Here is a 47,674-nt window from a genome sequence, read left to right as displayed (position 1 = left end):
GAGCAGCAGCAGGAAAGTAGAGGGCTGGTGGCCCTAATTTTCATTGACGTTCCCCACCCTCGCTCTGCCCAGACCAATGGCGGCAGCGACCATGCTCACAAGGACCCGACCGCATGAAAGCTCCTTTGACCTTCTGCCTATTGGCAGCCATGACCGGTAACGCAATTGCCGCGCCCACCGCTTCGCGCCTTGATGAGGTCCTTCAGCGCGGTACGCTCAGGGTCTGTACGACTGGAGACTACAAGCCTTATTCGTCCCTGCGCGCGGACGGCAGCTATGAAGGTATCGACATTGCCATGGCTCAGTCACTGGCCAAGAGCCTCGAGGTGAACATCCATTGGGTGCCCACTACCTGGAAAACCCTGATGCCGGACTTTCTGAGCCAACGCTGTGACATTGCGGTCGGCGGCATTTCAGTGTCACTGGAACGGCAGAGGAAGGCATTTTTCAGTGAGTCACTGGGCGTCGACGGCAAGATCCCGCTGGTACGCTGCGCCGATGTGCGGCTTTATCAGACGGTGGCGCAAATCAACCAGCCCCAGGTCAGGGTGATCGAACCCGCCGGCGGCACCAACGAGGCGTTCGCACGCGCGCATCTTGGCCAGGCGCGCATACGTCTGCACGATAACGTGACGATTTTTGACGAGCTGCTGTCTGGCAAGGCCGATGTAATGATTACCGACGCCAGCGAAGCGCGTTATCAGCAGAAGCTCAAACCCGGGCTGTGTGCGGTCAACCCGGAACGCGCCATGCAGTACAGCGAAAAGGCCTTCCTGCTGCCCCGTGATGATGTGGCCTGGAAGGCCTACGTCGATCAGTGGTTGCACCTGAGCGTAGCCAACGGAAGCTACGACAGCATCACCGGGCAGTGGCTGGCGGCGCCCTGAGCTGTCACAACCGCCCGTTTCCAGGCGATTGTCATTGCGCCAGGCCCTGGCGCATCTGCCTGATCAGCTTGCGGCCGCGAGCTTGGCACTGGTCTGGCGACGGCGATAGGCACTGTCGCGGCTCGCCAGCCACCAGTACAGCGGCGAAGTGATCAGCAGGCCCACCAGCCAGGACAGGTCGGCACCGTTGATGTGCTCGGAGATCGGCCCCACGTACAGCGGCGTGTTCATGAACGGAATCTGCACCACGATACCCACTGCATAGGCGGTCAGCGCCTGCGGGTTGTAGCGCCCGTAGATACCGCCATCGACCTTGAAGATCGACTGGATGTCGTAGTCGCCCTTGTGAATCACGTAGAAGTCGATCAGGTTGATCGCGGTCCACGGCACCAGCACCACCAGCAACACCAGCACCATGTCGACGAAGTGGCCGATGAAGTCCGCCGAGGCGAACACCGCCACCACGCAGCAGGCCGCCAGCACGATCAGCGACAGTACCGCACGGCTCTTGGCTGTGGGGATCCAGCGGTAGGCGAAGGTCTGGATCAGGGTGATGATCGACAGCACTGCGCCATAGAGGTTGAGGGCGTTGTGGCTGATCACGCTGAGCAGGAAAAGCACCAGCATGATCGGGCCGAGGGTGCCGGTGGCGAGTTTGACCGCGTCCATGGTGTCCATGCCGGCGGGGATCGCCAGCACCGCCACGGCGCCAAAGATGAACGACAGGCTCGAGCCCAGTGCCGACCCAAGGTAGGTGGTCCAGAAGGTCGATGAGACCTTCACGTCAGCCGGCAGGTAACGCGAATAGTCCGACACGTAGGGAGCAAAGGCGATCTGCCACAGCGCCGCCAGCGACACGGTGGCCAGCCAGCCGGCCAAGTTGAAGCCCCCGCGGGTGAGGAAATCGTCGCTCTGCACGTGGGTGAAGATGTAGCCGAAACCGATCACGATGCCGATGCCCAGTACCCAGGTGCCGATGCGGTTGAGCACGTGGATGAAGCGATAGCCGATGATGCCGATGATCCCCGAGCCCAGCGCGCCGATGACGATACCTACCGGTACCGGCACGCTGTCTACCACGCCATGCAGCGATTTGCCGGCCAGGACGATGTTGGAGGCGAAAAAGCCGATGTACATCACGCCGGCGATCACCACCACGAGGAGTGCCCCGAGCGAGCCGAACTGGGCGCGGCTCTGGATCATCTGCGGGATGCCCATTTGCGGGCCCTGGGCCGAGTGCAGCGCCATCAGCACTCCGCCGACCAGGTGGCCAACCAGAATGGCGACGATGCCCCACAGCAGGTTCAGGTGAAACAGCTGCACGCCGAGCGCGCCGGTGACGATGGGCAGCGGCGCGATGTTGCCGCCGAACCACAGCGTGAACAGATCCCTTACCTTTCCATGGCGGTCTTGCGGGGGCACGTAGCCGATCGTGTGTTTTTCTATGAGGGGTGCCGAATTGGCTGCACTGGTCATGACTGACTCCAAGGCAAGGTTGGGCATCGGGTGCTGCCCGGGTGCGTGCCGGCGAAGGGCGACGCGTTCTTGTTGGAGCGATGATGCGGGGTGCGGGGGGAAGGAGAAATTAGTAAATATGTGCCCATAAACCTTAAAAAACCTAAGGCTGACAAAAGGTTAAGGGGCGAGTGGTAGCAAGGAGCGGGCCACCGGGCTGGGAGGCCCGGGTTTGGCCGGTTTGAGCAGGTATGCGTTCAAACGGGTGTGCGGTGTTGGTGCGAGCTGCCCGATTGAAGTGCATTAAGTTACATCGACAGCATCCAGTTCTGAATCAGGCAGAGGGGGAGTAATTAACGGCGAATCCCTGGGAACGAACTGTTTATTGCACATCTCTTATCCTCAGATGGATGGCAATATGCCCGGGACATCCCAGACATGAAACCGCTTCAACGACACGAAACCCCCAATCCGCTACCACACTTCCTGCTCAATGGCGGTGCCATCGGCACACTGCTGCAGACGATGGACTGGAGCGACTCGCCGCTCGGCCCGCCTGAAGCATGGTCGCCCCACTTGCAGGCGGTGATGGCCACATTACTGCCGGCCCAGGCGCAGTTCGTGCTGTTCTGGGGTGAGGCCTTTGCTGCGCTTTACAATGACGCCTATGCGCCGACCATTGGCAGCAAGCATCCCCACGCACTGGGGCGTCCAGGCAAGGAGTACTGGCGCGAACTGTGGCATGACCTCGAGCCGTTGCTGCGCGGTGTGCGTGAGACTGGCCAGACCTTCGCGGCTAAGGATCGCCCCTTTTATATAGAACGCCACGGATTGGGCGAGACGGTGTACTTCGATGTGTCTTATTCCGCGGTGCGTGAGGCCGATGGTACTGTCGGCGGCGTGTTGTGCCTGGTCACCGAGACCACCGAGCGGGTGCGCCTCCAGCAGAACCAGGCGTTCTTGCTGGAGTTGGGCCGCACGTTGCCCGGGCTGGGCGAAGCAGACCGCATCGAAGCCTATGTGGTGAGCCGCCTGGCCGAGCACCTGGGGGCGGCGCAAGTCTGTTTTGGCGAAGATCAGGGCGATGGCGCAGGTTTCAAGGTCGCGCACGATTGGGCTGAGGGCGTGCCATCGCTCGTCGGCCAACACCACTATGCGACTTACGGCGCATCGCTGCATGAGCAGTTGGCGGCAGGGCAGGTGGTGCAGCAAGCGCATGACAGCGCAACGTCACCCCTGAGCGGCCTATGTTCCACGCTGCATGTACCGGTGCTGCGTGGCGGTCGCCTGGAGGCCATGCTTGGCGTGCACTTTCATAGCCCGCGCCAGTGCCTTGAAGAGGAATGCCAGTTGGTGGCGGAAACCGCCAAGCAAGGCTGGGCGGCCATTACCCATGCCCGCGCAGAACGCGCCCTGCACCTGCTCAACGACAGCCTGGAGGAGCGCGTCACGGCGGCACTCGCCCAGCGTGAGGCTGCGATGCTGCAGTTGCACGAAGCGCACAAGCTGGAAATGATCGGGCAGTTGACTGGCGGCATCGCCCATGACTTGAACAACATGCTCACGCCTATCATCGCCTCTTTCGAGCTGCTGCGCCGGCAGCCGCACTCCGAACGTGCCCCGCGCCTGATCGACGGGGGGCTGCAGGCTGCCGAGCGTGCGCGCAATCTGGTCGGGCGGTTGCTCAGCTTTGCCCGCCGACAAACGCTCAAGCCACAGGCCGTGTCGTTGGCCGCTCTGGTAGAGGACATGCACGAGCTGCTGGCCCGATCACTGGGGCCGACAGTTGCCGTGCAGGTACAGATTGACCCAGCCCTGCCTGCAGTCCTCGTAGACCCCCATCAACTGGAACTGGCGCTGCTCAACCTTGCGGTCAACGCCCGCGACGCCATGGGCGACGGTGGCACCTTGAGGATCTGCGCAGGGCTTGAGGCCGACGGGCCCCCAAGGCCTGCGGGCCTCACTGAAGGGACGCTGGTGTGGCTGCAGGTTCGCGACAGTGGCAGTGGCATGGACGAAGATCAGTTGCGCCGCTGCGTCGAACCGTTCTATTCCACCAAAGGCGTGGGAAAGGGCACTGGTCTTGGCCTGCCGATGGTCCAGGGGCTGGCCGTACAGTCTGGTGGCGGCTTCCAGATACGCTCGCAGCAAGGGGAGGGTACCGTTGCCACGTTATGGCTGCCGAGCAGCGATGTGGCTGCGGTGTGTCGTGACAGTGAAATGGCCGAGGTGCCGCTTGCCGACGGTGCACTTCGGGTGCTGCTGGTGGACGACGAGGAGATCGTGCGCCATGCCACAGCGCTGCAGTTGCGTGAACTGGGTTATCAGGTGACCGAAGCCGCCAGTGCCGCTGCAGCGTTGCAGCTGGTGGAGAAGGGCTGGTGGCCGGATGTTCTGGTGACCGATCATGTCATGGCTGATATGACCGGGGTGCGGTTCGCTCAACGGATGCGCGAGCGTCAGGCTGACCTGCCAGTGCTGATCATTACCGGCTACGCCAACCTGACACCGCGCGAACTCAAGGGCTTCGAGGTGTTGCGCAAGCCGTACCGGCGCGCAGAACTGGCGCAGAGTGTGGCGCGCTTGCTTACCGGCAAGCCTTGACAGCCATCAGGGCCCCAGCACCTTCCCAAGCAGCAGGCATACCTGCTCTGCCGAATAGGGCTTTGCCAGGAATGTGAACCCCTCATGGCCGCCTTCGGCAATCGCGTCGCTGTAGCCGGAGGTGAGGATCACAGGCAATTGCGGGCGCTGGCGGCGTAGCTCGCGGGCCAGGGCCAAGCCGCCCATGCCGGGCATCATCACATCGGAAAATACCGCATCGAAATCTTCCGCCGCGCCGTCCAATTCCCTCAAGGCCTCTTCCGCAGAGTTCACCCAGCTGATCCGGTAGCCGTGGTCTTCGAGGATCTGTGCGGTGAAAGTGCCCAGGTCCGGGTCGTCCTCCACCACCAATATTCTTCGCCGCGCGCCACTCACCAGCGGTTGGCTGGCCTCTGCGGCCGCATTGGCCTGCTCGGCAGGCTGTTCCACTTGTGGTAGGTACAGCGTAAAGGTGGTCCCTTGGCCCTGGATGCTGGCTACCTCTACATCGCCCCCTGATTGCTTGGCGAAGCCGAACACCTGCGACAGTCCAAGCCCTGTGCCTTCGCCGGGCGCCTTGGTGGTGAAGAACGGGTCGAAGATACGGTCGAGCAACTCGGCGGCGATGCCGACACCGCTGTCCACCACCGAGATGGCGGCAAACGGCCCTGGGTGCTCTTGATGATCGCGCAGGCCAGACATGCTTTGGTTGGGCAGCAGGCGCAGGTGCAAGGTGCCTTCGCCAGCCATGGCATCACGGCCGTTGAGCATCAGGTTGATCACTGCGGTTTCCAGTTGGCTGAGGTCGGCGCGGATGTGGCATGGCGTCGATGGCAACTCCAGTTTTACCTGGACCCGCGCGCCCGTAGCGGCATCAAGCATGTCGGCCATGGCCTGCAGGCGCGATCCGGCTTCGAGTACTTGGGGGCTCAATGCCTGACGACGGGCGAAGGCCAGCAGCTGGCCGGTCAGCTTGGCGCCGCGGTCGACCGTGTCGGTCATGGTCTTGAGATAGCGTTCGCGACGGCTTTCGTCGAGGTTCGGCCGCTGCAGGAAGTGCAGTGACGAGCGAATGATCGTCAGCAGATTGTTGAAGTCATGGGCCACGCCACCGGTCAGTTGGCCGATGGCTTCGAGCTTCTGTGCCTGGCGCAGGACCGCTTCGGTGTGCAACAGCTGAGCGGTGCGTTCTTCGACCCGGTGTTCCAGGCTGGCGTTGAGCGATTCCAGTGCGGCCAGCGCCTCGCGCACTTCGGCATGGGCCTGGACCCGCTGAATATGCGCCCAGCAACGTTCCGTCACTTCTCCGATCAGCGCCTGCTCGTAAGGCGACCACCGCCGTGGCGCCTTGTCGTGGATGGCCATCAGCGCGGTGAGTCTGCCTGCCTTGATCAATGGCATGCAGATGGTTGCGGTAATGCCAATGGCCTGAAAGGTGGCGGCTTCCTCACTGGGCAGTTCGCTCAGGTTGTCGGTTATAACCAGCGGCAGGCCATTGCGCAGCCGGCTGACCGCCAGGCGGCCAAAGTCGCCCAGGCGGTAGTGGCCCACCAACCGTGGCGAGCCGGGTGCTACAGAGTCGCCGCAGATGGTGAAGCCATCTTGGTCTGCATCCATCACGGCGTACGCACAGCTGGACAGCTGCAGGTGCTCCACCAGCATGCCGGTGGTGATGGTCATTACCCGGTCCGAGTCGGTGGCATTGGCCACCGCCCGGCCCAGGTCGTCCAGAAACGCCAGCCGCTGGTTGGTGACCACGCTGGCGGTCGTTTCGGTGACTGTGTCGAGCATGCCCACCACTTCGCCGTTCTGGTCGCGGATAGGGCTGTAGCAAAAGGTGAAGTAAGCGCACTCCGGGCCACCGTTGCGGTCGATGGTCAGCGGGAAGTCCTCGATATAGACGGCTTCACCGCCCAAGGCGCGTTCGGCCATGGCCTCGATGTCGGCCCAGGCTTCCTGCCATACTTCGCGAAACGGCTTGCCCAACGCTTGCGGTTTTTTGCCAAGAATTGGCAGGAATGCGTCGTTGTGCAGGGTGAGCAGGTCTTGCCCCCAGAGAATTGCCTGAGGAAAGCGCGAGGCCAGGCACAGGGCCACGGTGGTCTTGAGTACGTCAGGCCAGGTCTCGATCGGGCCCAGGGAGGTGGTGCTCCAGTCGTGATTGCGAATGCGTTCGGCCATCAGCCCGCCGCCGTCCAGCCATTTAGCCATGTGTGCTCTGCCCATCCTTCTGCCGGGGATGATAAGGGTGCACCGAGAATAGCGGATTGGCGAGGGCTTTATGCAGCCTGCACCGGTGATGAGGCCGCAGCAGGCTCAACGAATGAAGTGCACCTTGCCGGTGTCGTCATTGCCCATGTAGATCCCGTACACCCCAGCCTGCCGCTCGAGGATGTAACGCTCGAGAATCTGCCGTATCGCCGGGTAGTAGATCTCTTCCCAAGGGATCTGGTCGGGTTCGAAGAACGTGTAGGTCAGCGTCTCGGGCCCGTACTGCCCGGTTTCCTCGGTAGCGATGGCGCGAAAGATGATGTACACCTCGCTGATTTTCGGCACGCTGAAGATCGAGTAGGGCGAGACGATTTCGGCACGCACACCGCTTTCCTCCCACACCTCACGCAGCGCTGCCTGCTCGGTGGTTTCGCCGGCCTCCATGAACCCGGCCGGCAATGTCCAGGTGCCTGGGCGGGGCGGGATCGCCCGCTGGCACAGCAGGTACTTGCCATCGCGCTCGATGATGCAGCCGGCGATGATCTTCGGGTTGATGTAGTGGACATAGCCGCACCCGGTACAGTGCAGGCGCTCGTGGGTGTCGCCGTCGGGAACGCCCCGGGCCAGTTCTGTGGTGCAGTGCGGGCAGTAGCGCGGGGCGTTGGGCATGGTCAGCGGCCTATGCGGGGTTCTATACGGGGTTCCTTGAGGGCCAAAGGCTCGACCATGTCGCGCACCTTGGTGTTGTCGTCCTGCTTCTGGCGCAGGTAGTCCAGCGCCACCTTGGCGGCGGCCCGCACATGATCGACCGAGGCCTGGTGGGCGACCAGCGGGTCGCCACTCTTGATGGCGTCGACGATTTTTTCCATTTCAAGGTTGCTGGCGCCACGGCGGTTTTGCTGCGACACCGAGGTGGCGCGCAGGTAGCTGATGCGGGCCTGCAGCTGGCGCAGCTGTTGCGCTGCGACCTGGTTGCCGGAGCCTTCGAGCAGCACTTCGTAAAAGCCTTGCACCGAGTCCAGCACCTGTTGCAACTCGCCTTCCTCGAGAGCCTCGCGGTTGACCTCCAGCGCCCGCTCCAGGGCCCGGATGTCCTTGGCTTTGGCATTGAGGGTGAACAACTGGACGATCAGGCCTTCGAGTACACAGCGCAGCTCGTAGATATCGCGGGCGTCTTCCAGGGTGATGATGGCCACGCGTGGGCCCTTGGCATCGGCGAATTCCACCAGGCCTTCGGACTCCAGGTGGCGCAGGGCTTCACGCACCGAGGTACGGCTGACGCCGAGGCGGTCGCAGAGGTCGCGCTCGACCAGGCGATCGCCCGGGAGCAGGTGGAAATTCATGATCGCGCCGCGCAGTTTGTCGAGCACGATTTCACGCAGTGTTACGGGGTTGCGGTTGACCTTGAAGCTGTCGTCGAGTGGCTGGCGTTTCATCAGGTGCGCTCTTTATGAGGCTGTTTCGCCAACATCGCGGAACACCCCGAACCGAGGTGCTCCCTGCAGTGGTTCGAACAGCCCGTTGTTAACGGGTTGACTCCGCATCGGCTTCGGCGAACGCCTCGCGGGCCAGGCGGAAACTGTCCACCGCCGCGGGCACGCCGCAATAAATGCCGACCTGGAGCAGGATCTCGCGAATCTGTTCACGGCTCAGGCCATTACGCAAGGCGCCGCGAATATGCAGCTTGAGCTCGTGGGGCCGGTTGAGCGCGGAAATCATGGCCAAGTTTATCATGCTGCGCTCTTTGAGCGACAAGCCATCGCGGCCCCAGACATGGCCCCAGCAGTACTCGGTAACCAGCTCCTGCAAAGGCTTGGTGAAGTCGTCCGCGTTCTGGATCGAGCGGTTGACGTAGTCCTCGCCCAGCACCTGCGTACGGATCTGCAGGCCTTTTTCGTACTTTTCGTTGCTCATTGCCTAGCTCCGAATCAAAAGAGGGGCCGCAACCAAGGGTGAGAGGGTCGCGCGGCCCCTGAAAAAGAAGTATCGGGGCCGCTTTGCGGCCCAATCGCCGGCAAGCCGGCGATCGGGCTGCGCAGCAGCCCCAAGGGCATCAGCCCAGCGGCGGCAGGGCGCCCAGTTTGCCTCTGTGATAGACCATCGGGGTCACCGGGTCAGCGGGCAGCACCAGGTTTTTCACCGCGCCGACGATGATCGCGTGATCACCGCCGTCGTATTCGCGCCACAACTCGCACTCGATGATCGCCGTGGCCTTGGCCAGCAGCGGGTTGCCCAGCTCGCTCAGGTGCCACTCGATGCCCTTGGCCTTGTCCTTGCCTTTGCCAGCGAAGGCATAGGCCTCGGCGGTCTGCTCGGCGGACAGCAGGTGGATCGCGAACTGCTTGCTGTCCCGCAGGATCGGGTAAGTATCAGAGGCGTAGTTGGGGCAGAACAACACCAGCGCCGGGTCTATCGACAGCGCACTGAACGCGCTGGCGGTGATGCCGACAATGGCGCCGTCGGCGTCCAGGGTGGTGACCACCGTGACCCCGGACGGGAAGGAGCCCATCACGTCTTTGTAGATGCCTGGTTCGATCATCGTGTATTACCTCTTAGCGCATCACAAACGGGTCGGGCATCGGCGCGGTGGACAGGTTGATCCACACGGTCTTCAGCTCGGTATAGGCCAGCACCGAATCGATGCCGCTTTCACGGCCGTAGCCGCTGTTCTTGAAGCCGCCGATCGGTGCCATGGCCGACACTGCGCGGTATGTGTTGACCCAGATGATCCCCGAACGCACGTCACGGGCCAGGCGGTGGGCACGGCCCAGGTCGCGGGTCCAGATGCCGGCAGCGAGGCCGAACTGCGAGTCGTTGGCAATGGCCAGGGCCTGTTCCTCGGTCTTGAAGCGGATGACCGCAGCGACCGGGCCGAACACTTCTTCCTGCATGATGGTCATCGAGTTGCTGTCGCACTCGAACAGCGTCGGCTCGTAGTACCAGCCTTCGCCCTCGACTTCGGCACGCTTGCCACCCATGTGCAACTTGGCGCCTTCAGCCTTGGCCGCAGCAACCAGGCCTTCGACCACGGCCAACTGCTGGGCGGTGGCCATCGGGCCCATTTCGCTGGCTTCGTCCTGGGGGTTGCCGATGCGGATGCGCTTGGCCCGCTCGATCAGGCGGGCAACGAACGCGTCGAAGATCTCGTCCTGTACCAGCAAACGTGAACCTGCCACGCAGCTTTGCCCGGAGGCGGCATAGATGCCGGCCACAGCGCCGTTGATGGCACTGTCCAGGTCGGCGTCGGCGAAAATGATGTTCGGCGACTTGCCGCCCAGCTCCAGCGACAGTTTGGCGAAGTTTTCGGCACTGCTGCGCACCACGTGGCGAGCGGTAGCGGCGCCGCCGGTGAAGGCGATCTTGCGCACCAGCGGGTGGCGGGTCAGCGCAGCGCCGGTGCTGGGGCCGTAGCCGGTGACCACGTTGACCACGCCCGGCGGGAAGCCAGCTTCCAGGGCCAGGCGGGCCAGCTCGAGGATGGTCGCCGAGGCATGCTCGGAAGGCTTGAGCACGATGGTGTTGCCGGCGGCCAGGGCTGGCGCCAGCTTGATCGCGGTGAGGTACAGCGGGCTGTTCCACGGGATGATCCCGGCCACCACGCCGATTGGTTCGTGCACGGTGTAGGCGAACAGGTCCGGCTTGTCCAGCGGCAGGGTGCCGCCTTCGAGTTTGTCGGCCAGGCCCGCGGTGTAATGGAAGAACTCCGGCAGGTAACCGACCTGGCCACGGGTTTCGCGGATCAGCTTACCGTTGTCACGGCTTTCCAGCTGAGCCAAATGTTCTTTGTTCTCGGCAATCAGGTCACCCAGCTTGCGCAGCAGTTTGCCCCGCGCAGTGGCGGTGATGCTGCGCCAGGCTTTGCTGTCGAACGCACGCTGGGCGGCCTGGACGGCCAGCTCCACATCGGCTTCATCAGCGTCGGGCAGTTGCGCCCAGGCCTGGGCGGTGGCCGGGTTGAGGCTGTCGAAGGTCTTGCCGCTCTGGGCATCGAGCCATTGGCCGTCGATGCACATCTGGAAACGAACGAGGGTCATGCAACAATCCCCTTGGCGGATTCGGTGAGGGTGCGGGCTTGGCTGAGGAAATCCAGAAGCATCTTGTTGACTTCACGGGGTGCCTCCACCGGCATCATATGCCGTTGCTCGGCGAGGACCACACTTTGCGCGCCAGGAATGCTGGCAGCGAGCTGGCGGGTCATGGCCGGGGTGGAGCCCGAGTCGAGTTCGCCGGTGGCGATCAGTGTCGGCACCTGAATGCTGCCCAGGTCACCAGCGCGGTACATGTCCTGGGTGGCGAACAGCGAGTAAGTGGTGTGGTAACCCTGCGGGTCGTTGCTCGCCAGTACCTGGCGAATCGCGGCGACCTGCGCCGGGTTGGCTGCCTTGTATTCCCGGCTGAACCAGCGGTCGAGCGCGGCGTCGACGTTGGCGTCGGGGCCTTGCTGGGCAGCCTGGGCCGCGCGTGCGATGACGCCGGCGCTCTGTTCCGGGCTGCGATTGAACACGCTGTTGAGTACCACCAGCGCAGACAAACGCTGCGGGTAGTTCAGGGCGAAGGCGCGTGCGACCAGGCCACCCATGGAGAAGCCGATCACGGTCGCCTGGGCGATCTGCAGGTGGTCGAGCAGTTCTGCCAGCTGGGCGGCGTAGCCTTCCAGGCCGGTGTCGGCGGCAGGCAGTGCGCTCTGGCCATGGCCGAGCATGTCGTAGGCAATGACGCGGTAGTCGTTGGCCAGGCCCACGAACTGCCCGCCCCACATTTCCTTGTTCAGGCCCACGCCGTGGATCAGCACCACGGGTTGGCCCTGGCCTTGGGCCAGGTAACTGGTCCCGGCCGGTGTACGTTCAGCGACAGGCTGAATCATGGAGGGCGCTCCTTGAAGGTCGGGCGCGGCGGGTAAGCACGCCACGCCCCGGCCCGTCTTGGTTGTTGTTATTGAGCGTTGGCTTTTTCGGCAGCCAGTTCTTCCAGGTCGATGTAACGGTTGCCGATGCGCGGGTGCAGGCGGCCGCCGTCGGCAGCGCCCAGTACCACGACGATTTCGTCGGCACGCGGGGCGTCTTCGATCTGCATTTCCAGGGTGATGTAGTGCGAGCGCAGGCCTTCGTCGTCCTTTTGCATCATCGGGATCTGGATCGAGGTGCCCGGGCCGCCACGCTTGTTGGTGAAGCTCAGGTAGCTCTTGGCTTGTACGGCTTCGCGGTAATGGTTGCCGAAGCGCAGGGTGTGGATCACCGCCGAAGCGTGCTCGATCTCGCCATCAGCGCCGACCACGGCAGCTTTACCGTAGGCTTCGATCTTGTCGGCACCACCGATGGCAGCGGTCAGGCGCTCGACCATCAGCGCACCCAGCTCGGAGCAATTGGCGCGGATTTCCGGCTTGAGGTCTTCAACGAAGCCGCGGCCGGCCCATGGGTTCTTGATCACCACGGCCAGGCCGACCATGGTCACCGGCTTGTCGGTGGCTTTGCCGCCTTCGATACGGGTCTCTTCGGAGTAGGTGACGATCTTGCGGATTTCGAAACTCATGAGGGGCTCCTGGTGAGGGTTATCAGCTCTTGTTGTCTGATGGTATACCATAATATTTGTTGTGCAAGAGGCCGCTGGAAATTTCTCTGATGAGGAGACGAAAGGCGGCGTGAGCAGGCCTCGAGCCACAAGCGGCAAGCTCCAAGCCACAAGCACGCGGACGAGCACGTACGCCCTTGCTTGCAGCTTGCAGCTAAAAAAACGCCCGCTCGCGAGGGCCATGACGGCCCCCGGGAGCGGGCTGATCCCGCAACGCTTTCAGGCAATGGGAATTCAGGCGAACGCCGGCACCACTTCCTTGATGAACAGCTCGAGCGACTTCTTCTTCTCGGCGTGGGGCAGGCTGTTGTCGCACCAGAAGCTGAACTCGTCGACGCCCAGTTCCTGGTAGTACTTGATGCGCGCGATGATTTCTTCCGGGGTGCCGATCATGGTGTTCTTACGGATGTTCTCCAGCGCGAAGGCCGGCACCTCGGCGAACTTCGATTCGGGGCTTGGCTCCAGGAAGCCGTTGACCGGGACCGTCTTGTTGCCGAACCAGGCATCGAAGGTGCGGTAGAACCGCGAAATGGCCTGGGCGCCGACTTTCCAGCCATCGGGCTCCGACGGGTTGTGCACGTGGGTGTGGCGCAGCACCATCAGTTGCGGGCGCGGCACCTCGGGGTTGTTGTCCAGCGCAGCCTGGAACTTGTTTTTCAGGTCCAGTACTTCTTCATCACCCTTCATCAACGGGGTGACCATCACGTTGCAACCGTTTTTCACCGCAAAGTTGTGTGAGTCCGGGTCGCGCGCAGCGATCCACATCGGCGGCATGCCCTGCTGTACCGGCTTGGGCACACTGGTGGAGGTGGGGAAATTGTAGACTTCGCCTTCATGGGCGTAGTCGCCTTCCCACAGCTTGCGTACCGCTGGGACCATTTCGCGCAGGGCCTTGCCGCCGTCGGTGGCTGGCATGCCATTGGCCATGCGGTCGAACTCGAACTGGTAGGCGCCACGGGCCAGGCCCACTTCCATGCGGCCGTTGCTGATCACGTCGAGCAGGGCGCACTCGCCGGCCACGCGGATCGGGTTCCAGAACGGTGCAATGATGGTGCCGGCGCCCAGACGGATCTTTTCGGTGCGGGCGGCCAGGTAGGCCAGCAGCGGCATCGGGCTTGGCGAAATGGTGTATTCCATGGCGTGGTGTTCGCCGATCCACACGGTGCTGAAACCGCCGTTTTCGGCCATCAGGGTCAGTTCGGTGAGGTCTTCGAACAGCTGGCGGTGGCTGACCTGTTCATCCCAACGTTCCATGTGTACGAACAACGAAAATTTCATGGGGCATTCCTCGCAGCTTGAAAGTCTCGCCTGGCGTGCCAGGCGTCAGTAATAACGTTAGGCGTCTCAGGCGAAGGCGGGCAGGCTGGCCATTTTGCCGCGGCAGTAGACCATCGGCCGTGGGGCCTGCTCGGGAACGATCAGGTTGTGCACCTTGCCGACCATTATCGCGTGGTCGCCACCTTCATATTCCCGCCACAACTCGCATTCGATCACCGCAGTGGCCCCCGCCAGCACCGGGTTGCCCAGTTCACTCAGGGTCCACTCGATGCCGGCGGCCTTGTCCTTGCCCTTTTTGGCGAAGGCGTAGGCTTCAGCCTGCTGTTCACCGGAGAGCAGGTGAATGGCAAAGCGCTTGTTCTTGATCAGCACAGGGTAGGAATCGGAACTGTAGTTGGGGCAGAACAGCACCAGCGGCGGGTCCATCGACAGGGAAGAAAAGGCGCTGGCGGTAAGGCCGACGATCGAGCCGTCGTCGTCCAGGGTGGTGATGACGGTGACGCCTGAGGGGAAGGAGCCCAAGACGTTCTTGTAAACGGTTGCGTCGATCATGGCGTGTACCTCGAAGGGGGTAGCGGTGGGCCGCTTTTTATCGTTGATGTGTCTGATGGTATACCGTAATACTCGTTTTGCAAGCGGAATTTTTAGTGCTGTAAAAAACATGATGAATGGCTCAAGGCCGCATGAAATGGGGCTTTGCTGAAATAATCAGGGCGTGGCCTCGGCTGCTGAACCGGATCAGTAAGGGTTTTTAAAACCGAATCAGTGTTGTCAAAAGCTTGGAATACCATAATATGGTCCGCAGCTGAGAGGCCGCCTAGACGCGGTTTCCTTACAAAGATAAAAACGACCTTTCGAGCTGAAAACCATGTCCCAACCGTCATCGCAACACCAGTTTGTCGAGAATCACACGGTCGATTACGTTCCACCTGCCGAGCGCCATGGGAAGGCGCGCGACCTGTTCACCCTCTGGTTCAGTACCAACATCGCGCCACTGCCTATCGTCACCGGCGCCATGGTGGTCCAGGTATTTAACCTGAACCTGCTGTGGGGCCTGATCGCCATCGTGCTGGGCCACCTGATCGGGGGCGTGGTCATCGCCCTGGCCTCTGCACAGGGACCGCAACTGGGCATCCCACAGATGGTGCAGAGCCGCGGCCAGTTCGGCCGGTACGGTGCCCTGCTGATCGTGTTCTTCACGGCGTTGATCTATGTTGGTTTCTTCATTTCCAACATCGTGCTGGCAGGCAAGTCGATCCACGGCATTGCCCCAAGCGTGCCGATGCCCACGGCGATCGTCATCGGGGCCCTGAGCGCGACGGCGATCGGTGTTATCGGCTACCGCTTCATTCATAGCCTGAACCGCATTGGCACCTGGGTGATGGGGTCGGCATTGCTGGCCGGTTTCATCATGATGTTTACCCAGGAACTGCCGGCCGACTTCTTCAGCCGAGGCGCGTTCAACCTGTCGGGCTTCATTGCCACCGTATCGCTGGGCACCATCTGGCAGATCAGTTTCTCGCCGTACACCTCCGACTACTCGCGTTACCTGCCCAAGGAAGTCGGTATTGCCAAGCCGTTCTGGGCGACGTATTTCGGCGCCACTCTGGGCACCATCCTGTGCTTCAGCTTTGGTGCGGTGGCGGTGCTGTGCGTGCCCCAAGGCACCGACGCGATGGATGCGGTCAAGCAGGCCACCGGCTGGCTGGGCCCGATCCTGATGGTGCTGTTCCTGCTGAACATCATCAGCCACAACGCCCTCAACCTGTACGGCGCGGTGCTGTCGATCGTCACCGCCATCCAGACCTTCTTCGCCCAATGGACGCCCAGCATCAAGGTGCGGGTAATGCTGGCTGCAGTGATCCTGGTGGCGTGCGGGATGGTTGCGCTGAATGCCTCGGCGGACTTCATCGGCCACTTTATCGGGCTGATCCTGGCGCTGTTGCTGGTGCTGGTGCCGTGGGCTTCGATCAACCTGATCGACTTTTACCTGATCAAGAAGGGTGAATACGACATTGCTTCGATCTTCCGCGCTGACGGCGGAATTTACGGGCGCTTCAACCCCCACGCGATCATTGCCTATGCGTGCGGGATTCTGGTGCAGTTGCCGTTTGCCAACACGTCGCTTTATGTAGGGCCCTATTCGAACATTGTCGAGGGCGCGGACTTGTCCTGGCTGTTCGGCTTGATCGTGACGGTGCCGTTGTATTACTGCCTGGCTACGCGGGGCAAGGCCGAGAAGGTTGTGCGGGCTGTCAGCGCCAAGGGGTAGTTGCCCGGGGGCTGCGTTGCAGCCCTTTCGCGACACAAAAGCTCAAACGTTTGCGTAGGAGGGGCCTTGTGTCGCGAAAGGGCCGCAACGCGGCCCCAGCAGTTTCAGCTCAGACTTTGAACTGCGCGACCATGCCGTTCAAATCAACCGCCAGGCGCGACAAATCCTGCGCCGCCGCACTGGTCTGGTTGGCGCCCGCCGAGGTCTGCATCGCCAGGTCGCGGATGTTGACCAGGTTGCGGTCCACCTCCCGCGCCACTTGTGCCTGTTCTTCCGAAGCACTGGCGATCACCAGGTTGCGCTGGTTGATCGAAGCGATCGCCTCGGCAATCACTTCCAACGCCTGCCCGGCACCCTGTGCCACTTCCAGCGTACCGGTGGCACGCCCCTGGCTGCTGTGCATGGCCGTCACTGCCCGCTCGGTACCGTTCTGAATCCCGGCAATCATCTGTTCGATCTCTGCCGTGGACTGTTGGGTGCGGTGGGCAAGGGCACGCACTTCATCGGCGACCACGGCAAAACCACGGCCCGCCTCACCGGCACGTGCGGCTTCGATGGCCGCGTTGAGGGCCAGCAGGTTGGTCTGGCCGGCAATCGCGCCAATCACATCGAGCACGCGGCTGATCTCGTTGGCATTGCTGGCCAACTGCTCGATTTCGGCAGAGGTGCCGGTAACGTCATCGACCAGGTGCTGGATCGAGGCCAGCGCCTGGTTGACCTGCTCGCGGCCATCGCGTGTGGTGCGGTCGGCGCCCTGGGACGCATCGGCGGTGCTCACCGCGTTGTTCGCCACTTCTTCTACGGCGGCGGTCATCTGGTTGACGGCCGTGGCCGCCTGGTCGATCTCCGCGCTCTGCTGGTGCAGGCCACGGCTGGTATCTTCGGTAACCGTGTGCAGCTCTTCCGAAGCCGAGGCCAGCTGGTCGGATGAGGCCGCAATTTTGCGAATGGTATCGCGCAGGCTTGCCTGCATGCGGCTCAGGGCACGCAGCAGCAAAGCCGGCTCATCGCGGCCGGTAACCGTGATGTCCTGGGTCAGGTCGCCGGTGGCGACACGTTCGGCCACGGCCACGGCATCTGCCAATGGCACGACGATGCTGCGGGTAAGCACGGTGGCAATGGCCACCAGGGCGATCATGATCACCAGCAGTGAGCCGATAATGGCTGCGAAGGCTTCGTCGGCCACGTCACTGCTGCGCTGCGAGGCTTGTTCGGCCCCCTTGCTGTTGTAGGTGATCAAGGCCGACAGGGCTTTCATCATGGTATCGGCGTACTGGGTGAGCGGGCCGCTGATCTGCTGCTTGGCCTCGGCCATGCGGCCGGCGGCAATGTCTTTGAGTACCTGTGACTGCAGGCCGAAGTACTGTCGATGGGCGGCGATTAATGTGTTGAACAGGGCACGGTCATCGGCGGCGATGATGGTGGCTTCATAGTCCTTCAGGCCGTTGTTGAGTTGTTCATTGATGCCTTTGAACAACTCGATGTTGCGCATGCGCTCGGTGGGGCTGTCATCCAGCGCGGCGCGCAGGGTGATGGCGCGGGCGCGGCCGAGGTTGGTACTGATGTCACCGAGGGCGACCACGGCGGGCATCCAGGTAACCCGGATTTCGTCCGTGGCCTCGTCCATCTGCCGGGTTTCATAGAGTGCGATAAGGCCCATGACCAGGACCAGGGCGCCCAACAGGGCAAATACGCTGGCAGCGCGAATGCCGATCTTCATATTCCGTAACTGCATGGAATGTTCCTTGACGGTGGTGCGCAATCAAGCAAATGGGCACACACCCGGTTCAACGGGGCGATGCCAAGCGCTCAATGTGCTGCAATATAGTTATGTGCCTCACCTCTGATTATTGTTTTTCAGAATAGTGCCATATTGCCATCATTATTGACCAGACATTCAATGCAGCGTCATCTGCTGACAAATCCGTCATTTATTGACGGATCTGTCAGGAAGTTACGTCAAACGATCGGAATCAATGGGTCGGCGGCCGCCAGGGCCAAGGCACGGTCAGCGGCTGGCGGGTAGATCCATACGCTGTTGATCTGGCGCTTGAGGGCCTTGCCTTCCTGGCCCTGCAATTTAAGTTCGCGCTCCCAGCCTTCACTGAACGCCGCGCCCCAGCCGCCCAAGTCCAGGCAGGTGACGTACTTGGGTTGGCGATACACCACCGGCTGTTCGCCGAGCAGGTCGGCCATGGCATTGTTGCCTGCGTAGCGGCCCATGGGGATGGCGTGCTGGCAGGTCATCAGCGCATGGTTGCCCAGTTCGTCGACGGCTGCCCAGGCGGTGTCACCCGTGGCGTAGATGTGTGCCTGGCCAACCACCTTGAGGTGGTCGTCCACCTTTAGACGGCCGAAGGTGTCGCGCTCGCCCGCTACCTGGGTGGTCAGCGGGCTTGCCTTGACGCCCACGGTCCAGATTATGGTCTTGCTGGCGATATACTCGCCGTTGTCCAAGGTGACGCCACCGGCATCGACGGCAACCACCGAGGTGCCGGCCAACCACTCGACGCCCGCCTGTTCGCAAGCCGCGACAATCGACGGCGTGATGCCCTTACCCAACGCGGCGCCAACCTGGGCACCTCGATCGACCACCAGCACGCGCACCGCAGCGTCACCGAGTACGGCATGCAGGCGGGCAGGCATTTCAGTAGCGGTCTCGATGCCCGTGAAACCACCGCCGCAAACCACCACGGTGTTGCGTGCCGGTGAGGCGGGCAGGGCGGCCAGGCCCGCCAGGTGCTGCTCGAGACGCACGGCCGACTCCATCTGGTCGACGTCAAAGGTGTGTTCGGCCACGCCTGCTATCGCCGGGCGTGCCACCTGGCTGCCGGCTGCCAGGATCAGGCGGTCATAGGCGATCTGCTGGGGCAGGCCGCTCGCGTCGGTGTAGCTCACGCTGCGCCCTTGGGCGTCGATGGTCTGCACATGGCCTGCGAGGAACTGCACGCCCACGGCTTCGAACAGCTCACCCACTGGCGCCCTCATGCCATGCACGTCGGCTTCGTAGAAGCGTGGCCGGATACGCAGTTCAGGCTGGGGCGCCAGCACGCTGATGCTCAGGTCGTCGCGCCGGGCCTGGTCGAGCAGGCGGGCGGCGCTCAAAGCGCTCCATACACCGGCAAAGCCGGCACCGATGATCAAAACGTTAGATTTCATGAGGATGCTCTGTGGGTAAGGGGGCTTCGACGGGTGTGTGTCTGTGCGAAACAACTACGACTGTATTGATCGCAGTTCACTCGTGCAACTCTTTTTTCCAGCCGAGCCTTGGCCGAGAAGCCGATCTGAGCGCTGAAAGACTTATGAATAAAGGGTTGGATAGGTATTCTCAGGGAGCACGGCTAGCGACCAATGGCATTTCATGGCTTTGCCATTGCACGCCGGTAAGCGTAATATTGGCGACAAGTTTGGTCGGAGATTTATATGTCGCTCTACAGTGCTGGCGTTGAATACGGCATCCATTGCCTGCTGTACCTGGTGGACGAGCGCGGTGACACCCGCGAGTCCAGTGTTCGCGACCTGGCGCAGTTGCAGGGGGTGCCGCAGGAATACCTGGCCAAGGTATTCACCAAATTGGCCCGGGCCAAACTGGTGGCAGCGACCGAAGGCGTGCGGGGGGGCTTTCGACTGGCCCGGCCGTCGGACGAGATCACCGTGCTGGACATCGTCAATGCCATTGACGGGCCGAAGAAGATCTTCGACTGCCGCGAGATCCGCGAGCGTTGCACGCTGTTCGAAGGCTCACCGCCGGGTTGGGCCACCGAGGGCACCTGTGCGATCCATGCAGTAATGCTGGGGGCGCAAAAGCGGATGGAAGAGGCCCTGGCGCAGCAGACTATCCTCGACCTGGCACGGCGCTTCGGGCGCAAGGCACCGGCGCAGTTCGGCCAGCAGGTCAGTGACTGGATAGGGGAGCGGCGCGATGGCAAGGGTGGGGGAGATATTCCGGTGAGTCAGGTCTAGCTCAAGTGCTTGTTCAGGCCCGATCGCGGGGGCGCCCGCGATCAGGCCCCACGGTCAATGCACCGTCTTGCGTTGCCTCACACAGGCGCGGGCCTGCTCCGTCAGCTCATCCAGCCACTCATCGCGCTGCTGCTCGGCTTCGATCATCGCATCTTCACCCTGCTGATTGAGCAGGTAGGTATGAATCTGGTGCACTTCAGTGGCCTGGTAAATCGGCGCGATATCCAGGCGGCCGATCAGCGCGCCGCTGGCTTGGCCGGTGCTGCTCATCAACACTTGCGGCCCACTGGCGGCCACCACCTGCATGCCCCTCGCTTCGAACCATGGCACCTGGTTGGCAAAGGCGTTCAGTTCGACGCTGGCAAAGCGGGCCTGCACATCGGCCAGCAAGGCGCGGCCGATACCTTGACGGCGATGCTCGGGCACCACGGCGAGAAAGGCCAGTGCACAGGCCTGCGCATTGTCCTGGGCCGGTAATGTAAGGGCAAAACCGAGCATCTGGTCCGGCGCTTCGGCGTCCAGTGCCAGGGTCAGCTCCACGGCAAGGCCGCGAGTACCGTCCATGGCCTGCAGGTACTGATGCACCTCCATGCCGACGCCGTATTGGTACAGAGGGTACAACGGGTTGTCGGCACGAATGGCGACGCTGCTCAGTTCGCCGACATGGTGGATCACCAGTTCACGGATCTGGTTCTGGAAGGATTCGGGCGGCACGCTGTCGAGGCGGCTCAGAATGAACATCGGTGGACGGGCTCCGGCGGCTGTTGTATCGCCCCGCACCGGTTGATGCGGGGCGCACAGTCTACCCCTTTTTACCTGTCAGCCGTGTGCCTGCGGTGCTGCGACCATGAGCTCGAGGTTTTGCACCGCCGCGCCCGAAGCGCCCTTGCCCAGGTTGTCGAATACTGCCGTGAGCAGTACCTGGCCGTGTTCGGGGTTGGCGTACAGGGCCAGGCGCAGGTCGTTGCTGTCGTTCAATGCCTCAGGATCCAGCGGCGAGGCCGCCCCCTGCTGGTGCAGTGGGGACACCATCACGTGGCGTGCGCCCTGGTAGTGCCGTTCAAGGCATGCCTGCAATTGCTCGGCGCGGATCTGGCCTGGCAGCAGGCGCAATTGCAGCGGGATGCTCAGGACGATGCCCTGACGATAGGCCGCATAACCAGGCAGGAACATCGGCCGGGCTGCCAGGCCGGCATGCAGCTGGATTTCCGGTACATGCTTGTGCGCCAGCTCCAGGCCGTACATCTGCAGGGTGGGCGCCCGCTGCGCCCCGGGCTGCTCATGGCGCTCGACCGCCGCACGGCCACCGCCGGAATAGCCGGAGATGGCATGGATGCTCAGCGGGTAGTCGGCGGGCAACAGGCCAGCCTGCACCAGCGGGCGCAGCAGGGCGATGGCGCCAGTGGGGTAGCAGCCGGGGTTGCTGACCCGCTTGGCCAAAGCAATGCGCTCGGCCTGCCGCGGGTCCAGTTCAGGCAGGCCGTAGACCCAGCCGGGGGTGGTGCGATGCGCGGAGCTCGCATCGATCACCCGCACCGCCGGGTTGCGGATGGCCGCCACGGCCTCGCGCGCGGCGGCGTCGGGCAGGCAGAGCAGGGCGATGTCAGCGCTGTTGATGGCGTCGCTGCGCCGTTGCGGGTCCTTGCGTTCGGCCTCGGGCAGGGTCAGCAGTTGCAAATCGGTGCGCCCTTGCAGGCGGGCATGGATCTGCAGGCCGGTGGTGCCTTGGTCGCCGTCGATGAAGACAATAGGGGTGCGCATGGTCGGGTCCGTTCAAAAGGAAGATGGCCTATGCTCGCCTGTCGTCTTGGTAAATAAAATTTGAATATCATGATGCAGACGTTCATATTTTCTGAACGAAATGTACCCTGAACCGGCCCACCCCCATGCGTGAAATCAGCCTCGATCGCCTCCGCACCCTTGTGGTCATTACCGACCTGGGGTCATTCGCCGAGGCTGCGCGCCAGCTCAACCTGGCGCCGCCTACCATCAGCCTGCACGTGGCCGAACTCGAGGCGAGGGTCGGTGCGCCGCTGTTGACCCGCAACCGCAACCAGGTGCGCCCCACCGCCATCGGCGAAACCCTGCTGGTACGTGCCCGCCGGCTGTTGGCCGATGCCGACCTTGCCTTGGATGAAGTGCGGCGCCAGGTCGAAGGCCTGACCGGTCGGGTGCGTCTGGGCGCCTCGACCGGCGCCATCGCCCACCTGTTGCCCCAGGCATTGGAGCACTTGCGGGTGGCACATCCAGGCATCGATGTGCAGGTGCAGGTGCTGACCTCCCAGGCTTCCCTGCTGCGGCTGCGCGAAGGCGCCCTGGATATCGGCCTGGTGGCTTTGCCGCAGGTGGCGGGCAAGGGCATCAAGGTCACCGCCTGGCGGCGCGACCCGATCCTGGCCTACGTGCCGGCCGACTGGCAGCCGCCGGCCAGGGTTACACCGGCCTGGCTGGGGCAGCGAGCGCTGATTCTCAATGACAGCAGCACCCAACTGTCGCGGGTGACCGCAGAGTGGTTCGCTGCCGCCGGGTTGTATCCTGAGCCGCGGATCGAGTTGAACTACAACGATGCGATCAAGAGCCTGGTGGGTGCCGGTTATGGCGCAACCTTGCTGCCCCAGGAAGGCGAGATGGCCGAACTGGACCGGCGCATAGCGCGCCGGCCGCTGCGCCCTGGCTTGTGGCGGCAACTGGGGATTGCCTGCCGGGAAGGCGAGATCGAACGGGCGACGAGGTTCGTACTGCAGGCGCTGGAGCGGTTGCGGCAGTAAATGGCGCGGGCGAGCCCGCCGCTCAGGAACCTCGTTCTGGGGCTTATGGAGCCGGCTCGCCGGCGATCAGGCCGGTACTGGCAACCCGTTGCCTGGCCGGACAAGCCTCAGAACCAGCGGTCGTTCTTCTTGCGACCGCGGGTCAGTGCCGGCAGGATCAGCCCCGCCAGCAGGCCCGCGCCGGCAATGCTGCCGCCGTAGACCATGTAACGCATCATTACTTGTTTGTTCTCATCGCCCAGGCGTGCCTGAGCGTCGCGCAGGTTCGACTGGGTCTGATCAAGCTGTTCGTTCAATGCCTGGTTGCGTGCTTGCAGTTCGTCGACCAGCTTTTTGCGCGAGTCGAGGGTTTCCTGCATGCCCTGCACGCGGTTCTTCCAGCTGTCGTCGATGGTTTTCAGCTGCCCGGACAACTGCGCTACCTGTGCGTCAAGTTCAGGCAAGCGCTCACCCTGGCCCGGGACCGATTGCAGGTCGCTGGAGAGGATCCACACCAGGTCACCGTTCTGCCCGCGCACCTGGCTGTAGTTGCCCTGACTGCCGATGAGGGTCAGCTTCTGTCCGGATTTGAGTGTGCCGACGATGCGATGGCCGTCGGTAGGGCCGCTGCGTACATAGGTGCTCAGGCTGTCACTGACCCAGCGCGCATCGCTGGCCGGCTCTTGGGCATGCACGGGGGCGGCGAGAGCCACCAGAGCGGCGATCAGGGTGCCGCGCAGGGCAGGGAGGGCGAGGGAGGCTGGGCGGGATTCAGGCATGTTGGGTCTTCGCTGCATCAGGAAAAATAGGCCCGGTGACGCTGGAACGTTGGCTGGGCCGGCGAACCGGTCGGTGGATTGACCGTCAGCGAAAGACCGCATTTTTGCAAGCAGGTTCACTGCTGGGGGTAGGAATTGTCTGCAGGATGTTGCAAAGGGCGGGCTAGAGCGCCTCGGCGAACAGGCTGCTTCGCGTGTCGGAAGCGGCCTGTTCGCGGGATCGTCAAGGGCCTGGAAAAAACCCTGAAGTGACTGCCGTTATGCGCCACGACAGGGAAGCTGCTCGATGTACTCGGCAATCCTGCGCCGCAGGCCGTGATCCGCCTGTCGCAGGAGTACATCGAACAGCACACGGCTGTAGTGGTTGAGCACTGCGTTGCTGGCGTAGCTGCACGGGCTGAACTGCCACTGCTCCCTCACGGCCCGTTCAGCCGCCGCCAGCATGTTGGCGGGAATGGTGCTGCTGGCATGAAGCGGCGTGACATGGCTGCGCGCCCTGTAGGCAAGCGCGCCGTGCACCGCGCCGTCGACAAGCGACCAGGCAGACGCTACTGGCAGCATACCGAGCAGTTGCGCGACAACCCGCTCGGCCTTTGCGCTAGCTTCGAACGGCAGGCCATGCGCAGCGCAGCGCGAAGCAATGCAGGCAAACACCTCTTCAATCGCCAAGGCTGTGATTGCCTCGCTGAGCTCTTCGCGCCACTCGGGCCGGGGGCCTGCGCCCAGCAGCTCAAGCAGCGCGCGATGCAGCGGCGCCAGGCGCGTACGTTGGTGCCCGTGCAGGCTTACATTGACCACCCAGTACACTTTGTCACGCCATGCCTTGGGCGTTGGGTCATTGCTGAAACATACCGGCGGCGAATCAGGGTCGACCAGCAGGATCAGGTCTTCTTGCAAAGCCTGCAGCAGGTTTGCATCCATGGCCTTGGACGGGCTGAGACATTCATCGCCAGTGGGATGCTCTGCCGGGAGCAGGCGGTCAAGCTGTTTGTCCATTCGCACCTCGAGCAGGGCCAACAGTTGCAGCTTGCGGGTTATCGAAAGGCTGCGCAGAGGTATCGGCCGGCGTCTGGCCAGTGACCAGTGCTCCCTTATGCGTTGGCGCTGTTGTGCTTGCAGCTCCAGCCTGGCCTGTTGGCGCGCCGCCAGGCACGGTTGGCACGCGCAATCGCGGCGCCACTGGGTACGCCCGGGGAAGTAATGGCGATGCTCGCAGGTTTTGCAGAAGGCCATGTTTTCGTGGCAGCTCGAAGCTGTGCGGCTTTTACGCCGTTCATACAGGCTGGTTTTGCAGTAGGGGCAACACAGGTCGGCGCAGGGCAGGGGCGGGAACGCCTTGATCAGGCTGCTGGGTGCCACGTCAATGGCGTAGCGCTCGAGCAGGTGTGCAATCTTTTCACCGCTGATGTATTCGCTGTACAGCGCCTCGACCTGTTCAGCGGTAAGGTGCTGCAGCTTTGCTTGGAAGTCCGACAAACCTGAATCTCCCTGAAAAAAGTCGGTTATAGGCCGCTTTGGAGATGATCGTGCTTGCCGGATGGATAAGTGAAGCGTGCGAAGACTCGATAATTCTCCGCTGCGTGTAGGGATTTTCTGATTTGGCCAGGCATCGGCAATCACTGCGCTTGACGCACTCCGATCAAGCGTGCGCCCCGCCCATCGCCGTGCCGTGCCCAGGGGCTAGACTGAAAGGTCCCGGCCTATCCCTGGAGCCTTGCCATGACTGCCAAGAACACGATTTGCCTGTGGTTCGACCACGACGCGCAAGACGCTGCGAACTTCTACGCCAGCACTTTCCCCGACAGCAAGGTGATCGCGGTGCATCAGGCACCGAGTGATTACCCCTCAGGCAAGGCGGGTGATGTGATCACGGTCGAATTCACCGTCATGGGCATCCCTTGCGTGGGGCTCAATGGCGGCAAGGCGTTCAGCCACTGCGAGGCATTTTCGTTTCAGGTCAGCACTGAGGACCAGGCCGAGACCGACCGACTGTGGCACGCCATCGTCAGCAATGGCGGACAAGAAAGCGTCTGCGGCTGGTGCAAGGACAAGTGGGGAATATCCTGGCAGATCTGCCCAAGGATCCTGATCGAAGCCATCGGCAACCCGGACCGGGCGGCGGCAAAGCGGGCGTTCGAGGCGATGCTGGACATGGGCAAGATCGATGTGGCCGCAATCGAGGCGGCGTTGCGCGGCTGACCGTCAGCGCAAGGCGCGATCAGGTCATGCCTGTGTCATTCGAATGATCTGCCGAGCACAGAAGGCCCCGGTAAGAATCACGCCAAACAAGCGCAAGGTCTGCATCGCCAGCACCAACCCGACGTCGGCATGCGTCTCGACCGCGATGATCGCCATGGCATCCAGCCCCCCGGGGCTGGTGGCCAGGTACATCGACAGAAAGTCGGTATCCATGGCCATTGCCAGTACCCAGGCACAGGCGGCACACAGGATGATCAAGGCCATGGCGCCTGCAATCATCGTCGGCAAGCGCTTCCACACATAGCGCACGGTCTGCCGGTCAAAGCGCAGGCCTATGTAGCAACCGATGGCGCCATAGGCGAAGGCCAGCAGCGGTGCGGGCAGGGTGATCGTCAGCACGCCGCCCAGTTGCAGCGCACCGCCGAGCAACAGCGGCATCAGCAGGGCGCCGGCCGGCATGCGGCTACCCACCAGCATACCGAACAGCACTACGCCAACGCTGAGTACCGTGTCGAACAGGTTCAGGCTTTGCATCACCGCCGGTGAACTGGCCGCGGCGCCGTTGCCCGGCGTAGCACCCAGCAGGTGGCTGACCAGTGCACCGATCATCACCACGCACACCACCCGCACATACTGCATGGTCGCCACCACCCGGGCGTCGGCGCCGTTTTCCTCGGCCATCGATACCATGGCCGAGGCCGCGCCCGGCGCGGTTCCCCACGCAGCCGTGCTGCCAGGTATGCCACCGAAACGCACGGTACCGAGCCCGACCAGGGCGCTCAGGGCAACGGTGATGAAGGTGGCCACCAGCATCATGTGCCAGGAGTGCGCCATGCAGACCAGCACAGCCCAGGTCACCGAGTGTGCGACCAGCAGGCCAACACAGCCTTGGCCGAAGCGGAACACCTGGCGGTGCATGCTCAAGCGTGCTCCGGATACGCCAAACGCAATGGCTACCAGCATGGGGCCGAGGAACAAGCCGGCCGGTACGGCCATGGCATGCAGCAGCTGGCCGCAGGCACCGGCGCAGGTCAGCAGGGCTAACCACAGGATGGGGGTTCTGGAAGAGCCTGGGAGGGCAGTCTGCAACGGGGATACTCCTTGCGTAGCGACAACGCGGGCTGGCAACGCCAGCGCAGAAAATTATCGACTGCGTAATCGATCAAGTCTATTTTCTACTTTTGATGAATCCATAACTGAAATTCATGAATCATGGACCTGCGCGATCTCACCTACTTCGAAACCATCGCCGAACTCGGCCATCTGGGCCGAGCCGCAGAAAAGCTCAACCGCAGCCAGCCGGCACTGACCAAGAGCATTCAACGGCTTGAAGAGTCGCTGGGCACCCGGTTGTTTCAGCGCGACGGCCGCCGCATCAAACTCACCGATGTCGGCAAGCTGTTGCTGGCACGGGGCAGGCAACTGCAGCTGAACATCGCCGAAACCGAGCGTGAGGTGCGCGATTTTGCCAATGGGCTGGTGGGTAACATTCGCCTGGGCTGCGCGGCGAGCATGGCCGACCACTTGCTGCCCCACCTGACCGCCGCCTTGCTCGAGCGGGCGCCTGAGGTAACCCTGAAGCTGTCTATCGCGCAGGACGATGTACTCAAGGAGTCGCTACGGGCGGGGCGCCTGGATGTGATCATTTCGCCGCAGCTTGCCGATGACCCGCAGTTCACCACGCATGCCATCCTTGAAGATGAGGCGATCGTGGTGGCCAGCGCCGAGCATCCGGTGTTCTGCGGGCCCATCGCGCTAAAGGACCTCTGCCAGTACCGCTGGGTGCTGGCAGGGCCGACCGTTACAGCGCGGCGCTGGATCGACAATGTATTCATCAGCCACCAGTTGCCGGCGCCGCAAGTGCAGGTGGAAACCAACGCGATTTCACTGTTGCCACGGCTGATCGCCCGAACGCGACTGCTCAGCTTTGTCGCACGGGAAACGCTGGAACACGGGTTGGGGATGACGTGGTTGCGCGAGGTGCCGCTGCAGCAAACCACCATGCGCCGGACCGTGGCGGTGTCCGTGCGCACCGACGGCTACCTGTCGCCGGCAGCCGGGGCGCTGGTAGCGCTGCTGAAGGAAAAGGGCCCGAGCTTCTTCGAGCGGGATTGAACTGCTTGCGCGGCGCAGGTGTTGCCGCGCTGCCAAGCGTGGGCCATGGATGCTGGGTCAGGCCACTGGTATGGTCGGGTCCGCCGCCGCCAATGCTGCCTGACGGTCCGTGGCCGCCGGCGGATAAATCCAGATCGAGTTGATCTGCGACTTCAGCACCTTCGCTTCGGCCTTGTCCGTGGGCGGGGAAACCGTGCGTTCCCAGCCTTCGGTGTATACCGCGCCCCAGGCACCCAGGTCGAGGCAGGTCACATACTTGGGCTGGCTGTAGGGCATGGGCGCCACGCCAATGAGTTCGGCCACAGCGTTGTTGCCCGCGTAACGCCCGAGCGGGATGGCATGCTGGCAGGACATCACCGCGTAGTTGCCCGCCTCATCGCAGGCTGCGTAGGCCACGTCACCGGCGGCATACACCGCATCATTGCCCTTGACCTTGAGGTTGCCATCCACGTGCAGGCGGCCTTGGCGGTCGCGTTCGCCGCTGATCTGCTCGGTCAACGGGTTGGCCTTGAAGCCCACGGTCCAGATCACTGTACCGGCCTCGATGCGCTGGCCGTTGTCAAGCAGTACGCCTTCGGGGTCGACCGAGGCCACGCTGGCCGCGCAGATCCATTCGATACCCAGTGACTCGCAGGCCTGCTCGATAGAGGGGCGAATGCCGTCGCCCAAAGCTGCACCGATTTTCACGCCGCGGTCGACCACCACCACGCGCAGCCGTGCCTGCTCGCCAAGGATATTGCGCAAGCGCGATGGCAGCTCGGTCGCGGTCTCGATGCCGGTGAAGCCGCCGCCCGCCACTACCACGGTATTGCGTGCAGGGGTGTCGGGCAGGTTGGCCAAGGACTTGAGGTGGGCCTCAAGGCGTGCGGCACTGTCGATCTTGTCGACATCGAAGACATGTTCGATGCCGACCATGTCCGGGCGGTTGAGAACGCTGCCGCAGGCCATGATCAGGCGGTCGTAGGGCAGGCTGCACTCGGTGCCGCTTTGGGTGCGGTAGCTCACACGCTTGCCGGCTTCGTCGATGTGGAACGCCGTCCCCTGCACGAAACGCACGCTCACCGCCTCGAACAACGCCTGCAACGGTGCAGCCATGGTGTGTACGTCGGGCTCGTAGAACCGTGGGCGCACATGCAATTCGGGCTGAGGCGCGAGCAGCGTCACCTCGATATCCGTACGGCCATGCAGGTCCAGTTGGCGGACAGCGCTCAGGGCGCTCCACAGGCCGGCGAAACCTGCGCCAATGATCAGGATGTTTTTCATCGTTGTGCTCCTGGAAGGTCCGGATAGAACAAGGTAGCCCTTGTTTGCGATCAACGATGCTACGGGCGACGAAGCGCGGGCCCTAGGCCAAAGAACCCTGAATTTCGGCCAGCGGCACGCTGCGGGCGAAGCGCGCACGGTAGTCGCGCGGGGTGACGGCCAGGTGGCGCTGGAAGGCAAGGCGCATGCGTTCTTCGCTACCGAAGCCGCACAGGCGGGCGACCTGCTCGATGTGGCTGTCGGTGTTTTCCAGCTGGCGCCGGGCCGCCTCCAGGCGGAACACCTCGATCGCCTTGGCCGGTGTGCGGCCGGTCTTCAGTTTGTACACCCGGGTGAAATTGCGCAGGCTCATGTGCGCCTGTTCGGCCAGGCGCTCCACACTCAAGCGTGGGTCGCCCAGGTTCTCATTGAGCCACAGGTGCAGGGCTTCGAACTCCGCGCAGTCCTGGCCTTGCAGCTTGAGCAGTTCGCTGAACTGCGCCTGGCCGCCCGGGCGCTTGAGAAACACCACCAGTTCGCGAGCCACCTGCATCGCGACGTCGCGGCCGCAGTCCAGCTCGACCAGCGCCAGTGCCAGGTCGATCCCTGCACTCACACCCGCCGAGGTCCACAGGGTACCTTGCTGAACGAAGATCGATTCGTGGTCGACCTGCACGGCCGGGAAGTCGCGCCGCAACACCTCGCACATGGCCCAGTGGGTGGCAGCACGACGGCCGTCGAGCAGGCCGGCACTGGCCAGCAGGAACGTGCCGCTGCAGACCGATGCCGTGCGCCTGGCGTGCTGGCTGGCGCGGCGCAGCCAGGCCACCAGCGGACCGTGTTCGGGAAGGCTGCGGATGATGTCCGGCGCGCCGGGTACGATCAACGTGTCGACGGCCTGGGCCATGGCATCATCCAGGCGCTCGGTGGCCACCACCAGGCCTTCGGCGGTTGGCTGCAGGCCACCGTCGAGGCTGGCGGTATGCAGGCGGTAGCCGGGCAGGCCGCGCTCGGCCATGGCCTTGGTGGCTGCCCAGAACACGGTCTGCGCGCCGCTGAGGTCGAGCAGGCCCATGGCGGGGTAGGCAACGAAGACCACCACCCGAGGCTGGTCGACGGGTAACAGGGGAGGGTCGAGTTGCCCTGCGATATCGGTCATGGTGTGGCCTGATTGAAACGAAAAGTGGCGCTTGACTATTGGGTCACCGGGCGCCCCAAGGTATGAGTTGGTCGCGCTGTGCAACGTTACAGGGAGGTTGAGTCAGGGTGAACGCCCGAGCCCGTTCCAGAATATCTGTACTGTTGCGCAAGGCCGAAGCCTAACTGTGCCGGTCCAGCATGTGCAAATGGCTTTATGCTGTAACGAAATATGTCTAGAACGCCTGAAGAAGGAAGCTGCAATGCCGCTCAAGGACCTGCTGATTGCCCTGGTGGTGATCGTCGCCTGGGGAGTCAATTTCGTGGTCATCAAGGTGGGCCTCGATGGCCTGCCGCCGATGCTGTTGGGGGCGTTGCGCTTCTTGCTGGTTGCGTTCCCGGCGATCTTGCTGGTCAAGCGGCCGAAACTGCCGTGGCGCTGGCTGATCGCCTATGGCGCCACGATTTCCCTGGGGCAGTTCGCCTTCCTGTTCCAGGCCATGTATAGCGGCATGCCGCCAGGCCTGGCGTCACTGGTGTTGCAATCCCAGGCTTTCTTCACCCTCGGGTTCGCTGCGCTGTTTCTGGGTGAGCGCTTGCGCCTGGCGAGCCTGCTGGGTTTGCTGGTTGCAGCCAGCGGGCTGGCGCTGATCGGCAGCGAGGACAGTGGCCACGTGCCGATGGTGGCGCTACTGCTGACCTTGTGCGCAGGCGCAATGTGGGGCATGGGCAATATCATCACACGGCGGTTTGGCTCGGTCGACCTGGTGGCGCTGGTGATCTGGGGCGGGCTGATCCCGCCGCTGCCGTTTTTGGCCCTGTCTTGGTGGCTGGAAGGGCCCGAGCGTATCGGCCATGCGCTGGCCAATATCAGCTGGAGCTCGGTGCTGGCGCTGATCTACCTGGCGTTCGTAGCCACCATGCTCGGCTACAGCTTGTGGAGCACGCTGCTGTCGCGGCACCCGGCGGGTAAGGTCGCGCCGTTTTCGTTGCTGGTGCCGGTGATTGGCTTGAGCTCTTCCGCCTGGTTGCTGGGTGAGCGGCTGACGGCAGTGCAGGGGTGGGGGGCGCTGTTGGTGATGCTCGGGCTGCTGGTCAATGTGTTCGGACCCAAGCTTGGCCAGCGGTTACGGGCTGCGAGCGCTCAATAATGGTTGTGTAGAGCCGTTCGGCCCTCTCCCGGGTAAACCCGAAGGGCCGATGCTTTGTTAGACTCGGGCTCTTTTGTCACGCCACCGGAGCCTGCGATGATCATATCCACCACCAGCCAGCTCGAAGGCCGGCCGATTGCTGAATACCTTGGCGTAGTCAGCTCCGAATCGGTGCAAGGCATCAACTTCGTGCGCGATTTCTTTGCACGCTTTCGCGACTTCTTCGGCGGCCGCTCACAGACGCTGGAGGGCGCACTACGCCTCGCCCGCGAGCAGGCAACCGAGGAACTGAAAGCACGGGCACGGCAGTTGCAAGCCGATGCAGTGGTGGGTGTGGATTTCGAAATCAGCATGCCCTCAGTGCAAGGCGGCATGGTTGTAGTGTTCGCCACGGGCACCGCTGTGCGCCTGAAATAAAGGCATTGTGCCACTTGTCGGCTCCGGGTGGTTTGCCCGAGCAGTCCGTAAATGACCGGCTAGTCTCACTTTCACAGGCTGCGTTTTTCCAGGCAAAACCCTTCACTTGCCGGCGCGGTCGCCACTGAAATGGAGACAGGGCATGAGTGAGTCCTTTTTCGAAGACATGAATGATGCGTTCCCTATCAACAGCCAGGTGCGCTGCGGTCAGGCAGCGTTTCGCCTGGGCTTTGCCCACATGACGCTGGATGATTCGCAGCAGCTGCAACCGGCACATCTGCAACGCAGCAAAAAGGGCCGCTTCACGCCGAGGGTTGCGCCGAGAAAGTGACCCCGTTCACATAACCCCGCACCCTTCGCGGGGTTTTTTTGTTCCTTGTTTGATCTTGCTCATGGTAACGCTGGGTTGTGCTCGCCGAATCGATGCAGCTGTGGTCTTCTGCCTGGGGATCTCAGGAAAGGAGCACTGTTTGCATGCGGGTCAGGGAAGAGGCTTACTGGCAGTGGGCCGATGCGCAATTGCACTGCCGCAGCCACGATGAAGCACTGAGCGATGGCACCACCATCGATGTACAGGTGCGCCTGTCACGGCTGGGCGCCACGCAACTGTTCCTTGGGCTATACGGCCAGGACGGCAAGGCGTTGCTGGAAGAGTATTACCCGGCACGCCCGGGTGAGACCATGACACGTGCTTTGGTATGGGGCGTCGAGCGGGCCAGGGCGCTGGCGACCGGCGCATTGGCATTGCCGCAGCGACAGCGTCGCCAGGCATGAAAAAGCCCGGCCTATGCGGGCCGGGCTCAGGAAGTGGTGTGGCAGCTCAATGAAGGGTCAGTTGAGCGGCTCGATCACCTTGACTGCCTGCCGCTCACGGGCGGCGGGCCATTCTTGTTGCAGGGTCTGCAGCACGCGGCCAACGAACTCGGTGTCGGCGGCGGCCTTCTTACCGACGTAGCCCTGGCCACGGCGGTAGACCTTGAAGCGGGCACGCATGCTGGGCAGGTGCTCTTCGAATTCATCTTCGATGGTGTTCGGCGGCAGGCGGTCGAGGCGCACTTCGCCGGTTTGGCTGACCCACAGCAGGTGGTCGTCGAGGCTGTCCTTGCGCATGGCAAACAGCTGGGCCAGTTGGTCAATTGTGGGATTGTTGTTCAAGTTCATCATAAAGCCCCCATTACCCGTTTTTGTTGGTGATTTTCACAGTTGGCGCTACAGCATGTAGCGCACTACCAAGGCTGCTACAGCAGCATCGCAACAGGGGCTTTCTCACGCTGCCTTTTGGACAGTTCCCTCTCCACGGACGGCCTGCGTTACCGCGCAGGCCATCTGGAACACCCTTGCCACCGCTCCCGATCAGGGAGACGGCTTCATCATGCCCAAGCGCGATGAATGGCGTCAACCGTTTTGTAGTGAATATTTTTTTCCACTACATCTTGTCGGACAATCCTGCTCGGGGTGCCTTTCAGCGGTCAATGCCGGAAAGGATCCGGTAGGCCGCACGCACGCGTTCTTCGTTGGGATAATTGCGGTTTGCCAGAAGAACGATGGCCTTGCCTTCGGCCGGAATGAACGCGGCATAGGCGCCAAAGCCGCCCGTGGCGCCGGTCTTGTTGTACCAGGCCTGGGGCAGGGCGGGGCGCGTCGGGTTCAGACGCTGGGTGGCCTGAGGCTCCCGAACCATCCGTGAACCGTTGCCATCGACCAGCGTATCGAGCGCTGCGGGGTAGGGGTAGCGTTCCCATCCCAGGCCTTGGGTCATTGCACCGACCTGGAAATAGCCCGCCTGGGTAATGGCGGCCGCCTTTCTCAACGCAGGCGACAGCTCGGCTGGCTGCATGTGCAGGCGCACGTAGCGCAGCAGGTCGCTGGCGCTGGTCTTGATTGCGTAGGCCTCATCGGCATATGGGTCCGGGCTGACGTGCACCGGCCGGTTTTGTGCGTCATACCCTTGGGCATAGAGGCCCTGCGCGCTGGCAGGTACCTGCAGGTAGGTGTGTTTCAGGCCCATTTGTGGCAACAGGCTTTTGGTCATCAGTTCTGCGAATGGCTGCTGCTGCGCGCGTGCTGCCAAGTCGCCGAACAGCCCCAGGCTTGGGTTCGAATAGCAGCGCTGGGTACCATGTTCAGCACGGGGCTTCCAGGTTCGGAAGAACTCCAGCGCTTGCTCGTCAGTCTGGACAGCGTCAGGGAACTGCAGGGGCAGGCAGTCGGCGCTGTACGCCCCCAGTTCGAGCACACTGGCTTTACCCAGCGACGTGCCGGCAAGGGCTGGCTGATAGCGTTCGGCCGGTGCGTCGAGATCAAGCTTGCCTTCGGCGCTGGCCAGCGCGGCAAGGGTAGCGGTGTAGGTTTTGCTCAATGAACCGATCTCGAACAGCGTATCGGCGGTGACGGGTTTGTTGTCGGCCTTGCTGGCCACGCCGTAGCTGAAGTAGTGCGCCTGGCCGTTTACGTACAGGCCTACGGCCATGCCGGCGATGTCCTGGTCATGCATCAGTGGGCGGATGATCTCGTCCACCTGGGCCTGCAGGGGATCGGCTGCGTTTGCCGTGGCGGCGATCAACGCCAGCGCGGTAGCTGCAATGAGGGGAGCGAAGTGCATGCAAAGATCCTTTTCAGTCTGTGTCCGTTGAGCGACACCGGTGGGGGTTCCAGCGTTAGCGGGAAAAAGCCCAAGACCTTATCGTCTGTCATTGCACAACGACAAGACGGAAACTGTTATGAAGTATTTGCGCATGTTGTTCGACAACTTCACCCTGGCCTTGCTCGGGGTAGTGCTGATCGCCACCGTGTTGCCCTGCTCTGGTAATGGCGCGGTGTATTTCGGCTGGTTGACCAACCTGGCCATCGGTCTGCTGTTCTTCCTGCACGGTGCCAAGCTGTCGCGCGAGGCGATCATCGCCGGTGCCGGGCACTGGCGCCTGCACTTGCTGGTGTTCTCCTGCACCTTCGTGCTGTTCCCGTTGCTCGGCCTTGCCTTCAAGCCACTGTTCGTGCCGCTGGTGGGCAACGAGTTGTATCTGGGCGTGCTCTACCTGTGCGCCTTGCCCGCCACTGTGCAGTCGGCCATCGCCTTCACATCGTTGGCCCGCGGCAACGTGCCAGCTGCCATTTGCAGTGCAGCGGCGTCCAGCCTGATCGGGATCTTCCTGACGCCGCTGCTGGTGATGCTGCTGTTGGGGGCTGGGGGCGATACCGGGTCGGGCCTGGATGCAGTGCTGAAAATCACCCTGCAGCTGTTGGTGCCCTTCATCGCCGGGCAGATTGCGCGGCGCTGGATTGGCGCATGGGTCAAACGCAATGCGCGCTGGCTCAAAGTGGTGGATCAGGGCTCGATCCTGCTGGTGGTCTACACCGCGTTCAGCGAGGCGGTAGTGACGGGCTTGTGGCACACGGTATCGCCGCAGCACCTGGCGGGCTTGTTCGCCGTATGCGGGATTCTGCTGGCGGTAGTGCTGTACGGTACCCGCTTGCTGGGCAAGGTGTTGGGCTTCAGCCTGGAAGACCGCATCACCATCCTGTTTGCCGGCTCCAAGAAGAGCCTGGCCACAGGTGTGCCAATGGCGCAAGTGTTGTTCGTGGGCAGTGGCATCGGCGCCATGATCTTGCCGCTCATGCTGTTCCATCAAATCCAGTTGATGGTGTGTGCGGTGCTGGCGCAGCGGTATGCCAGCAGGGTGGAAGAGGGTGAGGGGGCTACTGCTTCCTCCTGATGAGGCCGGTGAAGGCTAACGAGCCTGCCCCGAACTGCGCTGGCGCAAGGCCTTGCCGACCTCGGCCTCGATCTTGTAGGCCGGCTCTTCGAGCGCCTCGTAATTGCGCGTATAGCGACGGGCGAATTCCTCTACCCCCAGTTCCTGATACTGCTGCACATGCTTGAGCTCATGCGCCCACAGTGCCACGTTGTCCTCTGCATCACTGGCATGGCGGAAGATGATCGTGTCGATCAGCGTCACCGCATTCACATCAGGGTACTGCAGCAGGGCATTGGCGGCGCTGATCTGCTGCTCGTCCCCAACCCGATAGCGCGCTGCATCGAGCACGGCAAAGTCATACCAGCCCTCAAGCTGGGCTCGGATGTGCAAGGGGATCGGTTCACTGCCGTTGGCGGTAGCTTCATCGCGGGCCTGGCGCAAGGCGAAGGCCAGGCTGCTGGAGGCCATGACCTCGACGTCCTTGAGCACCTGGCCGGCCTGGCCAAGGTCGATCGGCGCGCAAAAGCAGCCCATCAGGCAGACCTGATACTGCCCTGGTGGGCAGGCCTGCTCGGCCGAGGCCGTAGTGCTCAGCAACATTGCACACAGCAGGCTAGCAGCTCTCATTCAGGGCCCTTTCGACGCAACTTCGATTGGCTTGCAGAAGCTGGGTCTGGACCGACTCGCTGGCCAGCATGCGCCCGACCACCAGCGCCCCGACACACTGGCTGATCAGCACCCAGGCCAGGGCTTCATCCTCCAGCGTCTGGCTCCACGCACTGTGCAGGCTCACCAGCCAGTGCTCGGCTTCTTCACGCACCGGCCGTTCGGCTCGGGCAATCTCCACGCCCAGTGGCGGCAGCGGGCAACCGCCTTCGGGATTGTGCAGGTGCGCCAGGCTCAGGTACTGCTGCAGGCAGCGCACCAGGCGTTCGCGGCTGGCGCCCTGATTGGCCAGGCGTGCCAGCGGGCTGTTGCAAAGCTCTTGGCGGACCACTTCGGTAAACAGGTCGTCCTTGGACGGGAAGTGGTTGTAGAAGGCGCCGCCGGTCAGGCCGATGGCTTTCATCAGCCCGGCCACGCCGGTGCTGGCAAAACCGCCGCGCTTGGCCAGCGCACCGCTGCTGGCTAGCAGCTTGTCACGGGTTTGTTGCTTGTGTTCAGTTGAGTAGCGCACCTGAAAAACCTCGCGGGCGGGCTTGACGATGCCGGTGATCGTAACATAGCGTTCGTTTACTAAACGATCGTTCATCAATTGAGGCGCGCATGACAGAACAACAAAAAGTGGTGCTGGTGATCGGTGCGGGAGATGCCACTGGCGGCGAAATCGCCAAGCGCTTTGCCCGTGAGGGGTACATCGCCTGCGTCACACGGCGTCAGGTCGACAAACTGCAACCCTTGGTGGAAGAGATCCGTGCTGCCGGCGGGCAGGCACACGGTTTCGCCTCCGATGCACGCAAGGAAGATGAAGTCGCCGAGCTTGTCGAAACCATCGAGCGGGATATCGGGCCGATCGAAGCCTTCGTTTTCAATATTGGCGCCAATGTCCCCTGTAGCATCCTTGAGGAAACCCCGCGCAAGTACTTCAAGATCTGGGAAATGGCCTGCTTCGCAGGCTTTCTCACCGCCCAGGCGGTGGCACGGCGCATGGTCGTGCGTGAGCGCGGCACAATCCTGTTTACCGGTGCCACCGCGGGCACCCGTGGCGCAGCCGGGTTTGCGGCCTTCGCCGGAGCCAAGCATGGCCTGCGGGCTTTGGCGCAAAGCATGGCGCGTGAGTTGGGGCCGCGCAATATCCACGTTGCCCATGTGGTGGTGGATGGCGCCATCGACACCGCATTCATCCGTGACAGTTTCCCCGAACGCTACGCCCTCAAGGATCAGGACGGCATTCTGGATCCGGCGCACATCGCCGACAGCTACTGGTTCCTGCACGCACAGCCACGAGACGCCTGGACCTTCGAACTCGACCTGCGCCCGTGGATGGAGCGCTGGTAAGCCCTACCCTTAAAGGAGTGCGTTGCATGAGCAAGACCGTGGAGTTCTTCTTCGACCTGGGTAGCCCCGCCAGCTATCTGGCCTGGACCCAGCTACCGGCGCTGTGCGCCCGCCATGGCGCAGCGTTGCGTTACCGGCCGATGTTGCTTGGCGGCGTGTTTCAGGCCACAGGCAACGCGTCGCCAGTGATGATCCCCGCCAAGGGGCGCTACATGTTCACCGACCTGGCGCGGTTTGCCGCGCGCTATGGCGTGCCGTTCGGGCTGCCGCCTGGCTTTCCCATCAACACCTTGGCCTTGATGCGTGGGCTGGTGGGCACGCAGTTGCGCGCGCCGGAACACTTCGACGCTTTGCTCGCGGCGCTGTTCAACGGGTTATGGGTACAACGGCGCAACCTTGGTGATGTCACCGTATTGGAGCAGGTGCTCGCTGAAGCCGGTTTTATCGCCGCTGAATTTCAGGTGCTGACTGGCGACGAAGAGGTGAAGGCGGCATTGAAACAGGCGACAGAAGAGGCTGTGGAGCGCGGGGTGTTTGGTGCGCCGACCTGTTTTGTCGATGGCCAGATGTACTTTGGCCAGGATCGTCTGGACTTCGTGGCCGATGCACTGAAGCTTTGAGCGCTGCGGGCTGTTCGCGGTGCTGGCCGCGATCAGCCCGGCCCATTGGGCCTTGAATCAGAAATTGGCCGGCGTGTTGGCGCTGATGATCTCCGCCTCGTCCTGACCAATGTTCTTGAAGCTGTGCGGCAGGGTAGTGGGGATGTAGTAACCATCGCCGGAGTTCAGAACGCTGACCTGGCCATCGACCCACAGTTCCACGGTGCCCCGTGTGACCAGTCCGCATTCTTCGCCTTCGGCATGCACGATCGGCTCACCCGAATCGGCACCCGGTGCATACAGTTCACGCAGCATGCGCATCTGCCGTGCCTCGACGCTGGCACCGACCAGCAGCATGCGCAGGCCATTGCGGCCCAGGTCGGGCTGCTCGCTGGCGCGGAACACGAAGCGCTCTTCCCGTACCGGCTCGTCGAAGCTGAAGAACTCTGCCAAGGTCATCGGGATGCCTTCGAGCAGTTTTTTCAGGGAGCTTACCGATGGGCTGACGCGGTTCTGCTCGATTTGCGAAATGGTCGAGTTGGTGAGCCCGCTGCGGCGGGCCAGTTCGCGTTGGGAAAGGTTGTTGCGTTCACGCACCAGTTTGAGTCGTGTCCCCGTGTCCATAGCCGCCTTGTAATCAGAGGTGTTAAAAATAATGGGCGCATTAAAACACACTCTGCACGCTCGCGCGCTGTGCTTGTCAGGCGCGTGAGCGCGGCATAGGCCACAGCCCGACCAGCAGCAACAGCACAGCCACCACCAGGAATGGCAGGCGTGGGTCGAGGGCGTAGATCAGTGTCCCGGCCAGCGGGCCGATCACCGCGCCCATACCTTGAGCTGCGCCGATGGAGCCGGCGGTGGCGCCCTGTTCTGAAGCGTGCATGGCATTGGCGGCGAGTGCCGAGAACGCCGGGAAGACAAAGCCCATGCCGGCGGCAGCGACAAAATAGCACCCCCACAGCCACGGCGCGCTGGTAGCCAGCGAACCGGCGGCAAAGCCCAGTGCCGAAACGCTGGCGCCAACGCGGATCATCTTCAGCGGTGGCCATTCCAGCTGGCGCAGGATGACTTGTGACAGGATCAGTGCCACCCCGACGGTGGTCAGGGCGATGCCGGCAGCCTGGGCGGCCTCTGCCGGCCCCAGCTGCAGGCGGTCAAGGGCGAAGAAGCCGACGATGATCTGCGACACCGTCACGCTGAGCATCGCGCTGAATGCCACCAGCAGCGGCCGGCGCAGGCGCGGGTCGCTCAAGTGCACCGGGCTGGGCGCATGGCGATGGGCCAGGGGTTGTGGCTTGAGTTTGAACAGCAGGACCAGAAACGCGCTGGCAGGCAGCAGCGACATCACATGGAAGGGCAGGCTCAAGCTGTACCGTGCCAGCAATGCCGCCAGCGCCGGCCCGAGTACCAGGCCCACGGCATTCGCTGCACCCAGCGATGCCATGGCACGGGCGCGCTGTTGTGGCCCGACATGATCGGCGATCAGCGCATTGCAGCCCACCGGGATGGCCGCGTAGAAGGCACCGATGCAGCCGCGCGCGAGCATCAGGCCGACGAACGCCAAGGTAGCCCCGGGCAGCCAGCGCAATGCGCCTTCGACGAACAGGCACAGCAGCCAATACGCCACCGTGAAGCCGGCACTGCCCAGCAACAGGATGCGTCGGCGGCCCAGGCGGTCGGCTGCGCGGCCCCAGGGGCGGGCCAGCAGCACCCAGACCACACCTGACACAGTCACCGCAGCGCCAGCTTGCCAGGTGGCCATGCCGAGCAGTCGGGCGATGGGCCCGATCAAGGCGACGAATGCCATCATCGCCATGGTGCAGGCCATGTTGGCCAGCAGCAACGGGCGCGTGTCCAGTGTACTGGCGGTGGTCAAGGGGGCAGGGTCCTTTGCGACATTCATTGGGCAGTCCAGGGCAGTTGAACAGACGGCGTGCAGATCGATGAGACATTCAGCGTTGCGGGCCAGCCCATGCACCGCATGCCGTCAGTCACTGCGGCGCAGCGGCCCTGGCCACATGCTACGCAATACCCCGTCCCGGCGCACCAGTGCATGCATCAGCGCCGCGCCCAGGTGCACCAGTACCGTAGCGAACAACAGGTAGCCGGCCCAGCCATGCGCCTGGCGCAACATTGCGTACAGTTGCAGGTCGTGCGGGGCGATCGCGGGCAGTTGCAGCGGGCGCGGATACCCGCCTGCCGACAGCATGGCCCAGCCCAATAGCGGCATTGCCAGCATCAACGCGTAGAGCAACAGGTGCGATGCGCCTGCGGCGAGCCGCTGCAGCGCGGGCAGGTCTTGTGGCAGAGGGGGGTGAGGAAGGCTCAGGCGCAGACCGATACGCACGATCACCAGAAGCAGCAGCGCCAGGCCCGTGGCCTTGTGCAACTCTACCAGCACCGGGTGGCGCAGCGACAGGTCGCCAACCATGCTCACGCCAATGAACAGCATGGCGATGATCAGAATCGCCATCAGCCAATGCACCAAGCGGGCAAGGGGGTGGAAGGCTTCGGGTTTCATGGGCGGGCTCCTGCGCCGAGGGATTCGCGGCTGCGGCGGTTGAAGGACTCCGAGTAGGCCGCCGAACGGGCAGCGAGAATCGGGTCATTGGAAGGCTGGATGCCGCTGGGCAGGATCAACGGGTCGAAATTCAGGTCACGGCAAGCGCCTTGCTCCGGTGCATCCACCTGTTCGATGACCAGGGCGCCGGCATCTACGCTGCGCCGTTCGGCGGGCCAGGGCTGGGCCGGGTTGTCCTGTGCATCGCCGGGGTTGGCCAGTACAAGCCGCAAGGTCCAGCGCAACGGCCCCTGGGTCAGGCGTTGCTGCAGGTCATGCTGCAGGAACTGTTTGTCGTCGACCTTGCCGGGCAGGGCAGCGAAAGGCGTTTGTGGCTCGAGCTGCCAACGCACCGGGTGCGCAGTGCCACTGGCGTCGATCAGGCGGAAGGCATTGATGCTGTGGTACTGGGTGTTGGCGAAACTGTCGCTGGGTTTGTAGCTTGCGGTCCATTGGCGGAAGGCAGCGCTTTCCGGGTGGGCGGCAAAGAAGGCCTGCTGCTTTGCCGGGTCCGGCTTGCCGGTGGCAGGGTCTGGCGCGTTGGCCAGCACCTGGTCGTAAAACCCTTGTGGTGTGCTGATCGCCAGCACAGGGGGGTTGTTCATCCCGGTGCGCCAGACTTGGCCGTCGTCGGTGCTCAGCTCAATTGCCAGGCTGCGCACCGGTATGCCCGTATCGGGGGCGAACGGGTTGGCGCCACCGATGGCGAAGCGGCCGATTACCGGTACCCGATCCTGGGTGAACGCGCGTGCTGTCGACAGCGTGGCGGCCTGGCCGCTGGGCTGGAAGTAGCCGCTGACGCACAGGCCTTTCGCGTGGTTCTTGCGATAGCCCGGGTAGTGGCCGGCCTGGGCTTCGAAGGTGTCGATGATGCGTTGCGGAGTCAGCTGCGGCCCGCCGATCCAGCCTGCGGCGTAGGCAAAGCCTGCGCCCAAAGCCAGCATCACGGCGCCAATGCCGGCCAGGCGCAGGGCCTTGTCCGGGCCGTGCAAGGGTGAGTTCATGGTGTTCATCCGGTTCAGTGAAGATGCCGGTACGACGGGGCAGGGAACTATTTATTCCATCGATGGGAATAAATTTTGTGGCGGCGCGTCTGCCCCCTACACTGACAACCCCCGAGCCGGTACCTTGCCATGCACGACCTGGACGAACAGCAGTGGCGCGAGTTGCTGCAGCGCCTGCGCCGCTTTGCCTTGTGGCTGAGCCGCGAACCGGGCAGCGCCGACGACCTGGTGCAGGGCACTGTAGAACGTGCCCTCAGCCGCAGCAGCCAGCAACGTGATGCCGATGCGCTGCGTGCCTGGTTGTTCACCATTCTTTACCGGCTGTTTCTCGACGGTAAACGCCGTGAGCGCCTGCATAACCGCTGGCTATCGTGGTTCGGCCGCGCGGAGCAGGAAAGCGAAGCGCTCGGCGGTAACATCGAGAGCATCGTTCTGGCCCAGGCCGACCTGCAGGCCTTTGCCCGGCTATCGACCGAACAGCGTGCCTTGTTGCTGTTGGTGAGTGTCGAAGGGCTGAGCTACAAGGAGGCGGCCCAGGCACTGGGCATCCCCATCGGCACAGTGATGTCGCGCCTGTCACGTGCCCGTGCCGCCTTGCGTGAACTGACTGAGGGCAACCCCCAGCCCCCGGCCTTGCGGAGACTGAAATGACGCGCCTGATACCCAGCGAAGACGAACTGCATGCCTATGTTGACGATCGACTCGAGCCGACGCGGCGTGCCGAGGTGCAGGCCTGGCTGACGGCCAACCCTGAGCAAGCTGCACGTATCGAGGCCTGGCGCAACGATGCTCGACGCTTGCGCACGGCCCTGGCCGGGTTTGGCGATCAACCTAGGGCGGCGCAGTTGGATCGGGGCCAGTTGCAGCGGCGTGTGCGTCAACGGCGCCAACGCCGCCTGGCTTCGGCTGCGGTTTTGCTGCTGGCACTGGGCATAGGCGGGGTGGGTGGTTGGCAGGCCCGGCAGGTCACGCTGGCAGGGAACGAGTTGCCCATGGCTGACGCCGTTCAGGCGCACCGCTTGTTCGCCGGCAGCGAGGCGCTGGATATCCAGGCCAGTGACCCGACGCAGTTGCGCGACTGGCTGGGCAGGCATTTCAGCAGGGTGGGGCAGCTGCCTGACCTCACCGGCTACGGGTTCCAGCCTGTGGGCGCACGATTGTTGAGCAATGAGCAAGGGCCAGCGGCGTTGCTGGTGTTCCAGGACCGCCAAGGGCAGCGCATCAGCCTGTTCCTGCGCTCACCTGGGGAGCGTTTCGAGCGCATGCCGCAAGGGCAGCGTGTCGATGGCCAGCTGGAGGCGAGGTATTGGTCGCATGGGGCCTATAACTTTGCCCTGGTCAGTGCGGCGGATGATGTGCGCGGGGCGGGTGTGGGGGAGGCCTTGCGGTTGGGCCTTTAGTGTCGGTCAGCCCCCCCGTCGCGACGCGTCCGCTGTGGGGGCCGGCTTGCCGGCGATCACCGGCAAAGCCGGTGCCATGCACCGCAGTGCCTGCATCGCTGCGAGCCGGTTCACACGACAAGCGTTGGGCTGCCTCACTCGTGAAGGCGCCGGAGCCTGTCAGCTCAATTCAAGCCAGATCGGCGCGTGGTCCGAGGGTTTTTCCATTGCGCGCAGCTCATAGTCCACACCTGCGGCCTTGATCCGCGGCACCAGGTGCTGCGAAGCCATGATCAGGTCGATGCGCAGGCCACGCTTGGGCTCGTCCTCGAAGCCGCGGCTGCGGTAGTCGAACCAACTGAAGCGGTCCGTTACTTCTGGATGCAGGTGGCGGAAACTGTCCACCAGCCCCCAGCCCTTGAGGCGCTCCATCCACTCGCGTTCCTCGGGGAGGAAGCTGCATTTGCCTGTCCTCAGCCAGCGTTTGGCGTTGTCCGGACCGATACCGATGTCGCAGTCCTGGGGCGAGATGTTCATGTCGCCCATTACCAGCACCGGTTGGTCCTGCTTGAACTGCCCCTCCAGCAACGCCTGCAGGTCGCTGTAGAAACGCTGCTTGGCCGGAAACTTGGTGGGGTGGTCGCGGCTTTCGCCCTGCGGGAAGTAACCATTCATGATGGTGATCGGCGTGCCATTGGCATCAGCGAACGTGCCCCAGATGAAACGGCGCTGGGCGTCTTCTTCGTCTGTGGCAAAGCCTTTGAACAGGCTCAGCGGCGCCTGGCGCGAGAGCAGGGCGACGCCGTAGTGGCCTTTCTGGCCATGGTAGTGCACGTGGTAGCCCAGGGCCTGAACGTCGGCCAAGGGGAACTGATCGTCGCTGACCTTGGTTTCCTGCAGGCCGATCACGTCCGGCTGGTGCTTTTCGATCAGCGCCGCCAGCTGGTGCGGGCGGGCCCGCAGGCCATTGATGTTGAAACAGACGATCTTCATGGAAAGACAATCCCGGTAAAAGGCCGGATGCTAGCCGACATCGTCCCTGATCACCAGCGTGGCGGCTTCGCGAAGGCGCTGCTAACGTGCACTCAAGGGGGGAACGATGCGCCGTGGGGCTCCTCCAAGGCACTGTATGCCCATTCCAGGAGGACTGCCCGCAATGCCCGAAGCCACTGCCGCCCAGGCTCGCATCTGCACACTCGATGATGGCTACAGCCGTGAGGCACGCTCACTGCTGTACAACGCCTACCTGAAAGAGCCCACCTTTGCCTACATCTTCGAGGCCCAGCGCCCTGGCTATGAACGACGCTTGCGCGTGATGGTGCGCGAGTGGGTACGACAGCATTTCTACCTGCAGTTGCCGGCCATTGGCCTGTTGCTGGATGACCGCCTGATAGCGTTGGCGCTGATCGTACCGCCGCAGCGCCGGTTGGGCGTGGCCGACAGCTGGGCCTGGCGCCTGCGCATGCTGCTGGGCACCGGGCAACGCTGCACCCGACGCTACATGGATTATCAGGCGGCGCTGGTCGGTTGCCTGCCGACAGAACAGGTCCACATGTTGCCGCTCCTGGGTGTGCACCCAGCATTTCGCGGTCAGCACTATGGCGAACAATTGTTACAGGCCGTGCACGACTGGTGCGCAGAAGACCCCAACACACAAGGCGTGGTGCTGGATTCGGGCAACGAGCATTACCTCCCGTTCTATGAGCGTCAGGGGTATGAGGAGATTGGCGAGGTGGCTGTAGGGCCAATCCGAGAAAGAGTGTTTTTTCATCCCTGTCCGGTATCTTCAATTCCCCCGACAGCATGAAAGCCCGCCAGGCGGCTCCCTTGAGCGTCTGGCTCTGGTAGCATGCGCCGCATGACGTATTCAGGAAGACTGACTTGGGGCCTGGTTTTCTGGGCCGCCAGTTTCACAGCATGGGGGCAGAGCGAATTGCTTGTGCAGGTAAACCCTGCCAACAAAGCGCTCAAAGCCAATGTCGAAGGCTACATAGGTACCCTGGGTGACCGCGATGAAGAGGCGCTTTTGCGCTTCAGCCGCGGGGCGCAGGAGCAGGCGCGAAAAGCGGCGCAAGCGCTTGGCTACTATCAGGCGCAGATCGATAGCGAGGTCAGGCCGCCTGCCAAGGCCGACCAACCGGCGAAGCTGATCCTTCATATCGACCCGGGTGAGCCTGTGCGCTTGCGCAACGTAACCGTGCGCATCGAAGGGCCTGCCAGCGAGATGAAAGCGTTTCGCGTACCCGACAGCAAAGCCCTGCGCGCCGGTGAGCAACTCAACCATGGGCTGTACGAGGACGCCAAACGGTTGATCCAGAACCAGGCGTCGCGCTACGGCTTCTTCAGTGGGCATTTCAGCCGCCAGCGCCTTGCCGTCGACCCGCAGGCCGGGGTGGCCGATATCGAACTGGTGTATCAGAGCGGCCCACGCTATCGCTTGGGTGCGGTCAGGTTCAGTGGCGACACGCCGCTGGACGAAGAACTGCTGCAGCGCATGGTCTCGTTCGAACCGGGCACGCCATACGACTCCGAACTGATCGCTGAGCTGAACAACGACCTGCAGTCCAGCGGCTATTTCGAGGGTGTGCGGGTCGATGCTGCGCCCACTGCCGCAGTGGCTGAGCAAATCCCCGTGGACGTGCGCCTCGATACCCGCAAACCGCGGACAATAGGCCTGGGCCTGGGTTACTCGACGGATGTCGGGCCGCGCGGCAAAGCCAATTGGACACGCCACTGGGTCAACCCCCAAGGTCACAGCTACGGCTGGGAAACAGAACTTTCAGCCCCCCGGCAAAACGTGGGGCTGTGGTACGACGTGCCCCTTGACCCGCCCCTGACCGACAAGTTGCGTTTCGCTGGCGGCTATCAGAATGAAGAGATCGCCGGTACAGACACACTCAGCAAGCTGCTGACCGTGGGGCCGGAATGGCACAGCAAGCTGCCCAGTGGCTGGCAACGGGTGATCTCGCTCAAGTACCAGCGTGAAGAGTATCGCCTTGGCGACGATTCGGGCCTGAGCAACCTGCTTATGCCGGGCGTAAGTTTCTCCTACCTGCGCAGCGACAACCGCATCGACCCGCACAATGGCTACCGCCTGCAGTTCGATACCCAGGTGGCCAAGGAAGGGCTGGTGTCCGACACCAACCTGTTGCATGGCAACGTGCTGCTCAAGGGCCTGACCACGCTCGGGCACAACCACCGCTTGCTCGGCAGGGTGCAGTTCGGTGGCAGCGCCACCAACGGTTACAAGAACAACATCCCGCCATCGCTGCGTTTCTTCGCCGGTGGTGACCAGAGCGTGCGCGGCTACGACTATCAGACGCTGTCGCCAAAGAACAGCGACGGCGACCGTATCGGTGGCCGCTACTTGGTGGCAGGCAGCGTCGAATACCAGTATTCGCTGACCGAGAAGTGGCGTGTGGCGACATTCGTCGACCAGGGCAATTCGTTCAACACGCTGGAGCTGCCGAGCCTCAAGACCGGGGTCGGTATCGGCGTGCGCTGGGTTTCGCCGGTCGGGCCATTGCGCCTTGACCTGGCCAAGGCCCTTGATGACGACGGTGGTATCCGCCTGCACTTCTCCATGGGGCCTGAGCTGTGATACGTGTGTTCAAATTCATTCTGCTGGGCCTGCTTGGCAGTGTGTTACTGGTTGTTCTGGCGCTGGCAGCGTTACTTGGTACCGAAAGCGGCAGCCGTTGGGTACTTGGGCGCGTGCCAGGCCTGCAGGTCGATAACTTTCAAGGGCGCCTTGCGGGCAGGTGGCAGGCGAGCCAATTGACCTGGGCTGACGGCGGCAACCGCGTCGAAGTGCTGGCTCCGCTGCTGAACTGGACACCTGGCTGTTTATTGCGGGCAACGCTGTGCATCGATCAACTGCATGCCCAGCGTATCGACATGCTGTTCGCGCCGAGCGAACAACCTGCCGACAGCGGGCCGCTGCAGTTACCGGTTTTGCGGCTGCCGGTGGCCATCGAGCTGGGTGACGTCAAGGTTGGCCAGGTGCGCCTCGATGGCAGCGACCTGCTCGGCGATCTTCACCTGGCGGCGCACTGGACTGCCACAGGGCTGCAGATCGACAGCCTGCAACTGCAGCGCGATGACCTGCAATTGAATGTGCAGGGCGATCTGCAACCCGAGGGTGACTGGCCGGTGCAACTGCAGGGGCAGGTGCACCTGCCTGCGGTGCAAGGGCAGGCCTGGCAACTGGCACTGACCGCCAAAGGCGAGTTGCAGAAAACCCTTGAACTGGATGCGACCAGCAGCGGTTATCTCAACGCGCGTCTGACCGGTGAGTTGCAGGCACTGGCCGAGCACTTGCCAGCCAGGTTGCAGCTGCGCTCCGATGCCTTCAAACCCGCGCAAACGCTGCCGGACACGCTGCAGCTCAATCAGCTCAAGCTCGACGCCGAGGGCGATTTGCTCAAAGGTTATC

48 protein-coding genes (1 of these 48 cut by a window edge) are annotated in these 47,674 nt (G+C 63.0%); 19 read left to right on the top strand and 29 right to left on the bottom strand.

Features of this window, described 5'->3' with window-relative positions; all coding sequences use genetic code 11:
* Positions 1–113 precede the first annotated feature (113 nt).
* Positions 114–887, top strand: coding sequence for a transporter substrate-binding domain-containing protein (locus tag NGJ21_RS24595; RefSeq protein WP_251962824.1), 774 nt, complete (start codon positions 114–116; stop codon positions 885–887).
* A 63-nt stretch (positions 888–950) separates the two neighbouring features.
* On the opposite strand, the gene NGJ21_RS24590 is transcribed toward NGJ21_RS24595, so the two are convergent.
* On the bottom strand, positions 951–2,363 hold the full coding sequence (locus NGJ21_RS24590) for a purine-cytosine permease family protein (protein ID WP_119688918.1): 1,413 nt from the start codon (positions 2,361–2,363) through the stop codon (positions 951–953).
* A 417-nt stretch (positions 2,364–2,780) separates the two neighbouring features.
* On the opposite strand from NGJ21_RS24590, the gene NGJ21_RS24585 reads away from it, so the two are divergent.
* A complete protein-coding gene (locus NGJ21_RS24585; RefSeq protein WP_204917796.1) occupies positions 2,781–4,946 on the top strand; it encodes a response regulator in 2,166 nt (721 codons plus the stop codon).
* Positions 4,947–4,952: 6 nt separating this feature from the next.
* Here NGJ21_RS24585 and NGJ21_RS24580 read toward each other — a convergent pair whose 3' ends face one another.
* The 10 genes from NGJ21_RS24580 to NGJ21_RS24535 form a co-directional block, all read right to left on the bottom strand.
* Positions 4,953–7,136, bottom strand: coding sequence for a response regulator (locus NGJ21_RS24580; protein WP_204917798.1), 2,184 nt, complete (start codon positions 7,134–7,136; stop codon positions 4,953–4,955).
* 105 nt (positions 7,137–7,241) lie between these two features.
* Positions 7,242–7,805 carry an NUDIX hydrolase gene (locus NGJ21_RS24575; protein WP_046785469.1) on the bottom strand — a complete coding sequence of 188 codons (564 nt, stop codon included), beginning with the start codon at positions 7,803–7,805 and terminating at the stop codon, positions 7,242–7,244.
* A 2-nt stretch (positions 7,806–7,807) separates the two neighbouring features.
* Positions 7,808–8,572 (bottom strand): GntR family transcriptional regulator, encoded by a 765-nt coding sequence (locus NGJ21_RS24570; protein ID WP_012314143.1) that lies wholly within the window; start codon positions 8,570–8,572, stop codon positions 7,808–7,810.
* An 88-nt stretch (positions 8,573–8,660) separates the two neighbouring features.
* Entirely contained in the window at positions 8,661–9,050 is a 390-nt protein-coding gene (locus NGJ21_RS24565) for a carboxymuconolactone decarboxylase family protein (RefSeq protein ID WP_012314144.1), read from the bottom strand.
* Positions 9,051–9,189: 139 nt separating this feature from the next.
* Entirely contained in the window at positions 9,190–9,675 is a 486-nt protein-coding gene (locus NGJ21_RS24560; RefSeq protein ID WP_039605333.1) for a flavin reductase family protein, read from the bottom strand.
* Positions 9,676–9,688: 13 nt separating this feature from the next.
* Positions 9,689–11,170, bottom strand: a complete 1,482-nt coding sequence (locus NGJ21_RS24555) for an aldehyde dehydrogenase (RefSeq protein WP_115275057.1) — start codon at positions 11,168–11,170, stop codon at positions 9,689–9,691.
* Entirely contained in the window at positions 11,167–12,000 is an 834-nt protein-coding gene (locus tag NGJ21_RS24550) for an alpha/beta fold hydrolase (RefSeq protein ID WP_046785467.1), read from the bottom strand. The genes NGJ21_RS24555 and NGJ21_RS24550 overlap by 4 nt, the downstream gene beginning before the upstream one ends.
* Before the next feature lie 68 nt (positions 12,001–12,068).
* Complete coding sequence (locus NGJ21_RS24545) at positions 12,069–12,665, bottom strand: amino acid synthesis family protein (RefSeq protein WP_003256068.1); 597 nt, start codon at positions 12,663–12,665, stop codon at positions 12,069–12,071.
* Positions 12,666–12,938: 273 nt separating this feature from the next.
* A complete protein-coding gene (locus NGJ21_RS24540) occupies positions 12,939–13,982 on the bottom strand; it encodes an LLM class flavin-dependent oxidoreductase (RefSeq protein ID WP_115275056.1) in 1,044 nt (347 codons plus the stop codon).
* Between the two features lie 66 nt (positions 13,983–14,048).
* Positions 14,049–14,534 (bottom strand): flavin reductase family protein, encoded by a 486-nt coding sequence (locus NGJ21_RS24535; RefSeq protein WP_012314149.1) that lies wholly within the window; start codon positions 14,532–14,534, stop codon positions 14,049–14,051.
* A 316-nt stretch (positions 14,535–14,850) separates the two neighbouring features.
* On the opposite strand from NGJ21_RS24535, the gene NGJ21_RS24530 reads away from it, so the two are divergent.
* Complete coding sequence (locus NGJ21_RS24530) at positions 14,851–16,254, top strand: purine-cytosine permease family protein (protein ID WP_115275055.1); 1,404 nt, start codon at positions 14,851–14,853, stop codon at positions 16,252–16,254.
* Between the two features lie 109 nt (positions 16,255–16,363).
* Here the strand turns inward: NGJ21_RS24530 and NGJ21_RS24525 are convergent, their stop codons facing one another.
* Complete coding sequence (locus NGJ21_RS24525; RefSeq protein WP_502943661.1) at positions 16,364–17,974, bottom strand: methyl-accepting chemotaxis protein; 1,611 nt, start codon at positions 17,972–17,974, stop codon at positions 16,364–16,366.
* A gap of 239 nt (positions 17,975–18,213) precedes the next feature.
* Positions 18,214–19,413, bottom strand: coding sequence for an NAD(P)/FAD-dependent oxidoreductase (locus tag NGJ21_RS24520; RefSeq protein ID WP_251962823.1), 1,200 nt, complete (start codon positions 19,411–19,413; stop codon positions 18,214–18,216).
* A 264-nt stretch (positions 19,414–19,677) separates the two neighbouring features.
* On the opposite strand from NGJ21_RS24520, the gene NGJ21_RS24515 reads away from it, so the two are divergent.
* Positions 19,678–20,217 carry an RrF2 family transcriptional regulator gene (locus NGJ21_RS24515; RefSeq protein WP_046785462.1) on the top strand — a complete coding sequence of 180 codons (540 nt, stop codon included), beginning with the start codon at positions 19,678–19,680 and terminating at the stop codon, positions 20,215–20,217.
* Positions 20,218–20,271: 54 nt separating this feature from the next.
* Here the strand turns inward: NGJ21_RS24515 and NGJ21_RS24510 are convergent, their stop codons facing one another.
* Together NGJ21_RS24510 and argC are read right to left on the bottom strand one after the other, a co-directional pair.
* The gene (locus NGJ21_RS24510; protein ID WP_046785461.1) at positions 20,272–20,958 is read right to left on the bottom strand and encodes a GNAT family N-acetyltransferase; all 687 of its coding nucleotides are present in this window, start codon (positions 20,956–20,958) and stop codon (positions 20,272–20,274) included.
* A gap of 78 nt (positions 20,959–21,036) precedes the next feature.
* Positions 21,037–21,978, bottom strand: a complete 942-nt coding sequence (gene argC, locus NGJ21_RS24505; RefSeq protein WP_115275051.1) for an N-acetyl-gamma-glutamyl-phosphate reductase — start codon at positions 21,976–21,978, stop codon at positions 21,037–21,039.
* 125 nt (positions 21,979–22,103) lie between these two features.
* Between argC and NGJ21_RS24500 the strand changes: the two genes are divergently transcribed.
* The gene (locus tag NGJ21_RS24500; RefSeq protein WP_204917813.1) at positions 22,104–22,985 is read left to right on the top strand and encodes a LysR family transcriptional regulator; all 882 of its coding nucleotides are present in this window, start codon (positions 22,104–22,106) and stop codon (positions 22,983–22,985) included.
* Between the two features lie 107 nt (positions 22,986–23,092).
* On the opposite strand, the gene NGJ21_RS24495 is transcribed toward NGJ21_RS24500, so the two are convergent.
* Positions 23,093–23,743 carry a TIGR04211 family SH3 domain-containing protein gene (locus NGJ21_RS24495; protein WP_115275050.1) on the bottom strand — a complete coding sequence of 217 codons (651 nt, stop codon included), beginning with the start codon at positions 23,741–23,743 and terminating at the stop codon, positions 23,093–23,095.
* Positions 23,744–24,001: 258 nt separating this feature from the next.
* Positions 24,002–25,219, bottom strand: a complete 1,218-nt coding sequence (locus NGJ21_RS24490; RefSeq protein ID WP_251962822.1) for a hypothetical protein — start codon at positions 25,217–25,219, stop codon at positions 24,002–24,004.
* Between the two features lie 243 nt (positions 25,220–25,462).
* Between NGJ21_RS24490 and NGJ21_RS24485 the strand changes: the two genes are divergently transcribed.
* Positions 25,463–25,942 carry a VOC family protein gene (locus NGJ21_RS24485; RefSeq protein WP_046785456.1) on the top strand — a complete coding sequence of 160 codons (480 nt, stop codon included), beginning with the start codon at positions 25,463–25,465 and terminating at the stop codon, positions 25,940–25,942.
* 24 nt (positions 25,943–25,966) lie between these two features.
* On the opposite strand, the gene NGJ21_RS24480 is transcribed toward NGJ21_RS24485, so the two are convergent.
* Complete coding sequence (locus tag NGJ21_RS24480) at positions 25,967–26,938, bottom strand: AbrB family transcriptional regulator (RefSeq protein ID WP_231386551.1); 972 nt, start codon at positions 26,936–26,938, stop codon at positions 25,967–25,969.
* 216 nt (positions 26,939–27,154) lie between these two features.
* On the opposite strand from NGJ21_RS24480, the gene NGJ21_RS24475 reads away from it, so the two are divergent.
* Complete coding sequence (locus NGJ21_RS24475) at positions 27,155–28,057, top strand: LysR family transcriptional regulator (protein ID WP_251962821.1); 903 nt, start codon at positions 27,155–27,157, stop codon at positions 28,055–28,057.
* Between the two features lie 57 nt (positions 28,058–28,114).
* Here the strand turns inward: NGJ21_RS24475 and NGJ21_RS24470 are convergent, their stop codons facing one another.
* Both NGJ21_RS24470 and NGJ21_RS24465 read right to left on the bottom strand, forming a co-directional pair.
* Entirely contained in the window at positions 28,115–29,320 is a 1,206-nt protein-coding gene (locus NGJ21_RS24470) for an NAD(P)/FAD-dependent oxidoreductase (protein ID WP_161872965.1), read from the bottom strand.
* Positions 29,321–29,402: 82 nt separating this feature from the next.
* Positions 29,403–30,458, bottom strand: coding sequence for a GlxA family transcriptional regulator (locus tag NGJ21_RS24465; protein ID WP_115275045.1), 1,056 nt, complete (start codon positions 30,456–30,458; stop codon positions 29,403–29,405).
* 241 nt (positions 30,459–30,699) lie between these two features.
* Here NGJ21_RS24465 and NGJ21_RS24460 point away from each other — a divergent pair, with 241 nt between their 5' ends.
* The 4 genes from NGJ21_RS24460 (at position 30,700) to NGJ21_RS24445 (ending at position 32,778) form a co-directional block, all read left to right on the top strand.
* A complete protein-coding gene (locus tag NGJ21_RS24460) occupies positions 30,700–31,587 on the top strand; it encodes an O-acetylserine/cysteine exporter (RefSeq protein ID WP_012314236.1) in 888 nt (295 codons plus the stop codon).
* A 96-nt stretch (positions 31,588–31,683) separates the two neighbouring features.
* Entirely contained in the window at positions 31,684–32,004 is a 321-nt protein-coding gene (locus tag NGJ21_RS24455) for a YbjQ family protein (RefSeq protein ID WP_012314237.1), read from the top strand.
* 142 nt (positions 32,005–32,146) lie between these two features.
* Entirely contained in the window at positions 32,147–32,335 is a 189-nt protein-coding gene (locus tag NGJ21_RS24450; protein WP_115275044.1) for a hypothetical protein, read from the top strand.
* Positions 32,336–32,478: 143 nt separating this feature from the next.
* On the top strand, positions 32,479–32,778 hold the full coding sequence (locus NGJ21_RS24445; protein WP_125923027.1) for a hypothetical protein: 300 nt from the start codon (positions 32,479–32,481) through the stop codon (positions 32,776–32,778).
* A 57-nt stretch (positions 32,779–32,835) separates the two neighbouring features.
* Here NGJ21_RS24445 and NGJ21_RS24440 read toward each other — a convergent pair whose 3' ends face one another.
* Positions 32,836–33,168, bottom strand: coding sequence for a hypothetical protein (locus NGJ21_RS24440; protein ID WP_012314240.1), 333 nt, complete (start codon positions 33,166–33,168; stop codon positions 32,836–32,838).
* A 298-nt stretch (positions 33,169–33,466) separates the two neighbouring features.
* A complete protein-coding gene (ampC, locus tag NGJ21_RS24435) occupies positions 33,467–34,606 on the bottom strand; it encodes a class C beta-lactamase (protein ID WP_251962820.1) in 1,140 nt (379 codons plus the stop codon).
* A gap of 118 nt (positions 34,607–34,724) precedes the next feature.
* On the opposite strand from ampC, the gene NGJ21_RS24430 reads away from it, so the two are divergent.
* Positions 34,725–35,717: a bile acid:sodium symporter family protein gene (locus tag NGJ21_RS24430; protein ID WP_115275041.1), complete on the top strand. Its 993-nt coding sequence runs from the start codon at positions 34,725–34,727 to the stop codon at positions 35,715–35,717.
* Between the two features lie 15 nt (positions 35,718–35,732).
* On the opposite strand, the gene NGJ21_RS24425 is transcribed toward NGJ21_RS24430, so the two are convergent.
* Both NGJ21_RS24425 and NGJ21_RS24420 read right to left on the bottom strand, forming a co-directional pair.
* On the bottom strand, positions 35,733–36,326 hold the full coding sequence (locus NGJ21_RS24425) for an eCIS core domain-containing protein (RefSeq protein WP_251962819.1): 594 nt from the start codon (positions 36,324–36,326) through the stop codon (positions 35,733–35,735).
* Positions 36,313–36,876, bottom strand: coding sequence for a TetR/AcrR family transcriptional regulator (locus NGJ21_RS24420; RefSeq protein WP_046785657.1), 564 nt, complete (start codon positions 36,874–36,876; stop codon positions 36,313–36,315). The genes NGJ21_RS24425 and NGJ21_RS24420 overlap by 14 nt, the downstream gene beginning before the upstream one ends.
* An 89-nt stretch (positions 36,877–36,965) precedes the next feature.
* Between NGJ21_RS24420 and NGJ21_RS24415 the strand changes: the two genes are divergently transcribed.
* Positions 36,966–37,697 (top strand): SDR family oxidoreductase, encoded by a 732-nt coding sequence (locus NGJ21_RS24415; RefSeq protein WP_046785447.1) that lies wholly within the window; start codon positions 36,966–36,968, stop codon positions 37,695–37,697.
* Between the two features lie 26 nt (positions 37,698–37,723).
* Positions 37,724–38,317: a 2-hydroxychromene-2-carboxylate isomerase gene (locus NGJ21_RS24410; protein WP_251962818.1), complete on the top strand. Its 594-nt coding sequence runs from the start codon at positions 37,724–37,726 to the stop codon at positions 38,315–38,317.
* Positions 38,318–38,374: 57 nt separating this feature from the next.
* Here the strand turns inward: NGJ21_RS24410 and NGJ21_RS24405 are convergent, their stop codons facing one another.
* From NGJ21_RS24405 to NGJ21_RS24390, 4 genes are all read right to left on the bottom strand, one after another.
* Positions 38,375–38,920 (bottom strand): cupin domain-containing protein, encoded by a 546-nt coding sequence (locus NGJ21_RS24405; RefSeq protein ID WP_012314247.1) that lies wholly within the window; start codon positions 38,918–38,920, stop codon positions 38,375–38,377.
* A gap of 76 nt (positions 38,921–38,996) precedes the next feature.
* Positions 38,997–40,199 (bottom strand): MFS transporter, encoded by a 1,203-nt coding sequence (locus NGJ21_RS24400; RefSeq protein ID WP_115275037.1) that lies wholly within the window; start codon positions 40,197–40,199, stop codon positions 38,997–38,999.
* A gap of 84 nt (positions 40,200–40,283) precedes the next feature.
* Positions 40,284–40,817 carry a cytochrome b gene (locus tag NGJ21_RS24395; RefSeq protein ID WP_046785444.1) on the bottom strand — a complete coding sequence of 178 codons (534 nt, stop codon included), beginning with the start codon at positions 40,815–40,817 and terminating at the stop codon, positions 40,284–40,286.
* Positions 40,814–41,860, bottom strand: coding sequence for a catalase family peroxidase (locus NGJ21_RS24390; protein ID WP_251962817.1), 1,047 nt, complete (start codon positions 41,858–41,860; stop codon positions 40,814–40,816). The genes NGJ21_RS24395 and NGJ21_RS24390 overlap by 4 nt, the downstream gene beginning before the upstream one ends.
* Positions 41,861–41,989: 129 nt before the next feature.
* Here NGJ21_RS24390 and NGJ21_RS24385 point away from each other — a divergent pair, with 129 nt between their 5' ends.
* Both NGJ21_RS24385 and NGJ21_RS24380 read left to right on the top strand, forming a co-directional pair.
* Positions 41,990–42,511 (top strand): sigma-70 family RNA polymerase sigma factor, encoded by a 522-nt coding sequence (locus NGJ21_RS24385; protein ID WP_046785443.1) that lies wholly within the window; start codon positions 41,990–41,992, stop codon positions 42,509–42,511.
* Positions 42,508–43,260 carry an anti-sigma factor family protein gene (locus NGJ21_RS24380; RefSeq protein WP_046785442.1) on the top strand — a complete coding sequence of 251 codons (753 nt, stop codon included), beginning with the start codon at positions 42,508–42,510 and terminating at the stop codon, positions 43,258–43,260. Before NGJ21_RS24385 ends, NGJ21_RS24380 begins: the two co-directional genes overlap by 4 nt.
* A 159-nt stretch (positions 43,261–43,419) precedes the next feature.
* Here the strand turns inward: NGJ21_RS24380 and xthA are convergent, their stop codons facing one another.
* A complete protein-coding gene (gene xthA, locus NGJ21_RS24375; RefSeq protein WP_115275035.1) occupies positions 43,420–44,232 on the bottom strand; it encodes an exodeoxyribonuclease III in 813 nt (270 codons plus the stop codon).
* Positions 44,233–44,395: 163 nt separating this feature from the next.
* Between xthA and NGJ21_RS24370 the strand changes: the two genes are divergently transcribed.
* The 3 genes in view from NGJ21_RS24370 to NGJ21_RS24360 are tightly spaced (at most 51 nt apart) and all read left to right on the top strand, a layout consistent with a single transcriptional unit that may run on beyond the window.
* Positions 44,396–45,046: a GNAT family N-acetyltransferase gene (locus NGJ21_RS24370; RefSeq protein WP_119688933.1), complete on the top strand. Its 651-nt coding sequence runs from the start codon at positions 44,396–44,398 to the stop codon at positions 45,044–45,046.
* Positions 45,047–45,097: 51 nt separating this feature from the next.
* Positions 45,098–46,840 (top strand): autotransporter assembly complex protein TamA, encoded by a 1,743-nt coding sequence (locus NGJ21_RS24365; RefSeq protein ID WP_115275562.1) that lies wholly within the window; start codon positions 45,098–45,100, stop codon positions 46,838–46,840.
* Positions 46,837–47,674, top strand: partial view of a translocation/assembly module TamB domain-containing protein gene (locus NGJ21_RS24360; RefSeq protein ID WP_115275034.1) — the 5' portion only. The gene runs 2,837 nt beyond the window's last position; the window shows 838 of its 3,675 coding nt (coding positions 1–838); the start codon lies at positions 46,837–46,839; its stop codon lies off the right edge, out of view. Before NGJ21_RS24365 ends, NGJ21_RS24360 begins: the two co-directional genes overlap by 4 nt.

This window comes from Pseudomonas sp. Marseille-Q5299, assembly GCF_943737035.1.
GTDB classification, from domain to species: domain Bacteria; phylum Pseudomonadota; class Gammaproteobacteria; order Pseudomonadales; family Pseudomonadaceae; genus Aquipseudomonas; species Aquipseudomonas putida_E.
This window is presented reverse-complemented; position numbering and strand designations above follow the sequence as displayed.

What these genes read in the sequence shown, in the direction of transcription:
- NGJ21_RS24595 (WP_251962824.1), top strand. Translation starts at nt 114, where the DNA reads ATGAAAGCTCCTTTGACCTTCTGCCTATTGGCAGCCATGACCGGTAAC.
- NGJ21_RS24590 (WP_119688918.1), bottom strand. Translation starts at nt 2,363, where the DNA reads ATGACCAGTGCAGCCAATTCGGCACCCCTCATAGAAAAACACACGATC.
- NGJ21_RS24585 (WP_204917796.1), top strand. Translation starts at nt 2,781, where the DNA reads ATGAAACCGCTTCAACGACACGAAACCCCCAATCCGCTACCACACTTC.
- NGJ21_RS24580 (WP_204917798.1), bottom strand. Translation starts at nt 7,136, where the DNA reads ATGGCTAAATGGCTGGACGGCGGCGGGCTGATGGCCGAACGCATTCGC.
- NGJ21_RS24575 (WP_046785469.1), bottom strand. Translation starts at nt 7,805, where the DNA reads ATGCCCAACGCCCCGCGCTACTGCCCGCACTGCACCACAGAACTGGCC.
- NGJ21_RS24570 (WP_012314143.1), bottom strand. Translation starts at nt 8,572, where the DNA reads ATGAAACGCCAGCCACTCGACGACAGCTTCAAGGTCAACCGCAACCCC.
- NGJ21_RS24565 (WP_012314144.1), bottom strand. Translation starts at nt 9,050, where the DNA reads ATGAGCAACGAAAAGTACGAAAAAGGCCTGCAGATCCGTACGCAGGTG.
- NGJ21_RS24560 (WP_039605333.1), bottom strand. Translation starts at nt 9,675, where the DNA reads ATGATCGAACCAGGCATCTACAAAGACGTGATGGGCTCCTTCCCGTCC.
- NGJ21_RS24555 (WP_115275057.1), bottom strand. Translation starts at nt 11,170, where the DNA reads ATGACCCTCGTTCGTTTCCAGATGTGCATCGACGGCCAATGGCTCGAT.
- NGJ21_RS24550 (WP_046785467.1), bottom strand. Translation starts at nt 12,000, where the DNA reads ATGATTCAGCCTGTCGCTGAACGTACACCGGCCGGGACCAGTTACCTG.
- NGJ21_RS24545 (WP_003256068.1), bottom strand. Translation starts at nt 12,665, where the DNA reads ATGAGTTTCGAAATCCGCAAGATCGTCACCTACTCCGAAGAGACCCGT.
- NGJ21_RS24540 (WP_115275056.1), bottom strand. Translation starts at nt 13,982, where the DNA reads ATGAAATTTTCGTTGTTCGTACACATGGAACGTTGGGATGAACAGGTC.
- NGJ21_RS24535 (WP_012314149.1), bottom strand. Translation starts at nt 14,534, where the DNA reads ATGATCGACGCAACCGTTTACAAGAACGTCTTGGGCTCCTTCCCCTCA.
- NGJ21_RS24530 (WP_115275055.1), top strand. Translation starts at nt 14,851, where the DNA reads ATGTCCCAACCGTCATCGCAACACCAGTTTGTCGAGAATCACACGGTC.
- NGJ21_RS24525 (WP_502943661.1), bottom strand. Translation starts at nt 17,974, where the DNA reads ATGAAGATCGGCATTCGCGCTGCCAGCGTATTTGCCCTGTTGGGCGCC.
- NGJ21_RS24520 (WP_251962823.1), bottom strand. Translation starts at nt 19,413, where the DNA reads ATGAAATCTAACGTTTTGATCATCGGTGCCGGCTTTGCCGGTGTATGG.
- NGJ21_RS24515 (WP_046785462.1), top strand. Translation starts at nt 19,678, where the DNA reads ATGTCGCTCTACAGTGCTGGCGTTGAATACGGCATCCATTGCCTGCTG.
- NGJ21_RS24510 (WP_046785461.1), bottom strand. Translation starts at nt 20,958, where the DNA reads ATGTTCATTCTGAGCCGCCTCGACAGCGTGCCGCCCGAATCCTTCCAG.
- argC (WP_115275051.1), bottom strand. Translation starts at nt 21,978, where the DNA reads ATGCGCACCCCTATTGTCTTCATCGACGGCGACCAAGGCACCACCGGC.
- NGJ21_RS24500 (WP_204917813.1), top strand. Translation starts at nt 22,104, where the DNA reads ATGCGTGAAATCAGCCTCGATCGCCTCCGCACCCTTGTGGTCATTACC.
- NGJ21_RS24495 (WP_115275050.1), bottom strand. Translation starts at nt 23,743, where the DNA reads ATGCCTGAATCCCGCCCAGCCTCCCTCGCCCTCCCTGCCCTGCGCGGC.
- NGJ21_RS24485 (WP_046785456.1), top strand. Translation starts at nt 25,463, where the DNA reads ATGACTGCCAAGAACACGATTTGCCTGTGGTTCGACCACGACGCGCAA.
- NGJ21_RS24480 (WP_231386551.1), bottom strand. Translation starts at nt 26,938, where the DNA reads ATGGCCGTACCGGCCGGCTTGTTCCTCGGCCCCATGCTGGTAGCCATT.
- NGJ21_RS24475 (WP_251962821.1), top strand. Translation starts at nt 27,155, where the DNA reads ATGGACCTGCGCGATCTCACCTACTTCGAAACCATCGCCGAACTCGGC.
- NGJ21_RS24470 (WP_161872965.1), bottom strand. Translation starts at nt 29,320, where the DNA reads ATGAAAAACATCCTGATCATTGGCGCAGGTTTCGCCGGCCTGTGGAGC.
- NGJ21_RS24465 (WP_115275045.1), bottom strand. Translation starts at nt 30,458, where the DNA reads ATGACCGATATCGCAGGGCAACTCGACCCTCCCCTGTTACCCGTCGAC.
- NGJ21_RS24460 (WP_012314236.1), top strand. Translation starts at nt 30,700, where the DNA reads ATGCCGCTCAAGGACCTGCTGATTGCCCTGGTGGTGATCGTCGCCTGG.
- NGJ21_RS24455 (WP_012314237.1), top strand. Translation starts at nt 31,684, where the DNA reads ATGATCATATCCACCACCAGCCAGCTCGAAGGCCGGCCGATTGCTGAA.
- NGJ21_RS24450 (WP_115275044.1), top strand. Translation starts at nt 32,147, where the DNA reads ATGAGTGAGTCCTTTTTCGAAGACATGAATGATGCGTTCCCTATCAAC.
- NGJ21_RS24445 (WP_125923027.1), top strand. Translation starts at nt 32,479, where the DNA reads ATGCGGGTCAGGGAAGAGGCTTACTGGCAGTGGGCCGATGCGCAATTG.
- NGJ21_RS24440 (WP_012314240.1), bottom strand. Translation starts at nt 33,168, where the DNA reads ATGATGAACTTGAACAACAATCCCACAATTGACCAACTGGCCCAGCTG.
- ampC (WP_251962820.1), bottom strand. Translation starts at nt 34,606, where the DNA reads ATGCACTTCGCTCCCCTCATTGCAGCTACCGCGCTGGCGTTGATCGCC.
- NGJ21_RS24430 (WP_115275041.1), top strand. Translation starts at nt 34,725, where the DNA reads ATGAAGTATTTGCGCATGTTGTTCGACAACTTCACCCTGGCCTTGCTC.
- NGJ21_RS24425 (WP_251962819.1), bottom strand. Translation starts at nt 36,326, where the DNA reads ATGAGAGCTGCTAGCCTGCTGTGTGCAATGTTGCTGAGCACTACGGCC.
- NGJ21_RS24415 (WP_046785447.1), top strand. Translation starts at nt 36,966, where the DNA reads ATGACAGAACAACAAAAAGTGGTGCTGGTGATCGGTGCGGGAGATGCC.
- NGJ21_RS24410 (WP_251962818.1), top strand. Translation starts at nt 37,724, where the DNA reads ATGAGCAAGACCGTGGAGTTCTTCTTCGACCTGGGTAGCCCCGCCAGC.
- NGJ21_RS24405 (WP_012314247.1), bottom strand. Translation starts at nt 38,920, where the DNA reads ATGGACACGGGGACACGACTCAAACTGGTGCGTGAACGCAACAACCTT.
- NGJ21_RS24400 (WP_115275037.1), bottom strand. Translation starts at nt 40,199, where the DNA reads ATGAATGTCGCAAAGGACCCTGCCCCCTTGACCACCGCCAGTACACTG.
- NGJ21_RS24395 (WP_046785444.1), bottom strand. Translation starts at nt 40,817, where the DNA reads ATGAAACCCGAAGCCTTCCACCCCCTTGCCCGCTTGGTGCATTGGCTG.
- NGJ21_RS24390 (WP_251962817.1), bottom strand. Translation starts at nt 41,860, where the DNA reads ATGAACTCACCCTTGCACGGCCCGGACAAGGCCCTGCGCCTGGCCGGC.
- NGJ21_RS24385 (WP_046785443.1), top strand. Translation starts at nt 41,990, where the DNA reads ATGCACGACCTGGACGAACAGCAGTGGCGCGAGTTGCTGCAGCGCCTG.
- NGJ21_RS24380 (WP_046785442.1), top strand. Translation starts at nt 42,508, where the DNA reads ATGACGCGCCTGATACCCAGCGAAGACGAACTGCATGCCTATGTTGAC.
- xthA (WP_115275035.1), bottom strand. Translation starts at nt 44,232, where the DNA reads ATGAAGATCGTCTGTTTCAACATCAATGGCCTGCGGGCCCGCCCGCAC.
- NGJ21_RS24370 (WP_119688933.1), top strand. Translation starts at nt 44,396, where the DNA reads ATGCCCGAAGCCACTGCCGCCCAGGCTCGCATCTGCACACTCGATGAT.
- NGJ21_RS24365 (WP_115275562.1), top strand. Translation starts at nt 45,098, where the DNA reads ATGACGTATTCAGGAAGACTGACTTGGGGCCTGGTTTTCTGGGCCGCC.